Source organism: Rhizobium sp. NZLR1b, from assembly GCF_019685155.1.
In the GTDB taxonomy this organism is placed as follows: Bacteria; Pseudomonadota; Alphaproteobacteria; order Rhizobiales; family Rhizobiaceae; genus Rhizobium.
Genome location: NZ_JABDWC010000024.1, coordinates 1 through 57,671, shown reverse-complemented (window position 1 = coordinate 57,671; position 57,671 = coordinate 1). Strand labels below are relative to the sequence as shown.

Below are 57,671 nucleotides of genomic sequence, written 5' to 3'. Positions count from 1 at the left end.
CACCAAGGAGGTCTGAATGGACAGGCGCGTCGTTATCACCGGATTGGGCGGACTGTGCGGACTGGGCACCGATGCTTCCTCTATCTGGACGGAGATGCGCGAAGGCCGCTCCGCCATCGGCCCGATCTCAAACTCAGAGATTCATGAGCTGAAGGGGATGATCGGGACCGAGATCAAGGTGCTGCCTCAACACGACATTGATCGCAAACAGCTCATCTCCATGGACCGCTTCAGCCTGCTAGCCGTGCTTGCAGCTAAACAAGCCATGCTACAGGCCGGCCTTTCGTGCAATGAAGGAAATGCCCACCGTTTCGGCGCGACAGTGGGCGTTGGCTTTGGCGGCTGGGACGCTACCGAGAAGGCCTACCGCACCCTCCTATTGGGCGGCGCGACTCGCACTGAGCTATTCACTGGGGTAAAGGCAATGCCTAGCGCGGCTGCCTGTCAGGTAAGCATGAACCTCGGGCTGCGGGGGCCAGTCTTCGGTGCCACCTCTGCCTGCGCCTCGGCCAACCATGCGATCGCTTCAGCGGTAGATCAGATCAAGCTCGGTAGGGCGGACGTTATGCTAGCTGGAGGAAGCGACGCGCCACTCGTGTGGATCGTGCTTAAGGCATGGGAAGCAATGCGCGTACTCGCTCCAGATACTTGCCGGCCATTCTCGGGCGACAGGAAAGGACTAGTTTTGGGCGAGGGTGCGGGCATGGCCGTGCTGGAAAGCTATGAGCATGCCGCCGCCCGCGGTGCAACGATGCTTGCCGAGGTCGCCGGCATCGGCCTTTCCGCCGATGCCTACCACATAGCTGCACCAGCTGTGCATGGGCCGGAGGCGGCGATGCGCGCCTGCCTTGTTGATGCGGGTTTAAATGCCGAGGATGTAGACTACCTCAACGCCCATGGCACCGGCACCAAGGCCAACGATCAGATCGAAACGACGGCGATTAAGCGCGTCTTTGGTGACCATGCTCGATCGATGTCCATCTCTTCCACCAAATCCACTCACGCGCACTGCCTCGGGGCAGCAAGTGCGCTCGAAATGATAGCCTGCGTGATGGCGATCCAAGAAGGTGTCGTGCCGCCCACGGCGAACTATCGCGAACCAGACCCCGATTGTGATCTGGACATCACGCCAAATGTGCCCCGGGAGCGCAGGGTGGGCGTGGCCATGAGCAACGCCTTCGCCATGGGCGGCATGAATGCTGTCCTTGCGTTCAAGCAGGTGCAATGAAGTGAAGATCGTCACGACTAACCCTTGTAAGGCCAGCGGCACATGCTTGAAGCAGGCACCGCAATCCTGTCAAATAGTCTCGCTCTAATTCCTCGGATACTCTCGCATCTCAAATTTTCCTCCGCGCAAACCATGCTACTCCGCCGTCTCGGGGCAAAGGCTGTGGGATGAGAGGGATGCAGCCCGTCGCCCGCTCTTTCCGGCATCAGCGAGCACACACGTCTGACGAAGTGGGCTCGGCACCGCTGCTTGTTGGCATTGATGAACCTTTACGGTGACTTTGCGGCCTTCGTGGTCATCGGAGAAAGCGATCACCACGCTGATATCAATTCGAGCGCCGTGGCTTTGGCGACAGCTTCACTGGTTGTGGCGACGGTCAGCTTTCGGCGTGCCGACGCAAGATAGAGCTGCACCGCACTTACCGAAATGGACAAGCGGGCGCAGATCTGCTTTGCCATTAGGCCGCTGGCCGTCATATCGAGACATTGCAGTTCGCGGCGCGACAATTGCGGAAAACCCGCAGTTTTTCTCAGGCCCGACAGAACCATGGCCCTGTCGTGGAGATGGTGGGCGAGAAACTGGAGGTCGCGCATGCTGTCCATGCGGGACCGACGCCAGTAGGAGGCGGGCTGATTGGAGGTGATCGTAAACAGCGATCGCTCCCCGTGAGGCCCACGCACCGGCAGTGTCACGCCTTGCTGCCCGATACCGAAGGCCATCGCCTCCTTAAAGAAGTCGTGAGCCCGCCCTGAATCCCATTTTGACGCGGACCATTCCACGGGCAGAAAGCCGCGCTGTCCGAGCCGCACGACGGGATCGATGCTGAAGTAATCCCGGGCAAGATATTGCTTCACCCATTCGGGCGGGTAGGTCAGCATCAGCAATGGATTGTTGGCCGCTGCGCCCGAGGAGCGGGTCACATGCAGAACCATGTGCGATATCGCATAGATGTGGCGGACTTCGTCCAGCGTCGTTTCCAGATCTTCCAACGTCGGCGATGCGGAGATCCGGTCCAAACTGTAGAAAAAACGAGAACTGCTCAGCATGAGATGGACTCGCGGTTGTGTGTTTTCCTGACTGGGGTAATCGTAACATTTCGCGGTTAGCGAGAAAAGGACATTTTATAGCAACCATGGCGCGATGTGAAGAACAGGTTAAGGAACTGACGACACTGTGGGCGGCGGGACGGCGACTGGCCTTACCGCATGCCACCATAGACAAGGGCCCTGCCAGGACAGGAAGAGGTTTGATTGAGAAGTCGGGCTAGGTTGGTGCGAAGTGTCCGACAGTTATCTGCAGTCACGTCCCACAGGCCGACATACAGTTTGCCGATCTCGGGCAGTGATCGGGCAAGGGGCGTCGGCCTCCAGCCGAGCCTGCGATACACCCCGACCATCGCCCCATCATAGACGCCGACGATGTTTTCGATACCGGCGCCGAGGGCAAGATCGCAAAGCCCTGAGAGCAGTTCGGTGGCGACTGCGCGCGATTGCGCGATGTGTCCGGCAGATGGGTGAACGCAGAAGCGGGTACATTCCCAGGTCGTCGGGCTGTCGACGTCGATAGGCTGATCGAAGAAATGCCGAAACTCGCTTTTGAGCATCGTCGCGCCAGTGGTCGGCAGCAGGCGTAGCGAACCTGTCAGTGTGCCCGAAGGTCGTTGAGTGACGAGATATACGGGATCTTCGACCTCATCATATCGGTCCCTCTCCCATTGATCCCGGACATCGACCTGCCATCCCAGCCGATCGCGAAAAACGACGGCGCGAGCCCGAAACATTGCATCGAATGCACGTCGATCGGTCTCGAGCATGTCTTTGGTGAGTATCCGCAACATATCCGTTCCTCCTGATCGTCGATGTTTCACAACAGGGGCCGACCTCGAGCAATATGGATATTTCACCAGATTGACCGGCGCTTCGACTTACCTTTCATTTTCACAGGCATTTCCGAAGCTTGATCGATCTCAAGCTCGCTGTGGCTGCCACTTCAACGCAACCAAGGAAGAATCGTTCGTGACCTACGATCCAGCCCGCGGCAAACGCATTCGAGAAGCGATATCTCGGGGCAAGTTCCGGAAAGTACACGCTCTTGCAGCCGAACTGAATGTATCAGTCGCGGCCGTTTCGCGCTGGCAAAATGGCGGCCATACGTCCCTGGAAAGCGCCTGCGCTCTCGCGCGCCTGCTGGATGTTTCCCTCGATTGGCTGCTCTTGGGGCGAGGGACCATAGACGGGCATAGGAACAGAGCGATCTCCGCCACGGAATTGCTGTGGGTAATGGCGCTACGTGGCCGATCTGCGGCGGCTCGGTCCAATCTTATTGGGCTGCTCGAATCCATCCCTCCGGAACAAGCGTTACGCTAAGCACAATTTCGCACGGTTTTTTTACCTTGCGCTCAACAGCTTTAGGTTGCTCAAATTCACCGTATCAACGATCTTTCTAGTTAGGGTTTCAATGACGAGACCGGCAGGAAGGCTAGCCCACCCTGCCCTCGCCGACGCGAAGACCCTTGTTTTCACTATCAACGCAGAAGGGTTGCCGACATGTCTACAATGTTGACCATCAACGTGAAAAACTACGAATCCCAGACGCAAAACTTCTACTTCTTCCAGCAACCGGCAATTTATACCGGCGGCGGGCAAGTCTATTCGAACAGCCTTTTCTCGCAGTCGCTCGGCAACTACGACAACACCGGCGCGATCCTGACCTTCCAGGTCAACCTGCAATATTATGCCGGCATCCAGCAGGCGAATACACCGCCGCAAATTGGCGCATCATCTGGCTACTCGTCAGCCAGCCGCGCCATTGATCTTGCTCCGAGTTCGGGTGGCAGCGGTAAACCGAACGACTGGACGACTGCGACGGTCAATCCGCTCGGACTATCCTCGCCAATCTACGGGGAAGGTGTACAGCCTGGCGCATTCCGCATCACCACGCCGGTTTTCAACTCGCCGCCCTACTTCAATGTCGGCTCAGCGGTTGCCGTCAATGGCGGCATCGTGCTCTCCAACTTCGTGCAGGCAAACCCGGCCAGCAATACCGATTGCCAGCCGATCCTGAAGTATTATGTCCAGACCGGCGCCTACACGCCAGGTGTCGTGATGAACTTCACGCAGTCGAGCGTGAACGCGGCGCTTTCCGACTTCACCGGCGGCTATTCCGTCTGCAACGTCAGCCTGAAATCTGACGGCACCTGGACGACGCAGCTCCAGTAAACCTTGGCAGCCATGCAGGTGAAGAACCGTCCCCTCTTCACCTGCATGCGCAGCATTCGCGCGTTGCCGCCGCCCGCCGGGCGACGGACAGGCTTGATCTCAGAGGGGATTGTCACACGCCATGACCAGTTCGTCCTACCAGATCATCGTTCGGAACTTCTCGCAGACGACGCAATATTTCTATGTTTTCCAGAAGCAGGCGGCATTTCCGTTGCTGCCGAGCCATGGTCCCATCCTCAGCGGCAGTCTCGGCTGCCAAAGCATCGGCAATTACGCAAGTTCGGGAGCGCAGATCAATTTCGGTTTGGACAGTCAGGTCTATGCAGGTGCCCTCAGCACCAAACAGGCGGCGTCCCCCTCGCAGCTTATCGCGCTTCTCTCGCTCAATGCCGCCACGCTATCCGTGGTCGGCAGCAGCTCGGCGTTCCGACCGGTTACGCTCACCACGGTCGACGGTTCGCCGGACAATTGCACGACCTTGACGCTCGATCCGCTTGGACTTTCCGCGCCCGCCAATCAAGCCGGAGTTGCGATCGGAGGATTTGGCATAAACGTGCCTTCCTACACGCCGTTGCCGCGTCCCGAGCTCTATTGTGGCGTCGTCGCACTAAACGACAATCAAGCTATCATACTCTCGAGCTTCGTCGCTCCTTTCCCCAACGCCGTCATGAACTGCATACCGAAACAGATCTTTTTCGTGAAGATGGGCTACCAGCCGGTCGGAAGCACCGTGACTTATGACGAGAGCAACTCGGCATGCTGCGATTTCACCATCGGCTACGCGATCTACACCGTGACTTACAAAGCTGACGGAACCTTTTCGGCGACAGGAGGACCGTAGACCCAGAGAACCGGATCATCATTGACGCTTGAACAAGCCAACCCTTGAACCGAAAGGAATATAGCAATGTTACGTATCACGTCGAAATTCGCTGGCCAAACAGCACGTCGCGATAAAATCGCTGCCGGGCTTGCCATTTCCATCGTCTCTATCCTCGCAACAGCGCTGCCTGCCGCCGCGCAACTCGTTTTTTCGTCCGATTGCCGGAACTACCAGCCCATTGCGGTCGCCCCGCCGAACGACGCGATCCTCTTCACCAAGCAGCCGGTGCCCCATCCGAACGGAACGGCCTCCGTCTTTGCGATCGTCGGAGCCGACACCTATGTCATTCCGGCTGGGGCCAACTCCTGCATCGTCGCCGCTCCCCCCGCCGATGACAATTACTGCTTCATTGCCCGTAACGACGACACGATCGACGGCGTCGGTTTTGCCGCCATTCGAAATCCGGGGGGCCTGACCGCCTGCCAGTAAGGGGTGAATTTCCTACATCCAGCAGTTCTCGTCCGGTCTTGCGCGAAGGTGAGGCGGAAAGTGGAATATCCACCTCCGCCCGCTGTCGCGCGCTTGTCACCCTGGCGACCCAATTCTGCACGCTAAGAAGCAATCGGTGGGTGAAAGAAACTACAGCTAATGAGCAGTTCATAGGCACTGGCCAGCGGTAATCTTTCAGGTTCCAAGGATTCTATTGACGGCGGCCGCGATAGCGGCCTCCGTCGGTGAACCAGCCCTTCGTCATGCCGCGCCCCGCCAAGACGCTGACGATTTGCATTCCCGCCGGCATCGAGCAAGGCGGACGGCCCATAGAGACTGGAATAGAATAAACCTTCGGGAAGCCGGGCAGTAACTTGAGTAAAAGTCTTTTTATGACGGTCTCTTAGTCAGCCTTGGTCTGCCTATGCGCTTGCCGCTGTGTTCGGAATCTGCCAAGCTAAATAGACACATCTTATTGTGCCCTCCCCCAGCCGGTGAATGCGAAGGTCGCTCCCGGTCTGCCTATCTGCAGGATTTGCCGCGCTTGAGCAGATGACTTTCGAACCAGACCGCGAAAAGGCGAAAGATTGCTGTTAACTCCTCTGTGCGCTCTGCCGGCAACCAGGTGAATCCGAGCGCAATGACCGACCACTCCTCGAACAAGATCTGAGAAGAGACGATGACACGCAGCCAAAAAGAAAAGATGCTCGCAGGCGAGATGTATAACGCAGCGGATCCTGAGATCCAAGCCGAGTTGCTCCTCACCGGGGCTTGGCTGAAACGGTACAATGACACGCTGGGCGACCCCGCCGAGCGGTGGCATGCGCTTCTGGTAGAACGATTGGGGGCTGTCGGGCTTGGAGCTGCTATTCGTCCTCCGTTCCACTGCGATTACGGGTTCAACATCCGTATCGGAGCGTGGGTCTACATCAATTTCAACTGCGTCATCCTTGACGTGGCAGCAGTGACTATCGGCGACGGAACCGCAATAGGGCCCGCTGTGCAGATTTATACTGCGGACCATCCACATGATCCAGAGCAGCGCCAGGCTGGGTTGCAGTTGGGACGACCGGTCAGCATTGGCAGGCACGTCTGGATTGGTGGTGGAGCAATCATTCTCCCGGGCGTGACGATCGGCGATCATGCTGTCATTGGCGCTGGTAGCGTGGTCACTCGAGATGTTCCTGCAGGAAGCACGGCGATGGGAAATCCAGCTCGGGTCAGGGTTGGTGGACGCTTGCCGCAATCATAAAAGTAGGCGTCGGGCGAAAATCCGGTGGTAAGGGGTAGTCTCGTTGCTTGTGCGAACGACGATTCTGGGTCGCCATGGCCCGTGCGACCGTCGGCACTCTGACGCAGTTCTCTTTGCAAATGCGGTCGGGCAGTCGTGCTAAGTGATTTACTGATCGCGTTTGCTACGACCGGCTGCACATTGCACCGGACCGCCGGATTCCAGCGTCAGGATCCGGCTGTCCTGTCGAAAACTTAAGGCACCATCTACTGCCGACACACGCGGCCATGTGACCTTTCCTCGGAGACCGTTTGAAGATAGCCTGCGTTCGTCCCATGCCAAAGCCTCCTTCCCATCGGCGCCCGAAACCAACCTGTCGAATCTAGATCGACTGATGTTTTCCAGGAGATGCTGGTTCTGCTTCCGATTTATGAGTTGCGAACTGGTCGCATGCGAAGGGGTCAATTACGTTTAAGGCTCAACTCGCAGATACAGACCGCTTCACCTGCATGAGCACGAATTGTTTTCGTGCGCGCGATGAATGACAATTGCTCGCTCTGAATAGAAATCCACGCGCGGTATGTCGTCGGTAAATATCTTGCTGTCGCCAGGAACATCTTCAGAAGTAGGCACCGATCACCCGGCGCAGCCTATCGGTCCCACTCTGCAGAAAGCGCCTTTCGCCACGTACAGCGTTGATTGACCACCTACCTAAGTACAGCTGCATCCATAACGTGGATGATAGCTATCCCAACAATCAATTGTACTAATCTGTTTGGATTTATTAGCACGCGCTGGAGGACACGCGCCGAGCGGCGTCCGCCTCCTGATTACCTGTCGGGGGCTCTTGGGACATGGGTGACGAGCATGTGTGGGATTGTTGGCATAGTGGGACATAAGCCCGTGTCGGAGCGGCTGATCGAAGCCTTGGGGCGGCTGGAATATCGCGGCTATGATTCATCCGGCGTTGCTACGATCTTCGAAGGAGAATTGCACCGGCGCCGTGCGGAAGGCAAGCTCGGGAACCTTAAAACGAGATTGAAAGAAGCGCCCCTGAGCGGCACTGTCGGCATTGCCCACACACGATGGGCGACCCATGGCGCACCGACAGAATGCAACGCTCACCCGCACTTTACCGATGGTGTAGCCGTTGTTCATAACGGCATCATCGAAAATTTCTCCAAGCTAAAGGACGCATTGGCGGAGGTAGGGGCCAAGTTCCAGACTGACACGGACACCGAGGTGATTGCGCATCTCCTGACAAAATTCCGCCGGGATGGCATGGGATGCCTTGAGGCAATGCATGCCATGTTGAAGTGCGTCGAGGGCGCCTTCGCTCTTGCCATCCTGTTCGAGGATGATCCCGCGACCATTATGGTGGCGCGCAATGGACCACCGTTAGTGATAGGCCACGGCGATGGTGAGATGTTTCTAGGCTCCGACGCGATCGCTCTTGCTCCGTTCACCAATGACATCACATATCTGAACGATGGCGATTGGGCTGTTGTAGGCAAAACGAGTGTCCAGGTTTTCGATATCGAAGGCAAAGTCGTTACGCGCCCGCGGCACAGATCGATTGCTACCGCCGACCTGGTCTGCAAGGGCAATCACCGGCACTTTATGGAAAAAGAAATCTACGAGCAATCCGAGGTCATCGCCGGTGCTCTTGGGCACTACATCAATGTCAAAGATAGTCATGTCACAACGACTTCAACCGACATCGATTTCGCCAGGGTTGAGAGCCTCGCGATCGCCGCCTGCGGCACGGCATATCTTGCGGGGTTGATTGGCAAATATTGGTTCGAGCGCTACGCACGCTTAATGGTTGAAATTGATGTCGCCTCTGAATTCCGTTATCGAGAAATCCCGTTGTCGCCGCGGTCAGCAGCTCTCTTCATCTCTCAGTCTGGTGAGACGGCTGACACGCTTGCATCGCTGCGCTATTGCAAAGCACAGGGTCTGAGAATAGGCGCTGTCGTCAATACCCGAGAATCAACTATTGCCCGCGAGGCAGATGCCATCTTTCCGATCCTCGCCGGGCCAGAGATCGGCGTTGCTTCTACCAAGGCATTCACTTGCCAGCTTGCTGTTCTCGCGGCGTTAGCCATCGGCGCAGGCAAGGCGCGAGGCACGATCACAGATGGCGAGGAACAATTGCTCGTCCAAAGTTTGGCGACGTTGCCGAGCGTTATGCGACAGGTGCTGAACGACATCAAGCCGAAGATAGAGCTCTTGTCACGGGAATTGTCGAATTACCGCGACGTGCTCTATCTCGGTCGCGGCACAAGTTTCCCATTGGCCATGGAAGGTGCGCTGAAGCTTAAGGAGGTTTCCTATATCCATGCTGAAGGTTATGCGGCAGGAGAATTAAAACACGGTCCGATCGCATTGGTCGACGAAAATATGCCAGTCATCGTCATCGCGCCACATGATCGGTTCTTCGATAAGACTGTCTCCAATATGCAGGAAGTGGCTGCCCGCGGCGGCCGCATCGTTCTAATCACAGACGAGACGGGAGCTTCGATGTCGAAACTCCCCACCATGCACACTATCGTATTACCCAATGTCGAGGAGATTATCGCGCCGATGATCTTTTCTCTGCCGCTGCAGCTTCTTGCGTATCACACAGCGGTCGTCATGGGGGCAGATGTGGACCAGCCGCGGAATCTGGCTAAATCAGTCACAGTCGAATGATCGTGACGATTGGTTAGATCGCAACTCGCCTCCGAGAAAATCCACGACTTGATCAGACATCAAATAAGTGAGGTCGTATGCACGAACTTTCGCTCGCCGACGTGCCGTCGCGAATTGGCCAGGAACTCGGCAAATCCGAATGGATCACCGTTGATCAAACTACAATCGATCTCTTTGCCGACGCGACACACGATCATCAATTCATCCACGTGCACCCGGAACGCGCGGCAGTCGAAAGCCCGTTTGGTGGCACTATCGCTCATGGCTTCTTGACACTCTCGCTTCTGTCGGCGATGAACTTTAGCGGCATGCCAAGGATCCGTGAGCAGACCATGGGTCTTAACTACGGCTTAGACCGGGTACGTTTCATGTCACCGGTTAAGACCGGCAGCCGTGTGCGCGGTCGCTTCGTTCTCTCTGAATGTCAATTTCGCGGCGCAAGCATGCTGGTGACCACTTACGAGGTGACGGTCGAGATCGAGAACGAGAACCGACCGGCACTCACTGCTAATTGGATCACTATCATTCAGTTTGATCCGAACGACAGGCCTAAAGGGATTTGACGCCAGCTCGCGCCAGCGGGTGTCGACTTGTTGTTTTGGCTGCACGCGATTTTGTAGTGTCACGCCGGAATTCTCGATCTGCTGCGTCGGTAATTGCGCGCTGGCATCATCCTTCGGGCAGGCGAAACGGGTTTGACTTGAATTTCGCTGTAATAGAGGCTGATTGATTGCATTCGTTCCGTCTGGCCGCTGCGGTGTTGCCGCTACTTTTGTCATCTTGCATGCTCGGGCCCGACCATGCACCGCCGGAAACGCCTTTACCGGAGAAGTTTTCCGAGGGTGCAAAACAGAGCGCCGGCGATGTTGCGGTGTCGGCGTGGTGGGATTCGTTTTCAGATCGTACGCTCGACCAGTACGTTGCCTCCGGCCTGGATGAGAACCTCAGTGTTCAGCAGGCGCTCGAAAGGATTAATGCCGCCGCCGCGGACGTCACCATCGCTGGCGCCGGGGGCCTTCCCAAGGCATCACACACGACAAGCGGCGAGATCGGCAAAGGGGGAGATGTCACGAGCACACAGAATGTCTCGAGCGTGCAACTATCGTTGACCTGGCTGCTGGACGTATTCGGTCAGTACCGGCGCAGCACTGAAAGCGCACTGGCTTCTCTTGATTCTGCGCATGCGGCTGTCGACGCCGCAAAGCTCGCTCTAATCAAAGATCTTGTTTCCTCCTACATCGACGCCCGGTACTACCAGCGGCGCATCTCGATTTCCCGAGCGAACCTGAAGTCGCGCCAGGAGACCTACGATTTCACGAATTTTCAAGTCGAAGCGGGAGCGGCTTCCCGACTGGATGTCTTGCAAGCCGAAGGACTTGTCCGATCGACGATTGCCGAAATACCAAGGCTAGAACTGAATTTTCGCGTGTCGGCGCATCACATTGCGGCCCTCCTCGCTTTGCCGTCGGAAACAGTGATCAAGCAACTGCAGAAAAGTGAAGGGCAGCCGGTCTATCGCGGAAAGATCAATGCCGGCATTCCCGCCGATCTTATTCGCAATCGATTCGATATTCGCCAGGCTGAACGGGATCTCGCCGCCGCGACTGCACAGATCGGCGTGGCGGAAGCACAGCTTTACCCCGCGATAACGCTCTCCGGCTCGATCACCCCTTCCTATACCAAGCAGCGCGGCCGTCACGGGGGTATCTTGAAATGGTCCTTCGGGCCGAGCCTCGACCTCCCAATTCTGGACGGCGGCCGTTTGCGGGCAAACGTGGAGACTTCTAAATCGGACGCCGCAGCAGCCTACATAAGCTGGAAATTAACCGTCCTGACAGCTGTGCAGGAAGTCGAGGACGCTTTGACAGCCGTCCGACGCGACGTTCACACAGAGAACTCACGTCGCAGGCAAGTAGAAACGATCGAAGAAGCACTGAAGCTTTCGACGGCCTCGTACACGGATGGCGCCTCTTCTCTCCTCGATGTTCTCGAAGCGCAAAGGCAGGTGTCCAGCGCTCAGGCGAGCCTCGCTGCGGCGATCCAACAACTGGCCAAGGATCACGTGCGGTTGAATGTAGCAATCCGCGGTGGTTTTGCGGCTCCCAAAGTCGCGTCACCCAGGGAGGCCTCGACGGTTGCAGCCGCAAATGCAAACATCCAATCCGCACATTCGCAATAGCCGAGCGCTGGATGCGGGATGGTTTAACCTGATCACGTCATTAGCGCGCCAGCGCCTGAGTTGTATTGGCGCCGGCCGGGAGGTCGTCCAATCGCGGCACATGCCCTTCACCACCTCCCGCTTACGAGCAGGGCTTAGAGCTAATGGGATGGTCCGCCCTGTCTCCCGAGAGCATAACGGAGGTGGGCAAAGGAGGGCTGAAATTATGGATCGCAACCAACTGCGCCAATGCGCCGTCTTCGGCATCGATATCGGAAAGAACCTCTTCCACGTGGTCGGCCTGGATAGTTCCGGCGCGAGACGCTACTGCAGTTCTTCGAACGAGCGAACAGAACGCTTGTCGGAATGGAATCCCGTCCGGGTTCCCAATGGCTTGCGCCAAGTTGCAGACGATGGGGCATTCCGTCCGCATCATCCCGGCGCAGTGAAGTCTATGTAAAATCGAACAAGAATGACATCATCGATGCTGCGGCGATCGCAGAAGCTGCAAGGCGACCGACGATGCGCTTCGTTGGCATTAAGCAAGCCGATCAGGTCGATCTTCAGATGTTGCATTGGGTGCGTATTCCGATGAAACCGGCCACCGATTCCGATTTGAAGCCGGCCATTTTTCGGGCTGATCCTGGGTCTGTTTGATGTTTGGATCGGGTTTTGTGCCAGGTCAAGCTTTGCTGTGTTTCAAGCGCCATCGGTGAACGCTGTTTGCGCATACTTTCGCCAATGATATCGATGCCTCGGCGTTGTGAACGAGGCGATCCAGTATCGCATCGGCGGCGTTGGGTTTGAAATAATTTCCCACCAGCGATCCAGGGGCACCTGGCTTGTGACGATCGTCGAGCGACGCTCGTAGCGGTCTTCGATGATCTCGAGAAGATCGCGGCGCTGATCATCGCTGAGTTTTTCCGGTCCCCAGTCATCGAGGATCAGCAGGTCGGTCTTGGCGATAGATTTGGGGATTCTGCCGTATCGCCCGTCACCCCTTGCAAGCGCGAGCGTGGCGAACAGCCGGGGAACGCGGTGGTATGCAACGGAGAAATCCTCGCGGCATGCTTTGACCGATGGATGCGCCCCAGCGCCCAAAGCGATCTGGTATCCACTCAGCGTATCGCCGGTGGGAACTGGGCATGTGATCTGGGTCGGTTCCATGACGACAGCCGCCATAGCGGCGCTGATGGACGGCGATGCGCTTGCCGCGGTAAAAGATCTCGATGGTGCGCGCCGTTGCTCTAAGATCGACCTGCTGGCGAATGAGGGCATGGGGGACGGAATAAAAGAAGCTTTTGAACTCGACGTGATAATCGGTCGAGACACGGACCAGACGCCATTCGGCGAATTCGTAGTTTCACCCGGGAGGCTAGCGAGCGCAGCACGTTCGACACGTTCAAATACTTGCCGCCGGGTAACACCCAATCGACGCATGAGGTGATCGTTGATGCGATCAAGTGCCAATAGCGGCATTAGCCTCAGCCAGCGAGAAGAAAGTCAGCTTGCGCAACCGCCCCAGGATGCAGGTGGCGCATGGCGGCGTCGTCATCGGCGACGAGAACTTGTTTCAATGGCGTACCTTTACTGGTGCAGTCGATCAATAAATCACGTCGTTTCTATTTTCAGTTCCCTGCGCCACGTTGGGAAAGAGAGGCGCCCCAAGGGTGGAACGCTCCTCGGATCTTCGAATTAAATGAAGCCGAAATTTTCCGCCGTAAGCGAGGTAAGATCCGACATGTCGTGCAGATTGTCGACATGAGCGAAGGCATGCGCGTGGTTCGCAGAATCGACATAGGCTAGTGTCGCACCGTGAGTTTTGCCATCTTGACCGAGAGTTTTTTCGTCATGGTAGACAATGATGTCACCGGGGACTTCGTCGTGAATAGCGGTCGCGGCGGCAGAGCCAGACGTGAACCCTCGATCCGTGATTACCACGACGTGCTGACCGTGCGCTTTCGCGGCCTCGCCATTGTAGAAAGTGTCCACAAATTCGCCTGGGAAACCCTTCGAGTGGTTGATGAAATTTGCGCCAAACAGATCCCCTTTGCCGAAGTCACCGGCGTCCATGACAAAACGGTCTTGCTTCGGGTCGAAATCCGTCACAGTCGTATACCAGTGCGTTGTTCCAACCATAGGATCGTGGAACCGAAACACGAAGGCGTCGCCGTCTTCGCCGCCAGTCAGAACATCTGCGCCGTCGCCGGCCACCAGGGTATCCCTTCCCTTACCGGCGTCGAGCCTGTCGTCGCTCTCGCCGCTATGTGGTATTACGCGGCGCACTTCGAAGGGGTTGAAGGCTTTGAATGAGCCGTCACTATACAGGAGGTCGTCACCATCACCAGCATGGATTGTGTCTGAGCCATCCCCCGCATAGACAATGTCATGGCCGTCACCGGCAAAGATCACGTCGTGGCCGGCTTGAGCCCAAACCCAATCATCGCCGCCGCCGGCTTTGATCCAGTCATTGAGCTCGCGTGCATAGATTGTGTCGTTGTCATCGGATCCGTTAATAAAGGGGCTGTTATCAGTGCCTTTGATCATCATCTCAAATACTCCTTATGAGGCAACGGGTGCCGCCTGTGCCCCTTATCTTTTCCAAGAGCGAATTAGTGAAATCCATTGTTTTGATATGACCTATTTGAATGACGGATGCGAAAATGTTTATCTCGGCCGCACGGCACGCCCTTCGTAGTTGGCCGGCAGATATGAAAACGACTGGGGGCTATGACGATCGGCGGCCGTTGACGAAGGCCACAACTTCTTCCCTCGTATACGCTGGAGACAAATCTGCAGAGCACCTGATCTCAGGGTGCTTTGCAGATCGAAAACCTCAGCTCCAGGCGTGGAGCGGTGGCTTCTCGCCGTTCAGGAAATACTTACCCAAAATGGCATACTTCCAGCGGACGGGGTCGTGCAGAGTATGGGTGCGGGCGTTGCGCCAGTGGCGATCAAGCCCGTGCTCTGCAAGGGTCGAGCGCGTTCCTGCCAGTTCGAACAACTTGTTGGCGGCCGCGATCGCGATCTCAGTGGAGAGGATCTTGGCTTCGGCGGTAACGATCTGGGCTTCCGCAACGGTTCCCGCGTTCGGGTCGAGGATCGCTCGGTCAATGGCATAACCTGCCTTTTCAAGCAGCGCCTGCGCCGCATGAAGCCTTAGCGTCAAGTCCCCGATCGCCTGGATTGTGTACGGATCGTCCCAAGCGTTGTCGACGCCGGAATCCACCCAGGCGCGGCTCTTGGTGCGCACAAAACTGACGGTCTCGTCAATCGCGGCCTGCGCGATGCCGGTATCGACAGCCACTTGGATAATCTGGAAGATCGCTCCGTCCGCAGTCGGCACTTCATACCCTTTGTAGCCAGGCACGAGATGCGTCTTCGACACTTTGACGTTGTTAAGCAGTACCGTGCCCGACAGCGTGGTACGCTGGCCAAAGGAGGACCAGTCGTCGATGACAGTCAGACCCGGGGCACCGCGCTCGGCAATTGCGTACCAGGCCCTGCCCTCGTCATCCAGTGCCACGATTGGCACCAGATGCGCGAGCAGCGCTCCTGACGAGTAGAATTTCTGGCCGTTGACCACGACATGATCTCCGGCATCAACGAATTTTGTTTCGAAGTCGACCGCACGCTTGGATCCAAATTCGGAGAAGGCATTGCCGAAGCGCGTTCCTTTCAACACTTCCGCGAAGAGCAGCTTCTGTTGGTCTTCGTCTGACACCGTGCGGATGGCGGCGACCACACCCAGGTGGTTTTGCGCGATTTGTCCGATGGATGAATCGGCCGCCGAGATGATCTCGATGACCTTCGCAAGCGTCGCATAAGAGACCTCGGGACCGCCGAAGGCCTTCGGCACGTTGATAGACCAAAGCCCGCTTTGCGAAAACGCGTCCAGTTCCTTGACCGGCCAGATGCGGTCGCGATCGCGTGCTGCCGATTCCTTGACGAACTCTGCCGCGAGTGTCTTGGCGATGGCAATCGCTTCGGCGTCAGTCTTGATAATGTGGGCGGGCTGCGACGGGCGTGGAACAGGTGGCACGGCCTTTGCGGCATTTTCGGTATTTATGGTAGGATGGGTCACGGTGTTTCTCCTCTTGGATCGTGTTAGCCGACAACGGCGGGGATGGAGGGAGCCACGGCTCTCTGGCCGAGGTAGAAAGACTTGATGTCGTCGCGCCCGCGCAGATCCTGTGCGTCACCGGTCAGCACCGTGGCGCCGTTTTCGAGAATGATGGCGCGATCCGCATATTTCAGAGCGACGGCGGAATTCTGCTCCGCCACAAGGATAGAAAGACCTTCTTCGCGATTGAGGTGGCGGAGCTTCCGGAAAATGTCCTGGACGATGAGCGGCGCCAGTCCCATGGATGGTTCGTCGAGAACCAGGAGGCGCGGCCGCGACATGAGCGCCCGGCCGATCGCCGTCATCTGCTGCTCGCCACCCGAGGTCAGGCCGGAAAGTGCACGACGCTTTTCCTTCAACCTGGGGAAATGCGCGTAGATCTTCTCGATATCCTCGGCGATCTCAGCGCGCGTGCCGCTGCGGCCAAGCCCGCCGGAGACGAGGTTTTCCTCGACCGTCAGGCTGCGGAAGCAATGGCGGCCCTCAAGCACCTGCACGAGACCGGCACGCACCAGTGCAGCAGGGCTTGTGCGCAGGACATCGAGCCCGTCGAAGCGGATGCTGCCGGAAACGACTTGCCCACGTTCGGCTGGAAGCAGATTGGACAACGCCTTGAGCGTCGTCGTCTTTCCCGCGCCGTTGGCGCCAAGGAGCGCCAGAATTTCACCACGCGCCAGATGGAAACCGACGCCGTCGAGTGCGGTGATGGCGTGATTGTACGTTGCCTTCAGATCATCGACCGCAAGCAGAGTGGTTTCCAGAGCCATGACAGTGTCCTCTTGCCTTGAAAGGCGAGATTGAGAGAAGGCGAGAGGTTGGAGAGAGAGGCACCACCCTCGCGCCAGCTCTTCATGCCGCGCCTGTTGTCAGGCGCGGCATGAAGGGATTAGTTGGTCGCCGTTTCGGCGTCTGCCGCGGTACGAAGCTTGATGCCCTTCTCGGTCGCGTAGGCTTCCGAGGACTTCTCGATGATCGGCCGCAACAGTGCCCAGTCCGGTGCAATCCAGTCAGAGACAACGTTCCACTTCTTCCCGTCCCACTGTTGGAAAGTCACGTAGCCGTTGCCCTCATGATTATCCCAGGTAACGTTGATCGAGTGGAACAGGCTCTTGGCGCCGAGCGCCTCGACACGCGCCGGGTTGAGTTGTAGGTGTTCAAAACCCCAGCGGACCTCGTCGCCCGTGAGCGTCCGCTTGCCGAACTTCTCCTGCGCGATACGGATTGCCTCGACATTGAGGATGCCGTTGACGATACCGAGGTTATGATAAACTGACCCGATACGCTTCTTGTCTTCGAGGTTGCCCTTGCCGGAGTCGTAGAGCGTTTTGACGATCTCCTGAACGACCGGGTATTTTGTGCCAGATGCCTGCGTAGTGATCGCCGTATAGCCCTTGGCGGCATCACCAGCGGGGATGACGTCTTCTTCTGAATTGGACCAGACGTTTCCGATAATATGATCTGCCGGGAAGCCAACCTTGGCTGCGGTTTTCAGCGCGACCGGGTTCATCACGCCCCAACCGCGTAGGACGACGAAGTCTGGCTTGGCGCGGCGGATCGTGAGCCATTGCGACTGCTGTTCGTTGCCAGGATGCGGCACCTCGATCTGCTGAAGTTCGAAACCATATTTTTGCGCCAGCAGTTCGTAAATCGGGATCGTTTCCTTGCCATAGGGCGAGCCGTGATAGAGAACGACGATCTTCTTTCCCTTGAGATTTTCGATACCGCCTTCCTTGCCGGCGATGTAGTTCACGATGCCTGAGGTCTCACTGTATGGATTGAGCAGCAGCGGGAAAACATAAGGGAAAACGCGGCCATCGGTCGAATCCGTGCGGCCATGATTGATAGTAATCAACGGCACCTTATCGGCGGTGATGCGATCGATCATCGCATAGGCAATGCCGACGGAAAGCGGGTTCCAGGCGGCGACGTTCGGGTTGGACTTCAGGCGCTCGTAGGCTTCGACGCCACGCTCGACCTCGTACTGCGTTTCAGCTTCCGACCATGTCAGCTTGACGCCACCCACGCCGCCGTCGCGCGTGTTGATCAGGTTCAGATAATCGATGAAACCACCGAAGAAGCCGGTGCCGCCGGCAGCATAGGGGCCGACGCGATAGCTCTGGAGCGGGAAATATTGTTCGTCCGCATGGGCCATCGGCAGGGCCACCGTGAAGGCGAGGCCGGCGGCAAGAGCCGCAATCTTGAATTTGGCAAGGATCGTCATTTTTGGACATACTCCGGGTATCGACCGGGGCAAGGCGCCGGTCCGGGTTGATCTGATAAGGGCTGGTGGCATTTCGAGAGCCTTGATAGCTCCGTTTCGATCAGGACTGCACGATGGCGGCACGGATTCGTTTTCGGACCCGATCCCAAAGGGCGACAAGCCCATCCGGTTCGAGGACCAGAAAGAGGATGATGAGCGCGCCGAGCACGATGCGCTGACTCATATCCAACACGCCTGAATTGAAGATATTTCCGAGCAGGAAGGAGCCAAGCCGGGACAGGACCAGGGGAAACACAACGATCAGCGCCGCTCCGAAAAAAGCACCGCGGATCGATGCAAGCCCCCCGATGATGACGATGAACAGGACCTGGAACGACCGGTCAAGATTGAAACCGGCGGGCTCGACCGTGCGCAAATAGGCGAACGCCCACAGGACTCCGGCGATGCCGATGATGAAGGAGGAGATTGCGAAGGCCAAAAGCTTGGTTTTCAGCACCGGCACGCCTATGATCCGCGCCGCTGTCTCGTTGTCACGCACGGCGATGAAATTGCGGCCGGTCTGCGAATTCACCAACCGATGGGCCAGCAAAGTGAGAACGGCGACCACCGTCAGCGCGAAATAGTATCGTCCGACCGGGTCATCGAAAACAAATCCGGAGACCGAAAGCTGCGGCGCATCGATCACGCCGGACGCGGAGTCATTGGAGAACCAGCTGAATTTGGTCAGCGCCCACTGCACGAAAAACTGCGAAGCGAGGGTCGATACTGCAAGGTAAAAGCCCTTGAGGCGGAGGCTCGGAAGGCCGAACACCAGACCGATGCCGGCCGCCGCAAGACCAGCAAGAATCATGCTGACGATCAATGGCAGACCGTCGACGCGAAGATTGAGATTGAACGCTGCGAAGGCACCGACAGCCATGAAGGCAGCACTTCCCAGTGACACCTGCCCTGCATAACCCGTGAGGATATTGAGCCCCAAGCCGGCGAGGCTGAGCGCCAGGAACGGCAACAGGATAGCCTCGAAGAGATAGTCGGACCCGAGAAGCGGCACAACACCATAGGCAATGGCAAGCCAACGCAATGGCGTCGCCCAGTGCGCCGGGAAACTGTAGACCGAAAGATCATGGGTGGTCGTGGACATCGGTCAGACCCTTTCCACAAGCTTCTGGCCGAACAGGCCGGAAGGGCGCACGAGAAGAAAGGCGAGCGCGATGACATAGGCAAACCAGCCCTCAATGCCGCCGCCGAAATATCCGCCGATATAGACCTCAGCCAGCTTCTCGGACGCGCCGATCAGCAACCCGCCGAGGATCGCGCCGAGGATCGAGTCGAACCCACCGAGGACGAGAACCGGCAAGGCCTTCAGGACAATCAGCGACAGTGAGAATTGCACCCCGACGCGGGCTCCCCACAAAAGACCGGCGACCAGCGCCACCAGACCTGCGGTGGCCCAGACCGTCGCCCAGATCCAAGGCAGTCTCAACCCGACGGCGAGCGCCGCGAACTGATCGTCGGCCACGGCGCGAAAACCGAGCCCGATGCGGGTGTAACGGAAGAAGACAGAGAGCAGCAGCACCATGGAGGCGGCAACGACGGCTGCGAAGATGTCGAATTGACTGATGTAGACACCACCGACATCGAACGGCACATCCTCGATACCGAGATCAAGGCCGTGCACCTGCGTGCCCCAGATCAGTTGGGCAGCGCCCTCGATAATATAGGAGAGGCCGAGCGTCGCCATGAAGAGCGTGATCGGCGGTTTGTTGGTCAGCGGCCTCAACACGGTACGCTCGACAGCTATCCCGATAACGACCATGATCGCGAAGGTGATCGCGAATGCGAGCGGGAAGGAAATGCCGCGTTCCGTCACGCTGACGAAGGTCAGCGCCGCGAACAGGAGCATCGCCCCTTGCGCAAAATTGAGGACGCCGGATGTCTTGTAGATCAGGACGAAACCGATCGCGACCAGCGAATACATGACGCCGGACAAAAGGCCGCCGACGAGAACCTCCATGAAGAACAGCCAGTCGAAGTCAGCCATCAGATGCCCGCCCCCTCTTCATTTTCGGGAGCGACACCGAGATAGGCATCAATCACGCGCTGGTCGCGCTGGATTTCGTTGGGTGTTCCATCGGCGATCTTGCGGCCGTAGTCGAGCACGACAACGCGGTCGGACAACCCCATGACAACGCCGATATCGTGCTCGATCAGCACGACGGTGGTACCGAACCTGTCACGTGCGGCGCGCACGAAATCGGCCATCTCGTTCTTTTCCGTCGCCGTCATTCCGGCCATCGGCTCATCGAGCAGCAGGATGTCGGGCTCGGCCACCAGAGCGCGCGCCAATTCCACCCGTTTTTGCAGACCATAAGGCAGTGTACCGACCAGACGATCGCCAATATGCGAAAGGTGGAGGAACTCGAGCACCTCGAAAGCCCGACTGCGGGCATCCCTCTGTTCCGTGCGGGCTCGACCGAGGCCGACGATCTGTTCGACGAAGCTAGACCGCGTCTTGTGCGCTCGTCCCACCACGACATTGTCGAGAACGCTCAAACCCTTGAACAATGCCAGGTTTTGGAACGTGCGAGCGATGCCGAGACGGGCAAGTTTCTGCGTCGGGACCTGGGCATGGCGGCGCCCGGAGAGCCACACAAAACCGCGATCGGGTCGGTATACGCCGCTGATCACATTGATGATCGAGCTCTTGCCAGCACCGTTGGGCCCTATAACGGCGAGGATTTCGCCACGCCAAACGGACAGATCGATATCCTTCAGGGCGACGACGCCACCGAAGGATAGATCGATGCGGGCCAGCTCCAGAATGATGCCGTCCGTTGCGCCGGCTTCAATGGGCGACGCCCAGGCCGCGCCTGTTCCTCTGTCCAAGCCGGCCAAGTGCTCCTGAACGTCCGGCGGAAACGGCGCCGCTCCCAAGCCTCCGAAGGCAAATGTCATAGTGTGCAGCCCCTGCTTTCGACGGCGCGCCACGAGCCCACGAGTTCATAGGCGCACGCTATCCCACCACGAACCACCGGGTTCTTGGCCTGTCATCGTTGATGCGGCCGGCTTTGCGGGCCGGCCGACAACGTGTTGCGATTACTCGGCGGCGACGGCCGTCGCCGTTTCGGCTTCTTCCAACTCGCGGATCAACGGGATGACGTGCTTGCCGAAATACTCGACCTCTTCCTGGAAATGCAGGAAACCGAGAAGGATGAGGTCCGCGCCGGCGCGCTTCAGGTCGATGACCCGCTCGGCGACCTGGCGGGGTGTCCCTATCAGGTTGGAGCGGAAGCCGTCGTTGTACTGGATCAGGTCCTCGAAAGAGGATTTCGCCCAGTTGCCCTCGCCTTCAGGTGATGATTTCCCGGCGTTCTTGACTTCGTGCCCGAAGGCATTGACCGCCTCTGGATTGGCCTTCTCAATAATCTCGGCGAGCACGGCCCTTGCCTCTACCTCGGTCTCGCGGACGATGGCGAAAGCGTTGACACCAACGCGGACGGAATGACCGTTAGCCTTCGCCTTGCCCTGGATGTCAGCCACCTGCTTGCCGATTTCCTCCGGCGTGTTGCCATTGGTGAAGTACCAGTCGGAAACACGCGATGCCATGTCGCGTGCAGCGCGAGAGGAGCCGCCCTGGAAGATTTCCGGCTGTGGATCGATCGGCTTGGGCTTAAGCGAATAATTGTTGAAGCGATAGAAATCGCCGTGGAACGTGAAATTGTCTTCGGTCCAAATACCGCGCAGTGCGCGGATGAATTCCTCCGAGCGGCGGTAGCGCTCGTCATGGTCAAGCCAGTGCTCGCCAATTGCGTGGAACTCGCCTCGGAACCAGCCACTGACGATATTGACGGCGACACGACCATTGGTGAGGTGATTGATGGTGGCGATCTGCTTGGCCGCCAGTGTAGGATTCCATGGTCCCGGCAGAATGGCGGCAATCACCTTCAGCGTTGTCGTCGATTCCAGCAGCGCATGGCTAAAGGAGACGGATTCATGCTGGAATTCGGCGCCATAACCGGCGGTGAAACGAATTTGGCTCAGCGCATAATCGAAGCCACTAGCCTCGGCGATCTGCGCCAGCTTTCTGTTATATTCGATCGTCCAGCTCGTCCGCTGCTCAATATTGGAAATGACGAGGCCACCCGAAACATTGGGAACCCAGTAGGCGAATTTGACCGGCTCTCTGCTGGCATAGGACATGATACTCTCCCTCTTGAAATGGCTAGGCTGACGCGGCGGCGAGCGCCGGGCGGTTTGCATGAGCGCGCGCGGCAGCGGTGTGATCAGAGAGCGGCAGCACCTGAGCGAGTTCTGAAACGGCGCGCTCGATACGCTCTTGAACCACAGGACTGGCGATCTCATAATCCGTGAAATCGGTTTCGGTAGCGTAGATCGACGTCGGCAGTGTCAGGGCGTTGAAGAAGCCGAATAGCGGGCGCAACTGATGTTCGGTCATCAAACCGTGCAGCGGTGTGCCACCTGTGGCAGCCAGAATGACCCGCTTTCCGGTCAGTGCGCGGTAGTCAACAAGGTCGAAGAGATGCTTGAGAGCGCCGGTATACGATGCCCGGTAGACCGGCGACCCGACAACAAGGACATCAGCCGCCTCGACGGCGTCGATAATCGCCCGCCCCTCGGCATCCAACTGGTCCGATCGAAGCGCCTTGAAGAGAATGGGGGCAGCGTCAACCAGTTCTATGGTTTGCCCATCGAGACCCAGCTTCGATGTGGCTGCCGACACAAGTGCTTCCACAAGGGAGGCAGTTCGCGATGGTCGTTTTACATTTCCCGCAAGACCCAGAATTTTCATGTCGGCGACATCCTTTTGCGACCGAAGTCTATATATTTAATGGACTAATGATAACGACACGATGCCAATCTTTCTCCCTATTGTAGATTGCCATCCTGAAATCGCGCCCAATGGGCGAAATAAAAACTTCAGCTTGGCGTTCTATGTGGCGCAGCAAACTGCACGCCACGGCGAGAGCGAACAACTCTCTATGGCCAAATGGGCTGCGCTGGTGCTGAAGCGAAATGGAGCTCGCGCAACGATCGGGAAGTATATTTTCGTCTCGCCATGGAGGGAAGAATGCGAAATTTGCAAAGGTCCGACCTGCTACAGCAGTTACTTAGCGACCAGCCACGGTGTCTAAACTAAAGAGGAGCCCGTTCGATCGTGCTCGAAACGCTATCGATTCATAGCGCGAATCAAATTGACCGCATAAGCGGAACTCAAGCAGCAAACAAGCAGGGCACCATGACATCTTACCTCACAAGGCAGAAGCATGCTAAGGAAAGACTAGGCGCAGCGCTTCAAAAAATGAATGACGCCATCCGCGACGTACACAAATCCGGCATTGATGTCGATATCAGTACCCTCACGATACACACGCCGCGTGGCCCGATGGTTCAAGTCGACCTTAAGACGTTCCGCGCATATGACGCGCCCCCAGTGTTGCGATTGGTGGAAGAATAAATGCGGTTAGATTCGCTCATCGATCACCGTGCCACGATGATCGCGTGCCTGGGTTTCCACCAATCGCAGTCGGCAAGCTGTCTCTACAGCTAGGGTGCGACGAATGACTTCAGGCGCTAGCCTTCGCGCCAGCCAATTAGGCGGAAGCGTCCAGCTCGGCTAAGTCTGAAGCCTGGATGGCCCTATAAGCTGTAGGAGCTTGAAGGGCTTCCCATTAAGCGCCTCCTGTACTCGGTGAGCTGCTGCAGGCATCCTCCTTAAGGCCGCTGTGTAGCGACTTCAGTGCGACGCATGTCTCAAATCTTGTCTAAAACTCCTAGGGCGGCCGCGGTCCTTCGTATCCTTGACGAGTCAAAATCCGAGCTCTTCTCAAGAGCTGTCAAGTCAGACCATCGCTCGTCCAGCGAAAGCTAGTCGGATCTACCGCAAGGGGAGCCAGGATGTCATCGTTTCCGACCTTCCGAGAACGCTTTCTCTGCCGGCCGAATATAATGGTGGTCCGAGTAAACTGACTTCGGCGTAACCGGTGTTCGTCCCACGCGTTATCCTGTCAGCAATCTGGTGTTCGACTTTCAATACAAGAGCGAAGGAAGTGTCTCCGTCGAGACTGAGATTCTTCCAATAAATTCAACTCATTGGCGATCAGCCCGGTGGTGACGAAATACTCAATCCGACCAACATGTCGGGGTTGTCAGATAGAAGGGGAACTTTTCGTGCTGCTTGAGGGAGTCATAGCCGTACATTACCACTTCGAGGTTTGGCCATCGCCAACGGGAGATTGTCAGCTCGAACATTCGCGGACTCAAGCAAATCTTGAACTCTCTTGCATAATACTATATCGTACCGAGTTGTGTACTCGACCAACAAAGTATAAACGTAAGCCATGGCGATTGGCTAAATATATCAGAAAATATATTATTGTTAAATATTGATCTATGGCGGAGTGCCGTCTAGACCTGCTCAACACGCGGCATGGGACTACCCCGGTCAGCGACGGGAGGCTTAGATGAACCGACGTGACAAAATGCATCCAAACGAACCCAGGTGTGATAGCCCGGAAATGGGGCTCGTCTTGCTCGCTGGCGAACGCGTGCTTGCTCAACGGCGTGGTATACGCTGGCAGCCGGCCGCACGGAACGAGCATCTGGATGCGCTTCGCGAAGTCGCAGATAGCGGAAGATATTATCGGGTTAACCGTCCTGTAGTGACCGGCATGGAGCTGAGCCTTGAAATATTGTCGACATTGCAACAACCACCTGCCGAACACGAGGCAAGCATAGGCCTGGACCTAACCAAAGCACATCTCGCCACCAAACACGAACCGGAACAAATGCATCAGATCACATGGTTTCTTTCAAAATCTGAACGTGTCTTTGATTGCGCTGGAGGCGATTCTGACAACGGCGAAGCCATCGCTACTGATGGACAAGTCGAGGCTCTCGCGAACCGCGGCTACATCAAATCCGCCGAAGCCTATAATCAGCTGATTGATAGGAGTAACCGATCACGTCCACCGAAGAGCTATCATGCACATGTTGATTTTGAAAACTGTCACTACATTGATGGCACTTCCAGGCCTTGGAGACACGGTTCGCTTAAAGGCGGCCGCTTGCGCGTAATACGACGGGCGGTAGACATTGGACCAGCGCGCCATCCCGACGCAGCCTTGTGCCTATGGCATTGAACTTAGCGGCAGAATGCGATAGCTGCCAATTACGGCCGCGGCTGTAATACAGGTGGTTGATCCCGAATCTGGTTCGGGCGTGAAACGCGGTGCCGGTATTGGAAGGGTCGACTAATTCGACCTTCAATTCCAAGCGACCGTCCGATCTCAAAGCAAAGCTCCTGTAGGGTCCTTGAAGGATATCGACAGAGGAAAACTATCAAATGCGGTGTTGCAAGAACGCGCCCCAAGGTCGTGGGGGTGGCTCGAATTTTTCTACTGAACCAGAACCTGCAAAGGCCGATATTGCCTACGATGCTATTCGAAGAATTCTCCACAGTAACGGTCGTGTGCCGGAGCAACATCTCAGGGAACAGGATCTAGCGTCTAAGCTCGATCTTGGTCGAACACCAGTTCGCGAAGCGCTTCAGCGGCTCGCAGCTGAAGGGAAGATTCAATACATCCCTCAAAGAGGCTTTTTCACCAGGCCGATGTCGGAAAGAGCTCTGTTAGATGTTTATGTTGTCGGACGTGAAACCCTGATCTCGGCATTGAATCGAATGCGGCCGCAGGTCCCAGAGAGCTGGACCGTGGCGGATAAATTGTCCTCTGACGAACTTGCCTTAAGGGCAGAAGCGATATTCACTAAAATCGCGCAAGAAGCATCGAATTGCGAGGCTTGCAAAATCGTCCACCGGTTCTGTTTTTGCACTCACCCTTTACGAATGGAACTAACTGCGTCGGAACTTCGGCCCGCGTTTGTTGAAAGCCTCGAGAAGCTAATTGACGCAATGTCTGAACTAGGCACGGCAACGACCCTGGTGGAGTCCGCGTTGATGAACCACCTTGATCTAGAACAGGGTGCCGTCTCAAGGATTGTACAAGAGGTGAACGAACGTGGATTAACAGGTTTTCCGGGGCCTGCGAAAAGTTTGTGACATTTCAAACTGTCATCTCGACGAATGATCCTAGTCAACGAGCCTGAAGAATTTTGTCGAGTGCCGCGCATATCTGCGGCTGCTGCGGGCAATCCAAAAGCCGTCGTCGGCATCACCTACCAACATTTTAATTTATGTTGCCAAATCAAAGAGGCTGCCTCCATCCCTTCAGCATCCCAGAATACAGCGCTGGCAGAGCGAAAGGTGCTTGTGTCCTATCGGGCAACGCCCTCCGTAGGTTTCCATTTGCCGCGGCTCGGCCAGGCCAGCTATATTGATCGAGCGACGTTTTCAGCCGAAGTCTCAAAAGACATTGTGCCAAAGATCATAACAGCCAACGGGATCGACGCTGCGACCTTGAGGACAGAGGTTACGCCGGGCGGGTATCTCCTCAAAACAAATGCATCGCTTCAGACCGAGGGTGATCTCGATGATGCCGCGGCGGATAGGCTTGCCAGCTCGTTAGGCTACGTCTTGCGCCAATATCGCGTTCTTACCTCTCGCCTCGACGACACGACAGGTAAGACAGGCCTTGTTATCGTGCGGTTTCCGCAGGGCAGCCTTAGCGCCACCGTGGCGCAGAGATTCTTCGAGGCAGCGGATGCAACGAAAAATGGCTTGGGCGGCGGATATAGCGTAGTCGGTGACGAGCAGATCTTCCTCAATGCGACGAATTCCGAAGGAAAACCTTATAGCGGACTCGATGACGCAAGCTTCCTAGACGGATTGAGGCGCGCAGCCGTATCGTTTGGCAGCCCTAAACCAAGGGTTTCTTCCCTCGGCAATGCGACCGCGCGCTTTATTGGGAATGATTGGCGGAGGTCAACAAGAGGCGAGGGCTATCAAACCTTGCTTGGTGGATCGGACGGCGAGTTAGTGAGAAAGCTCGACGAGATCAGCAGGTGTTATGCATTCCTCCTAGCGAAGACAGCCGACAGCAAGGGCTGGGCCAGAGATGAATAAGGGCCGGACGAGGACCTACGCTCAAGTCGCTGAGCGAACTCAAAAGGCTTTCACGAAACGGGCCTCGCTGGCGACACTATTTGAGGATCGCACGCCGGCCACCTGGGGCCGCGCCGGAGAAAATCTCACTGCTGCAATGCTCAGAAATTGAGACGGCTTAGTCCTGCTAGAGTTCTAGAATATCTTAGCGCGGCGATTTCCACGCTTGAGTGGTCACCACCTTTGCCCAATCTTGTCAGACATTCGGTTCACAAGCGACCGGGATTGCGGCATCGCGGTAGCTGAAACTGATGCCGTCTGATCGCCGTTGGAACAAATGAGAGTCGTCCAACATTCGTTATTCAAAGCGTTCAATATTAGTGCGGATCGCATCACCAGCCACCGATTTTACATTCGACGGAGGATTGCCAGGACGAGCCGTGCCGCAGGGAGTCCTTATCTCGCCGGAAAGGTACTGGCCGCTGTTGCAGGGCAGCATGTTGACGTCCAGAAAGTCGCTCCTCTTCAGGGAGTTCTGATACGCTACGACTTCTTTCATCGACAAGGGGTTCGAGAAAATCGTCACTCCCTCAAACCCCGGTAGCGCCTCAATGGGCTCAATCATGGGCGATGTCTGACCGGGCACTGCTGCAGCGCCAATAACCCATGGGCCAACCGATCCGAAAATGACGGATTTCGGACGATCGGTTGGCGTACCAGAGCTGAAAGGAGAATGCGGGAACCCACTGTCGAGCACTGCCTCATCCCACTGGTAAGCTGTAAACGCTAGAAAATATGTGTATGGCGCAAAACGGTCCATGCGAACTTTGCCGTCTGGAGTAAAGGTATAGTAAATCCACTCAGTGCCGGAGAATGCCCCTGTTGGCCCCACGACGTTCATGTCCCAGGGCTTCTGCCACCATGCAATAGACGCCATGTCGCTTTGAAGCAGGCTTTTCGCGAATGACCACTTCTGACCATTCGGATTGGGTGCAGCTCCCAATGCGAACGATAGGTAAGCATCGTTGGAATTAGAACTTAGAAGCGATAAGGCGCTGCCGCCATTAGGAACGGTATTTTCACGGGTCTTTTCGACCAAAAGGACAGTGAACCCCGTGTCTGGTCTGATCGACGCGCTTTGACTAGTCTCGATTGACGTGCGCGGTGGAAGGTTGAAGGAAGTCTTGTTGGTATAGAAGTCAAATGCCTGCCTCGTATCTTCGGGCACCGGATAATCCGCTTCTGCCGCCGAGTCGTGTATGTACAGCTTTGGAAATTCCCCGAAAATGGGCACTACCTTCGGTGTGAGCGTCTGAGATACTTTCTCCGACGCACTTCTAAGGCAATTGGCTTCATTGGTACATGATGCCCCTTGCCCTTCTCCAGCGACAAGACAGCCCAGCGCGGAAGACAATAGGAAGATTTTTATTCCATTATTCATCAAAACATTCCCTTTTTGAAAGCGGAGGTCTTGCTCTAGCGAGTGAGTTCGGACGTGTTGCGGCGCCGTATCTGGCGCAGCATATCGCCGACTACGTCGGGCCAATCAGTGGTGATAAGATTGGTACGATTGACGAGCGCCATCTCAGGATCTCCTCGGTAATCTGGTACGATCCCTCGCTGAGCGGTCGATTTGGGATCCGTGTTGTGCTCGAAGCAGCATTTTCCGGCGCTGTTTGCTACGCCCTCTGGAAAGTAGTTACTTTCATGATAGGTGGCGAAGCCCTGCTGCTGGTCGATATAGTCGAAATATGCCTGCAGACCGTCACCTTTATAGAATTGGTTCATTTCAAACTGAATGGAGAACGGCGCCACATTCCATTGATCGTAGATTGGATCCTCGTGGGGATCATAGCTGGAATCCTTCACATTCTCGTCATCCGGGTTTTCGACGACAATTAGCCCGCCAATGAGGTTGGGGTCGTAGGTTGTCCGATCTAGAATCGTGCCGACATCCGCCGCATCCTTTGCTTTGAGCTTGAATACAACGGCTTTGCTGAGTTTCGCATTTCCCTTGCTCGCGAGAATGTCAAGGCAGCGTTGCATGAGCTCGATGGGATCAGTAGGGTCCTGATCATCGACTGCCGCCTTGATATCGACGATCATCACGTACCCATGACCATCATCGGAAACATATTCGGCGAGTAGATCGAGCGCGGCGGAGAATGTTAGGAACTTCGCCTTTCGCCCTTGTGAATCCGTAAAAACGCGGCCATGTCGGTCCCGTAGATCGGCCTGTCGTAGCTGCGACAAGTTCTGATTATATAATAGGCCGCTTCCAGTTGACTCGCGCTCAATCCTGTAGTCGTGAGATAGAACGACTTCTTTGTCTGCGGTGAAGCGGGCATCGACCTCCACGCTCTCAATCTGCGAATTCCAGGCGTCTTGCAAGGCATAGGCTGAATTCTCAGGATAGATCTCCCAAGATCCGCGGTGCGCAGATAGCAGGACCAAGTCGTCATCGGGTTTCGGCAGCTTGAACATGTTTCTCGTAATCGCACTTACAAGATATGGTGAAGGCTTTACCGGAAGTAGCGCCTCTGCTGCGGCGTAGGATGGAATACCGAAAGCAAGAAGAGAAGTTAAAGTGAGCGATGCACGCAAATCACGTCGGCCGCCGAGGTAACCGAGACGCGAGGAGCAAAAATTCACAAGCACTGATGCCACATTGTTGCTGGTGTCCATAAAGATTCAGAACCTTTCGATGAGAATTTCGGGTAGCTCGCTACTTTGTACGGCTTGTTCGTGCGGCCTTTGCAACAGCCCATCACAGCAGTGGCTAAGGCTTGGGGGAGCGAAATCCTGGGGGTGCCCGTAGTGCGAGGAAGTTTTTAGCGGCCCACTATCGCTGCGATGTGCCGGCAATAACACGCTCTTCAACATCAAGATGATCCATAAATCGGCTTCCACCCAAGGCGCTGCGTTGCCACGTCGTGACGTCGCGTGCTCAAGCGTTGAGAGAGCTGTCATGAAAGCAGCTTGGAGCTCCGGCGCAATTATTTCGTCCTAGCGTAGCCTCAGTTGAGAGGAAGCAGGGCTTTCTTCATTAACGCCGCTTCGCCATACGATGTTTGGACGTGATCAATTGCCCGCCAGCCGCTCTTCTCGTAAAGAAGTTGCGCGTCCTCTGTTGTCAGATAAAGACTCTTGCAACCGAAGCGCGATGCTTCGTGCTCGAGCCGCTCGATCAACAACCTGGCTATTCCTTTTTTGCGGTGAAATGGATGGACAAAAAGCGACTTAAGCCAAGGGGATAGATGAGATTTTCCATCGAAATCACGATCAGCCAACGTGACCATTCCTACTGGCAACGCGTTTTCGATGGCGACTAGTGTTAGCGGCATCGAGCTTTTTGTTGCCGCTTCAAACTCGCCTCGCGTTTGTTCGTACGAGCCATTTGATTGACAACCCCATTGTCCGAAAGACCAACTTGCGCAAATGGAAATGAAATTCGGAAATCTTTCTAGGTACTCGATCGTTACCGGAGTTCCAGCTACCATTGCTTTCTCGGTCATAGTGTCTCCATTTTTTGGCGGGCCGAGCAATCGAGTGACGATCGGTCAACTTGAGGTGAAGCCCCTGCACTAGTCAGCTATCGGACCTCACGATATATCCTGCACGGTGACGCCGCGATTCAAGACGGGTCGCCAGCACGCAACAGCGTGATCACAAACCTGCTAAGATTTGTGGCAACGCGGTCATGCGGCTAAACAGCTTAGTGGCACCTGCCTCCATCAGTTTGTCTCCGTGCCCAGGAAGGCAATGCGAAGCACCTACGAAGCCAATCACCATCATCCCGGCTGCCACCGCCGCCTGAGTTCCAGCAACGCTGTCTTCGATAACGAGACAACTGCTAGCCGGTGTGTTCATATTCTCTGCTGCAAACAGAAACAGATCCGGCGCAGGCTTACCACGCGCAACTTGCGAAGCGCTAAAGACATGGGGCCAAAAGTAATCATGTAGGTCCGTGACTTTAAGCGCCAAGGAAAGCTTTGCAGCATCGCTGTTCGACGCCACGCACTTCTTTAAATTAATGGTCTCCAAGGTTTGCCGAACGCCGCTGGTTGCACGCAGATCGCGAGGATATCGTTTTGCAAGTTCGGCCATCACACATTCATGATGATCCTCCGGTAGGCGTAAGTCGCCCTCGGATTCTATGACGGAATAACTTTGCTGGTCAGTCATTCCTATGAAGCGATCGTTATACTCTTCAGCCGATATGATGTAGCCACATTTCGCCAAAGCTTCGATGTGAACCGCAGTTGCAATTAGCTCGCTATCGACGAGAACCCCATCGCAGTCGAAGATCAGTAGTTTCGGACTTTTTGAAAAAGACATTAGTAGTCCTCATTATAGAACGACTCTGAGTTTTGCCCCAGTGCCAGCTTTCAATCTTCCAGGCATTGAGCAGGGTAGGATTGTATCCGATCGGATGTTGACCATTTCGGCACTGGGAAATTGACGCGTGGTGCTCAGCCGGAAATTGCTCCTGCGGCGATCTTCGGACCTTGCTTATGAAGAGCATTCCAGACCTTGTGAAACGCCTCTGCATAAAGCCGCATCAATTCGCCGTCGTTGGGCGGCGCAATCTCGGAGACGTAAAACATCGTATCCAAGAGTTTCACTGTATTTGGAAAATCGGCGGACTTCCAGTTGTCGCAAATGTCTGGGAGATATTCGAATACCGGCTTCGTGAGCCAAACACAGATAGGCACGCCTTCAGCCTGCAGCGATTTGACCACGAAATCCCTTGCAGCCGGGCCTGGTGCGAAGCCAAGTGCCGCAGGTTCGATCCGGAGGGGAAAGTTGAGCATCGAATGGTCGCAGTCAGATGGATTAAATACAGGAAATATACCGACAAGCTCGCTGATCATCTCCCATAAAAGCTTGCTATTTTCTCTTCGGATTTGCAGTTGCGTATCAATCTCAGTGACTCGCAAGTTCGCTATAGATGACGAGAATACGTTCGGCCTGTAGTTGTACCCTTGGGAATAGGGCGAGAATATTCGCGCTCCACTCCGAGACGAGCTGGACAGCGATACGCGATCAACATGTGCAATCAAGTTGGCGTCCTCAGTAATGACAAATCCCAGTTCGCCGGCCCCAAGGTGCTTGGCGCCGTTTCCGGATAGAGCGAGCGCGTCTGCATCAAGATGCGCACCGCCGACGATTGCTTTCGCGGCGCCGATCGATTGGCAGATGTCGTCGATCACAGCAATGCCTTGAGCTCGCGCTGCAGACCTCGCGTCGGGGACGAGAACATTGTTTCCGAAAAGGTGAGTGACTAAAACTGCAGCTACATTAGGGCCGAACTTTTCAGCGGCCGCGCGCTGATCAATCCCGGCCAAGTTCATGTCGACATCAACGAAGACGGGTTGGAGACCGCTGATTTTGATTGGTCCTACCGCTCCTGGCCAATTCAGTGCCGCGGTAACAACTTGCTCGCCTCGCTCTTTGACATAGTCGAGTTCGATGTGAATGGCCGCCGTTCCGCTGCCGACAGCGCGCACTTGCCACTTCCCAGTCCACCTTGCAAGGCTTTGCTCCAAACCGCTCACAATTGGATGATTAACGCGGTGATATTTTCCACCATCCACGACTCCACGCAGGGCATCCGAGTGCCTCTTCTCCGCGGCGGGCCAAGGTGTAACACGTCCCTGAGGGACCACAGGCTTCCCACCGAAAACGGCGAGCTTCTCGCCTGAGAAAGCACCTGTCGTGTTGCGAGTTATGAGTCGTAGTGCACCGAATCCGTTCATCACGTTCTCCAATCATGCTCACTAGAATGCTGATCAGCCCACACAAACGCTAGCACTGCTTTCCCACGTATGATAGCTAAAATAGAGTATATCAGAAAGTATATTTTAAAGTAGATTTGGAGCAAGCGAGTTATAAGAAGTATTTTTCTGAACATTTGTTGTATATTGGCGGATAGGCGCCTAGGGCGTCACTTTGGTCAGCTTCCGCGCGGAGCACGTTGGAAATTTCAACAGTTTTTTAACGGCTGGGCGGACAACTGGGATCACTGAATGAGGCTTGGGACGGGAACCGGCCAAAGTTTCCCGCAACGCCGGGTGCCTATTGAAGAGGCGATGGACGAACAGCACATTGCCCCGAGCTCATAATCCGAGCCCACCGAATGGTGAAGGAACGGTTGCCCTCCGCTAGTACTGGCCGTTGGTGGCAATGGAATTCGGCAACAGGATTGGATGCTATGGAATCCTTGATAAGAAGACACGAAGCTCATCGACTGGGTGAACGCGAGGGCAGTCCTGACGATCACCATAATGATGAGAGCACTAAGGGTGTTGTACTGGCTCAAAGATTGATTCCAACAGGAACCTTGGGCCCTGCGAATCGGGGCCGATTGTTGCAAGCCTTGTACGACATTGGACCATCTAGCAGAGCGGATCTCGCACGCCTTACCGGTGTGACTCGAGGAACTATCGGAGGGATTGTGCAGCCCCTGATCGATCAGGGCGTTCTTGCGGAAGGAGAGGTGATACCTCCAAATGAAACAGGCGGCAAGCCGGCTACCAAGTTGTGGTTTTCCAAGGATGCAAGACCTATGTGCGCGGTGCTCCTGCTGCACGACCGCGTGAGTGCGTGTTTGGTCTCTTTGGAGGGCGAGGTCTATGCTCAACACGCCGCCGATTTTCCGAAGAACCTAACACACCCCTCCGACGCCTCACGCATTATATGCACCTGTGTCGAAGAAACTATCGCATCTGGCAAGCCGATCTTAGGGATAGGTGTAGCAGTGGCTGGAACGATCAATACGGAGACGGGCACAATTGTGACCGTCAGTCTCGGGCCATTCCTGGACGGCTTACCCCTCGAAGCCGAGTTGCACAAAAGATTTGGAGTTACCGTGTGTGTCGATCAGGATACCAGAGCTTTGCTGGTTGGAGACCGATGGTTTGGGCAAGGCCGCGGTCGGAGAAACTTCGCCTCGGTCCATATCGGCGAGACTTTGGGTGGAGCGCTTTACCTTGATGGGCATCTCTATCGGGGATCCGCAGGTGCAGGTGGTGAAATCGGTCATACGACCGTAGACATCAAAGGTCGGTTATGCCAGTGCGGCCGACGCGGATGCTGGGAATCAATTGCCAGCTCGAAGTGGTTAGCAGACGAGGCCAAGGTCAGGCGGCTGCCACAACCTCACTCATTGGATGTGAGCCGATTATTGACTCTGGCCAACGACAATGTCCCAGGCGCAAGAGAATTACTTCGCGACTACGCGTTCAATATCTCGGTCGGTCTGGCGAACCTCCAGCAGTTCATGGCGCCCAATTTCATCATTATTCACGGCGACATCGTACGAGGGGGAAACCCGATGCTTCATTTAATCCAGGAAAGCTTCCGGGAATTGGTATTCCATCGCCCGGGTGATGAAATTGCCCTTGCTTTCGGAGACAGCGAATGCCTGGCGGCTTTACGCGGTGCCGCCAGTCTTCTTCTTTCTGAATTGCTGAATTTCGTCATCTAATGACATCCGCTACAGATCCTTCGGAAGCTTCTTAAGTGGCGGCAAAATGGACTCCATTTGAAGCAATCTGGGAACGACCTGAGGCGGTCCGCGGTCATTGCCGGGATCTATCTGCAACTCGACGGTCACTCACTGTGCCGAGTGCGTTCGCGACCTCTTCAAGCATCCGGCTTGCTGGCGAAGACATTGACGCTGTCTCCGGGTTGGTTTGACTGGTCTGCCTCTCAGAGAGAGCATTCTCAATTTGAAACTCCGCTACAATCCCGCGCAACTGTTTTGCCTCGATGGCAAGTGCCGTACTTGCAGCCGTGGATTCCTCGGCCATGGCTGCATTTTGCTGCGTAACCTGATCCATTTGATTGACTGTCCGGTTGACCTCAAAAAGGGTTGCGGACTGTTCGTTGGAAGCGGCGGTGACGGCATCAAGCTGAGTGTTGATCAGGACTATCTGTTGAATGATAATCTTGAGTGCATCGCCGGTGTCTCGGACCAGCTTGACGCCACTGCTGACCTCATCAACCGAATTGAGGATAAGATTCTTGATTTCTTTTGCTGCGTGCGCGGAGCGTTGAGCAAGCTCCCGCACCTCCTGGGCAACCACCGCGAAACCTTTTCCTGCCTCGCCGGATCGTGCCGCCTCGACGCCTGCGTTGAGCGCCAGAAGATTGGTCTGAAACGCGATTTCGTCGATGACCCCCACAATACTGGAGATCTGCGAGGATGACTGTTCGATGCGTTGCATTGCTGCCACAGCGCTTGAGACCACTTCGCCGGAGTGGCGCGCCGACTTGTTTGCCTCGATCGCAACATGTCGCGCCTCCGCTGTGCGCTTTGAGGAACTGGCGACGTTCTGGGTAATCTGATCCAAAGCGGCGGCGGTTTGCTCCAGTGAAGCAGCCTGATGCTCTGTGCGGCGTGACAGGTCCTGCGCGCTCAAACTGATTTCCTGCGCCCCGCCATCGATCGATTCAGTTGCGTACGACACAGCTCTCAAGCTCTCAGCGAGTTGGGCAACGGCAGCATTGAAATTCGCCCGTAACGGTTCGAAGTCGTCGGCGAATTTGTCGTCGAGGCTGAACAGGAGGTTCCCGTCGGCGAGATGCCTTAGGCCTTCTGCAAGCCCGGACGTAGCCTCCGCCATATCCCGCGCTCGCCGATGCTCGGTCTCGGCGAGACGCGCACGTTCAATCTCATTTGCTTCACGGCTTGTCTCTGCATCCTTTTCGAAATCGCGCGCCCGTAACTCGTTGTCCTTGAATATCTGTACTGCCCGGGCCATCGATCCGATCTCGTCGCGGCGAATCGTTCCCTTAACAGTCGAAATGAGATCGCCGTCGGCTATGACCTCCATTGTCGTAACCATCTGCTTGATCGGTTTGACCAACCAGGAGCGAATTGCGAGAAAGCCGAAGCACGAGACAGCGAAGAGTGCCACAATAGCTGTTCCCAAACTCAGCACGGACGTGTCACGGACAACGCTTGAAACGTCACCACGCTTTTGCTCTGCGTCCGAAGCGAGTTTTTCCGTGACGGATGTGAATCTCGGTGAGACAGCAGCAAAGGCGGGTTGGCAAAGAGTGAGATAGAGTTGCTGCACCATGGCAAGCTCGGCTTCACTAGTTGCGCCGCGACCAACTGCGATGGCTGCACCACACGTATCGGTCAGGACGGAGAATCCATCCGCCTTCAACTTCGGCAGTTCGCTCTGCTCAGGAACTGCAGCGATCGCCAGATCCATGAACCTGACGAAGTTTTCTCGTGCGTCATTCAAGCCAGCTTCAGCGCGCGCCCTCGCCTCTTTCGACCGTGTCATCACCATGTCGCTGATGCTGGCACGCGCTGTTTCCAGACTTCGGTTCGACTGGGTCAAGCGTAGTGCTGCAGATGCATCTCTACCGAGAAGCTCCTGATATCTGTCGTTAACCTTCAGCATTTGCCGGTTCTGATAGAACGTCAGACCGAGTGCCAGGATGCCGAAGACAGCCACGATGATAAAGAACTTACCGACAATGGAAACGTGTTTCACAGGCCACTCCTCTAAGCTCGGGATCACTTACGGCAGATGGATGTTCAGATTCTGATGGTTTGATGTCTCGGGTTTTAAAAAAATGGCTGCCGCCGACCTCGTAATCGACGACAGCCAAGTTGCCTGGGAGGGCAGGAGAAAAGAGTTGAAACCCCAGATGGCGATAGTAAGTGCACTTTCTGTCAGTCGCGGATCGCAGTCCCGGTTACTGGATCGAACCAGTGCAATTTCTCCAGGTCGACAGTCAATGGCAGCACCTGATTGGGTCGAGGCGTCAGCGCCGGTGGTATACGCGCCACGAGCCGGTTCTTACCCTTATTGAGAAAGTCTTCGGTATCTTCAGCATCGTTGATATTGACCGACGGTGACGCGATGTCGAAGAACACGAAGGTGTCGGCTCCAAGCGCTTCGGCAACCGGGATCTGCTCGTTGAACAACGCCTCGGCCTCGGGACAAACCTTAAACATCTCTGGGCGAATTCCAACAATGACTTGTCGCCCGGCGAAGGCCGACAGTGCCCCCTGGGCTGGGACCGAGAAGGATATTTTCGTTCCAGTTACCGCAGCTTTTAGCGACCCGCCTTCCGCCGTCAGCTCGACCCGAACAAAATTCATGGCGGGCGAACCGATGAACCCCGCGACGAACAGATTGGACGGCTTGTCGTAAAGCATCTGCGGCGTATCGATCTGCTGAAGATTACTCTCCTGTCCATTAAACACCGGCTTCAGCACAGCCACACGATCGCCCATGGTCATAGCCTCGACCTGATCGTGGGTCACATAAAGGGTTGTGACGCCGAGCCGCTGATTAAGGAGCTTCAGTTCGCCGCGCATCTGCACGCGGAGTTTTGCATCCAGGTTGGAAAGAGGCTCATCCATCAGGAACGCCATGGGATGGCGAACGATCGCCCGGCCCATCGCCACGCGTTGGCGCTGACCGCCGGACAATGCCCCGGGCTTGCGCTCTAAATAACGGGTAAGATCAAGCATTTCCGCTGCGTCGCGAACCAGCTTGTCGATCTTGTCCTTGGGCATTTTTCGCTGCTGCAGACCGAAGGCCATGTTGTCGTAAACGGTCATATGGGGGTAAAGCGCGTAGTTCTGAAAAACCATCGCAATATCCCGGTCCTGGGGTTCTGTCTCCGTCACGTCAGCGTCATCCATGAGCAGCCGGCCGCTGTTGAGCGCTTCAAGACCCGCTGCCATCCGCAATAGTGTCGACTTGCCACAACCCGACGGGCCGACCAACACGACGAATTCTCCGTCCGCGACCGAAAAACTTACATTCGCAACGGCAACGGTCCCGTCCGGAAAGGTCTTGCCGATCCCGTCGAAGGTCATGGACGCCATTTTTATGTACTCCCGCATTTTTCAAGGAGGCAAGCCGCACCGTTTGTGCGGACATGCCCCTCGCCTTTGGTTCCGGCTTTAGCCGATGTTCACAGCCTTGCCGGTCGCGACGGATTCCTCGATCGCCGCCAGGATCTTTGTGTTTGCCAGACCGTCCTGCGCATCTGCCAGCAGCGGAGCGTCTCGCACGACGCTATCGACAAAGCGGGCAATGGATTCCAAGACAAAACCGCCGATCCGTGTCGCGCCGGTTGGTGTTATGCCGATGTAGTCATTGTATTTCAGTCCGCCGTCGACGATCTTGCGCAGGCCGCCATTATGGGTGGGGTCCGCCTGGACCTGGCCCTTTTCACCAACGAACTCGATCTTGAAATCAACAAGCGAAGGATTGTCACGCGACAGGATCCAGCTGTTCTCCATGGTCACGACCGTGCCCTTGGAAAATTCAAGCACCGACACATGGAAGTCTTTCGTATCCACGCCGGCGGCAAATAGGGTACCCGAGCGGGCAACCGAATAAACACGCACGACTTCGTCTGCGAGAATGAAACGTAGGACATCGACGAGGTGGCTGCCCAGGAACCAGAGTGCCGAAGACTTTGCAGCCCAGCTCAGCATTTCGAGCGGAACGAATGTCGTATTCGAAAGACGCGCGGTCCCGTGTTTGGCCAAGCCGATCTGACCGTTTTGGATCATGTCACGAACCTGGGCGAGGATCGGATTCACACGGTTGTGGAAATCAATCATCAGCTTGCCCTTGGACTTAGCGGCAGCCGCAGCGATTTCCTCGGCTTCACGCACCGTCGTCGCAAGCGGCTTTTCGCTCAACACGTGTTTATCGGCTTTCAGAGCCGCTAGAATGATCGGCGTGTGGGTAAAGTCAGGCGTTGCGACCGAGATGGCGTCGATCTGATCGCTTGAGATCAGCTTCTGGTAGTCGGTGAAGGCCTGCATTGCGCTGTAGCTTTCCTTCATCTTCAGCGCCCGGCCCTCATCAAGATCGCAGACGCCGACCAGATCGGTCTCCGGCAAGACATTAAAGGTATGGGCATGATTGCCGCCCCAGAGACCGGCGCCGATGACGCCCATTCGCAGTCTATTCATTTCATTACTCCATTCATAAAGGAAAGCTCAGCCCTTCACCGAACCAAAGGTGAGGCCTCGTACGACGTATCGATCGAAAACAAGGAAGATGATCATCGGAGGTATCATCGCGAGCACTGCGGCGGCGGCGATGTAGTTCCAGGTCACTCCGCTCGTTGCGAAATACCCAAGTGTTCCGATCGGAAGGGTGGCGGTCGAGCGTGAGCTCAGCACCAGCGGAAAAGCGGCGTTGTTCCACGCGAACACGAAGGCGAACATCGAGGTAACAATGATCCCAGGACGAACGATCGGTAGCGTGATCCGCAACATGATCGTGTACCAACGGGCGCCGTCCACCCGGGCAGCTTCCTCCAGTTCCACTGGCACCTCATCGATAAAGCTCTTCATCAACCAGACGGAAAACGGGATCGTCAGCGTCTGTAGGACCAGGATCATCGAAAAGTAGGAACCCTGGAGGCCAATGCGCGTGATGAGGATGAAATATGGGATCAGAAACGCGACCGGCGGGGCCATCAACAGCCCGAGATACCACAACATGATGTTCTTCTTGCCGCGGAGCTTGAAACGGGACAACGCGTAGGCTGCGGGAACCGAAAAAGGCAGATTGAGTAGCACAGCACCGATCGCGACGATGAGGCTGTTGACCAGTTGCGGCGCGTTGGTGCCAGGATCGACGAGGATGTGCCGGAATGCGTCGAGATTGGGCTCGAATGTGAGTTGCGGCGGCATGGTGAACGCCGTCTCGGCCGGCCGGATCGCAAGGGCGATGAACCACAGGATCGGACCGACGAAGATTGCCAGGAAGAGGAGGCCGGCGGCGTAGGTGAGTGCCGTGTTGAAGCTCGTGTGTCGGCGCGACATTTTACCACTCCTCGTTTCGGAACGCGAAGAAGACGTACAGTGCAACGATGACGTTGACGATCAGCACGGTGATCCAGGTCATGGCACTGACCAGTCCGATGTTGAAGTTCACAAGGCCCTGTTCGTAGAGTGAGTATCCAAGGGTGCGTGTAGACGTGCCCGGTCCGCCGCGCGTGAGCACAAGCACCGTGTCGAAGGTGTTGAAGATCTGCATGAAGCGCAGCATGACGATAATGATTGCGGTGCGTTTGATCAGCGGTAGCTTGATCCGCATCAGGATCGTCCATGCAGACGCGCGATCCAGGCGTGCGGCCTCCAAAATCTCGTCCGGCACGGCCAAAAGGCTCGCATAGAGAACGATTGCAAAGAACGGTGTCCACTGCCAGATGTCGACGAAGAGGATCGCCGCGAGTGCTGTCGATGGCGAGCCAAGAATTCCTTCTGCGGGAACGGGGAGCCAGAGCGACTGCAACACCCAGCTCAACAGGCCACCGCCGGGATCATAGAGGTAGCGGAACAAAAAGCCGACGACGATGGGCGCGATCGTTGTTGGCAGGATCAGCAGGGCCCGCACGATGTTCATGCCAGGCAGTGCCTTGAGCAGAATGAGCGCGATCGCCAGGCCAAACGTGAACTCAAGTGCCGTGCCAAGGATCGACAGGATCAGGGTATTGGTGAGCGCGGCGCGAAAGTCGAAAGCGTTGAAGGCCTGCACATAATTCTCGAACCCAATGAACTGGAGCGGCTCCGGGCCGATTTGCAGGTTCCAGAAATAGAAGCTCGATCTTAGGGCAAACAGCAAGGGGTAGGCGATCAGAGCGAGCAGCATCACCACCGAAGGCGCAATCAGCAAGTAGGGCAGGTTTCGTCGGATAAAGCTCTTCCGGGCGGGCCCGAGGGCTCGCGGAGAGCAAACAGTAGTCGTGTGCATTGCCAGATCCAGTTCTTCTTCACTTGGCTGCCGGCGCGATCGCTCTCGCGCCGGCCCGAGGAGAACTCTAATTAGTTCTTGGCGATCAGGGCTTTGGCCCCATCAAGAGTATCTGTGTAGCTATCCTTCTGATAAGGGATCATGAGATTGCCCTTCAGGATGCTCTCGAACAGGCTGTTGGCGCGCTCGAGGCCGGTCTTCGGCTCTTCGCTACCGGTCAGAAGCTGGTTCAATGTGAGACCCAACACGCTTTCGATGGCTGTGTAACCAGGGACAGGCGGGCGTGTGATCTTGCCGTTGCCCTGCTTCATCATCGCATACTGCACATCGAGGTAAGGATAGATCGCCTTGACTTCCTCGTCTTGATAGAGCGAAATGCGCGCAAAGTCGGAGAACTGGTAGTTGAGGTCCGGCCAGAGGGCCATTTTCTTCTGCGTGGCTTTCGAGGTCGCCCATTTGATAAAGGCGTAGCCTGCTTCTTGCCTTTCGGAACTCGATGGAATGCCAAGGCTCCAGCCGCCGAGACTAACCGTCTGAGGCACGCCCTCGGCCTTCGGCAAGGCCGCCGTTACGTACTTATCCATGATGTCCGACTTTTTGCCGGTCATGTAGCCCGAGTTCTTGATTAGATAGAAGTACGGGGTCCACCAGTAGAACATGCCGATATCGCCCTTGGCGAAACGGGTGCCGGCATCGAACCAAACATAGTTGATCGCTTCAGGCGGAGACAACTTGTAGAGCTGCCTATAGACTTCGACAGACTTGATCCAGGCGGGGCTCGTCAGTTGCGGGGAGAAATCCCACGGAGCGGCCGGGAAAGATTTGAACCAATTCGCGCCGTGGCTTGCCGACACCTGCGTAAACATGTGGACGATCGGCGACGGCTGGGAACCGCAAACGACGGTTGGAAAGAGCGGCTTACCGGCGAATGATTTGCCTTCCATCGACTTCAGTGTGTCGATGTATTTCGTCCAGGTCCAGTCTTCCGATGTCTCGGTCGGCGGCGCTGCAATGCCGAGTTCGTCAAAGACGTCCTTGCGATACATGACCCCCTGCGCATAGGCGGCAACCGGCAGTGTGCCAACTTGGCCGCGCCACATATTCGAGGAGTAAAGGACCTCGGGGATGAAGTCGGAGAGGTCGAATTCGCTGTCCTTGGCAATAAAATCGTTCAGCGAGATGATCCAGCCGTTGTCGAGATATTGCCCGAGCCACATCTGGTCGACGACGATGACATCGGCGTCGGAGGTCTTGGCGACAAAGGCAGACACGAGGCGCGATTGAAGGGCGTCATAGGAGAGACTCTCCAGTTCGACTTTGATGCCGGTTTCCTTCTCGTATTCTGGCACCAGCGCCTTCATTGAGAAAAAAAATGGGTCTTCAACGGACAGGACGCGCACGGTGTTCGCATCCTGCGCGGCACCCCTCCGTGGAATGGCCAATGATCCCGCGCCAGCCACAAGAGCTGCGACGGAAGCGCTTTTCAGCAGGTCACGTCGCGACATATTTCCGATATCGATTGTCATAAACAGCCTCCTCAGTTGCTTCGTATCCCAACCCCGGCCCTTCAGCGCAGCCCCTGGGCTTCCGCTTGTCGATACTGAGATTGTTACCCCTAATGTGCTTTTTGTAAGCGGTTAGTTTGTACCTCGCACAAACTTATGATAGTGTCAAGAAGTTGGCGCGGCGAAAATTCCGGCGCGGTACTGCGGTTGTCATCGAGGTCCTGCTTGCATCACCGGAAAGGGCCTTATGTTGTATGGCCGTTCGATAATGTACGGGCTAAAAGGATCCGGTAGATTGGAGAAGAGAATTGAAGTTTGAGAGCCAGCCGTCCTATTCGTTGGGCCAGCGCACCCCTGCCAGCAGAGAAGTCGCCGTCGGCGAGAACGGCGGTAACGTGACACTTGTCTCCCAATCGGCGCTTGGAGCGATAAACCGCGGTCGCGTCCTTCAAGCCTTATATGACAACGGACCCAAAAGCCGGGCAGATCTCGCTCGACTTGCAGGTGTCAACCGGACCACGATAACCGGTATTGTGCAGCCGATGATCGAAGACCAGCTTCTTATTGAGGGAGATGCGTCGCCTTCCGACGTCAAAGGCGGCAAGCCGGCTCGTCCGCTTTATTTTAACCCCGATGCACCGATGCTTGGCGCGGTCCTCCTTCTGCCCGGCACGATACAAACATGCCTCGTGGCGTTAACCGGTGAGATCAAGGCCGTTGCGAAAGCTGAATTTGATACGCATGGCGACACAGAAGCATTCATCGCGGTCATGACGGAGACGCTTACTGCCACACTGTCTCAGGCCCAGCAGGCGCCGTTTGGCATTGGCGTGGCCTCTGCTGGAATGATCGACAGTGACAATGGAACCATTCTCACCGTCAATCTTGCTCCCGTTCTAACGGGACTTCCCCTCGTAGCAATACTACAAGAACGCTTCTCTCTTCCGGTTGCCATCGATCACCACCCCCGTGCCTTGCTTGTTGGGGACAGATGGTTCGGACCCGGTCGCGGTCAACAAAATTTCGCAGCGGTCTATACTGGCGAGGTTCTCGGCGGCGCCTTCTTCATCGACGGCAAGGTCTATCGTGGACTCGCCGGATCCGGCGGCGAGCTCGGGCACACCGTGGTGCAGATCGATGGTGCCCCTTGCAACTGCGGAAAGCACGGCTGCTGGGAGACGGTCGCTGCTCTTCCGTGGTTACGAAAGGAAGCCGCCCGAATGGGCTTGCCGCATCCCAAGAGCATCACCTGTGCCAGGCTTGTCAAGGAAGCAGACGAAGGCTCGAATGCGGCAGAGGAGCTTCTCGTCCGTTACACACGGAACGTGGCTTTCGGCATCGTCAATCTGCAGCAAACACTCTCCCTCAACTCCTACGTCCTTCATGGAGACGTCGCCGGAGGCGGAATGAAGGCAGCAGAGCTGATCAGGCAGCATGTAGAGCAGCTAGTGGTGAAGAGACCTGGTCAGGAGATATCGATCACGGTGAATGGTATCGGCGAAGGCCATACGGCTCTGCGCGGCGCCGCCGGTTTGGTTTTATCCAGCCACCTCAAGCTGGTCATTTGAGGCTTTGTAGCGACACCGATATGCAACGAAGGGGCTTGCGGACCTGTTGTGTCGATTCGCGCCGGGCAAGGCCTGTCCGGTAGGCTTCTTAAAGAGACTCAGGCGCGCTATCGAATTTTCTAAGGTCGGGATTTGGGCTTGCGACCGTTAAGGTAAGGACTGCCATCGTCTGCGACGGCGGCGGAAAAGAGAGAGGCAAAGAACGGAATGCAGGCCGCCCCGATCGCGCCGGCGCGAGGGCCAAGTCGAGAGGCCTCAACTGCGGCAGCCTCCAAGCCGCGCGACGGGCCAAGGATTGGCTGACTGGAAATTGCGCGTACCAGCCTGTCTGTCACTAGTTCTGGCAGCCGTCCCCCAAGGACAATCAGCGCGGGGTCGAACATCGCCGTAGCTACACGCACCGTCTCGCTGAGCTGCTTTCCGGCGCGTTCAATCCAGATTTCTAACGCCGCTTCGGCGCTATCTGGTAACCGATCGAGGTCGATGAAGTCGTGGATGGCGAAGCCGGCACTGTTGAGGGTGGCAAAAAGGTCTTGGCCGGATGGGCGCGGCTGGTCGTACGGGTAGAGAACTCCGGGCAGGCAGGCGTTTCCATTGACACCGCGGTACGGCCGCCCGTCGATAACCGCCCCTCCCCCGACACCGTGTCCGATGTGAATGAAGAACATCGGATCAGGCTGCGGGATGCGTCCGCCGAACACATACTCTCCGAGCGATGCAGCTGTTCCATCATTCTCGATGTAATAGGGCGCTTCGAAAGTCGCTTTAAAAGCTTGGTCCGCCTCACCATCATCGAAAGCCGGGAAGAAGCTGTGGGCCTTGAGGATGTGCGACATCGTGCCGAAATTGCCGGGCACCGAGCAGCCGACCCCGAGAAGGCGATCTTTAGGCGTGCCAAGATCGGTCAGCATCGCTGCGATAGCAGCCTGCGCCGCCTCTGCCACAGACAAAGCTGTGCTGGTCTCGATGTCTACAGATCGGGAGGTAAGAATCTTACCCGCTAGATCAGCAATTGCTACCTCCATTCGGGAGACCGAGAATGTTATTCCCGCGGAAAGATATCGGTCAGCCCGCAAGCTCAGCAAGCGCCGAGGCTGGCCTTGGGCGCCGGTCCGCTCGACCACCTCGATCAGAAGTCCGATCTCAATTAAGCGACCTATCAGCCGAGTGACAGAAGCACCTGTCATGCCGGACCGTTCCGCTAGGTCGACCCGCGCAATCTGCTTGCCTACGAAAATCAGTTCGACCAGTCGTCGTTCGTTCCGTGAAAGGTCCATTGGTTCCAAGAGTGTCAAATTGTCAGCAGCCAAACAGCTATTGCAATATATATTAAATTACGCAATGTAATTAATCTGTCATGAGGATCCTTTAAGAAAGCCAACCGGAATGACCGCCAAAATGAAATGGGAGAACACCATGCACCAGATCAAACGATTGTTGAGCCTCGCCGCCGTGCTGATCGCGATCGCCTCTCCGGCCTTGGCAAAGAGTCTCGTCGTTTATTCACCTCAGGGGGAAGAGAACGTTCAATGGATAATCGACCAGGCTAAAGGCGCCGGTCACGACGTGCAGTTTCTGCGCGCACCCGGAGGAGAACTTTTTGATCGGCTGGTCGCCGAGAAGAACAACCCCCAGGCCGACGTCGTACTTGGCATGGTCGACGCGTCTATGGCTCTGCTCAAAAAGAATGGCCTGTTCCAGCCATACACACCAGCCTGGGCGGCGGACCTGCCTGCGCACTACAAGGACAAGGAAGGCATTGTCTACAAATTCTGGAGCACACCGGTCGTCATCGCCTATGAGTCTGACAAGCTTGCCGCTGAGCGGGCGCCGAAAAGCTGGCTGGACCTGACAAGGGGCGAATACAAAGGCAAATACGTCATCGGCAACACCGCCTGGCAGACGACAAGGGTCTATCTTGCCGGCATCTTGGCCCGGTTCCTCGACGACAAGGGCGAAGTCACTCAGGCTGGATGGGATTTTCTTGGCGCATTCTATGCGAACGCGATCGTTGTCGATGACGCCGATGCGCGCAAGGAAGCCTTCAAATCGGGCGGTGCGATCATCAATCTGAACTGGTTCGGCGGCGTCATCAAGGACGCCAAGGAGCTCGGCATGCAAGTCAAGGTCATTGACCCGGAAGGTGGCACGCCCGTCATCTCTGAAGGCGTGGCGATCATGGCGGGAACCGATCAGCTGGAGCAGGCAAAGGCATTCGTCGACTGGTTCGGCTCTGCCGATGTCATGGCCGGCTACGCCAAGAAATTCGGTCAGGTTCCGGTGCTGCCGGCGGCGTTGGCCAAATCACCGCCAGAGGTGCAGGCGAATGCGAAACTAGTCAAGGCGCAGCCGATCGATTGGGATGCCGTCGCGCCCAAACTGGACGGCTGGTTGCAGAAGATCGAGCTAGAAATCCGGTGAGGATGTAGGGCCGGGCGACGCAGATCGCCAGGCTTCTCAGGAGTATGTTTATGCCGACCCCGATCCTCATCATCGATAAACTGCATATTGGCTATGGCGACAAGGTTGTCATCAGCGACCTCTCGCTTGAGATTCACGAAGGCGAGTTCGTTGCTCTGCTCGGGGCTTCCGGCAGCGGCAAATCCAGCGTCCTAAGGACCCTGGCTGGCTTTCATCCGGTCATGAGCGGTCGGATTATTCTTGAAGGAAAAGATATTACCATCGAGCCTCCGGAGCGGCGCAACGTCGGCATGGTATTCCAGAACTATGCGCTGTTTCCAACGATGACGGCTTTCGAGAATATCGCCTTTGCTTTGCGTGTGGCGAAGATCCCGCAGGGCGAGATTGTCAAGCGTGTCACCCAGATCGCCGAAACATCCGGGATTACGGAGCAACTGCACAAGAAGCCCGCGACCATGTCAGGTGGGCAACAACAGCGGGTCGCGATTGCGCGCGCGCTCGTCGCGGGCTCCAAGGTGCTTTTGTTCGACGAACCATTGTCCAATCTCGACGCCAAGGTGCGAGTGACGATGCGCCGCGAGATCAAGAGGCTCCAGCAGGAATTTGGCTTCACGGCGGTCTTTGTCACGCATGATCAGGAAGATGCACTCACCATGTCCGACACGATCGTCGTGCTGGCGAACGGTGGCGTTGAACAGATCGGTGACGGACGTACTCTTTATCGAAAGCCCGCGACGCCGTTCATCTGCGAGTTTATCGGCACCGCCAACGAACTGCTCGCACCGGTTGTCGCGCAAATTCTGGGCCGCGACGTTCAGGGGCGCATCTTTGTCCGCCACGAAGATGTGTTCGTCGGGAAAGCGGTAGAAGCCGGGTTGCCGGCGACCGTCCGCCATGTGGAATTTCTTGGCGCCCACAGCCGCATCGACCTGGATGCCGGCGGACACTTAATTTCGGCCGCCAGGATGGGGCACGAGTTACCTGAAATCGGTGAGACCGTGTCCTGGACGGTCCGGCCGGGCTCGGCGCATATCTTCGAGGAAGCGGGCAGATGAACCGCGCGGCGCCCGTCGAGCGCGTAGTCTATTGGATCGGAGTGGCGGCCCTGATCTGGATCGTCATCACCTTCCTGATCCTGCCGCTAGTCGCGTCACTTCATGCGGCCTTTTTCAAGGACGGCAGCCTGGTGGTCGGCCAGATCGCAAGCGAACTTTCAAGATCACGAAGAGTGCGCGCTGCCCTTTGGAACACGCTTTGGATGACGTCAGCGACCATGGTTACGGTGACCATTGTCGGGATGTTCCAGGTCGTCGTCCTTGAATATTTTCACGTACGCGGTCGCGCACTCTTGAAAATCGCCTATGCAACGCCCCTGGTCTTCGGCGGTGTCGTTGCGGCGGCGGGCTACAACTTCACCTATGGTCCCAGCGGTGCGGTGACACATCTGGTGAAGGCCGCCGTCTCCAGCCTCCCGCAAGCCTGGTTCATCGGCTGGTTTGGCGTGCTTTTCACGCATACCTTTCTGATGACCAACTTTTACTATCTTTTTCTGCGCGCTGCGATGCGCCGCGTCGACTACGCAACAATCGAAGCTGCGCGCAGTATGGGTGCCTCGGAATATACGATCCTGTGGCGTGTGGTACTGCCCGCGATCATGCCGACGTTCCTCGCCGTCACCCTTCTCACCCTTTACACCGCAATCAGCTCTTTCGCCGCCCCTCAGGTGCTGGGCGGTCGCGATTTCCACATGCTGAGCCAGATGGTGCTGACCTTGAACAGCCTGCGCCGTCCCGACATGGCCGCCTTACTCGCGCTTATGATGGGACTATGTCTCATGGCGCTTATACTGCTGTCTCAATATTTCGAAGCGCGCGGCTCCTATGTCGGCGGCGCGAAAGCGACTGCGCCCATCCAGCTACGCAAAATTTGCAGCCCCATCGGCAATGCAGTGCTACATTTGTTTGCCTATCTTCTCGTGGCTATCTATACGGTGCCGATCGCGCTTGTCGTACTCTTCTCCTTCGCCCCTGCCGCGAGCATCGGCATCGAAGTGATCCCATCCAGCCTGACACTGAAGAACTATACCCGCGTCTTCACCGAAGGCAGCGCCTTTCTTCCGTTTTTCAACTCCATAGTGATGAGCCTTGTCGCGGTATCGGCGGCGCTCGTCGTTACACTGTTTGCCGTCCCGGTTATTCTTGGCCGCCGCAGTTGGCTGACGCGCCTTCTGGACATCACTTTCTTCCTGCCATGGGTAGTTCCTAGTATTCTGCTCGCTGTCGGGCTGATCGTCACCTTTGACTCGCCAAACCCGCTCGTTGGAAACGCAGTCCTCCTCGGCGGCTACTGGCTCCTGCCGATTGGCTACGCCATCGTCGCCTTGCCGCTGATGGTGAGGTTCCTGAGGGCCGCCTTCGTAGGAATTGATCCGGCCTATAACGAGGCCGCCCGCTCGATGGGCGCCACCGGTCTTTATCGCTATCGCCGCATCATTCTGCCGATAGTGGCGCCGACTGTAATCCTCGTCGCCGGGATGGCCTTCAACGATCTCCTGTCGGAATACCCCTTGTCGGCCTTTCTATACAACGTCAATAACAAGCCGCTGCCGATTGCAATCGTAGACAGCTCGCTGTCTGTCGATCCTGAGCAGGCGGCCCTCAACCTCGTCTACGTCAATCTGATCATGGTGTTTTCAATGGCGATCATTCTGTTGGCTGAGCGGATCGGCCTTGGCAAAGGTCCAGAAACCACAACATTGTAGAACAGGAGACTGATCCATTGGATACCTGCATCACCGTCTGGCATTGGCCGCACCAGGAGCGTTGGTACGACGAAGGCATTCGCAACTCGCTCACCCTCATTAAGGAAGCTGGCTTCACACACATCAACTGGAATCCCGACTCCGGCAGTTCGTACTGGCTGGCCGACGCCGAGATCGAGTTTACAAGCAGGATCGTGGCCGATGCTGGGCTGAAAGTGCACTCGGTTCATGCCAGCAATGGCCGCAATCCTATCACCGAGATCGGCTACAAAAACCCTGGCCCTTTCGCGATGGAGACGCGCAAGGACTTCCTGTCGCCGCATGAATGGCAGCGCCGCAGCGGAGTCGAGCTGTTGCGTAACCGTGTCGACCTGGCGGCCGCGTTCCAGTCCCCCAATATCGTTCTGCACATCGATATCAACGACAACGTCTTCGGCAGCGAAGCCGCCGAACGAGCGTTCTTCGACCCCCTTTTCCAGTCTCTCGACGAAATCAGGCCTTACTGCGTCGAAAAGGGCGTCCAGATTGCCGCGGAAACTCTCCTCTGCGCCAACGCCCAGAATTTCCTCAACCTCTATGATCGGCTGTTCGCTCGATACGGCAAGGAGTTCATCGGCGTCTGCTTCGATTGTGGTCACTGGGAACTGATCGAGCCAGGCAAGCTCAGCGTGCTTGAGCGTTTCGCGGATCGCGTCATTGCTACTCACATTCACGACAATTTCGGAGCAGTGGATGACCATCTCTTGCCATTCGACGGACGATTAGATTGGCACACGATCGCCTCGGCGATCGCCTCAACTCCTTATCAGACTCCGCTCAACTTCGAGACGCCAATTGACCGGTATGGGATACCAGAATCCGCCTACTATCGCCGCGCTCACGGTGTTGCTGTTAGGCTTGAGGAGATGGTAGCCGAGGCGCGCGAGAGGAAAAGCAGTGATGGCGAATGCGCCTGCCCTCGACAATTCTTCACTACGTCGTGACAAAGGTAGCAGCGTTGACGTTTGAACCGTTCCGCGGTCCAGATGGATGGACAGTTTAGACCAAAGAATCTGTCGGCTTCGTCGGTGTCGTCGAATGGGTCAGCAAATGGCCTTCGGGGCAGCGATAGCCATCGGTCTCGGGTTCGAAGACGAACGTCGACTTGCGCATCATGACGGGCTTGGGCGGAGTGGGATTGCGATAGCCTGTGACGCCAAGGATCTGCCGGTCTTCCAGGCCCTTGGCGATGCCCGGCGTAGCATAGCCGGCATCCAGCCCGTCCGCGCCGACATCGAAGCCGAAACGGGTCTGCTGCCGGTCGAGCCTTGAGAGATAGACGATCGAGTCGTGGACATTGGCTGGCGTGACATAAGTATCGGTGATGATGGCGAGCTTGCCGTCCATCGTGCGATGATCGAGAGAGAAGAAGCCCTTCGGCCTGCCGTCGCGCACCATATAGCCGCTGTCTGAACGCTGCGCGTAACCTTAGTCGTCGTCACCTCCGGCCGGCGTTCCTTGTCCTTCAAGGGCTTCTGGCCGTGCAGCTTGCGTTCGGCCTCGATCGCCGCATCCAGATCGGCCAAGTAGTCGGCGCGCGACTTCTCGACCATTGCAAGATCGTATTCGCCCTTGTTGGCATTGGCCTTCAGATGGGTCGAATCCGTGTAACGCCACCGTGCCGACCAGCCCGTGGCCGATCGCCTGTTCGACGATGTAATCGAAGATGTCCCGGGCAACCGATTTATCGTTGTAACCGCGGCGGTTCTGGGCTGAGCGTCGGGGCGTCGAACACTCGCAGCAATCTGACGGCGGGGAAATCCCCGCCGCTTCGATGTTATTTTGGAAAGACCGGCTTACGCCATGGCCTTCTGCAGGTTCTGGTCGATCTTGTCGAGGAAGGCGGTGGTCGAGAGCCACGGCTGGTCGGGGCCGATCAGCAGCGCCAGGTCCTTGGTCATGAAACCGGATTCGACGGTGTCGACGCAGACCTTTTCGAGCGTTGCGGCGAAGCGGGCAAGCTCGGCATTGTCGTCGAGCTTGGCGCGATGCGCCAGGCCGCGCGTCCAGGCGAAGATAGAGGCGATCGAGTTCGTCGAGGTTTCCTGGCCCTTCTGATGCTGACGGTAGTGGCGGGTGACCGTGCCGTGCGCGGCTTCGGCTTCGACCGTCATGCCGTCGGGCGTGAGCAAAACCGAGGTCATCAGGCCGAGCGAGCCGAAGCCCTGGGCAACGGTATCGGACTGGACGTCGCCGTCATAGTTCTTGCAGGCCCAGACGTAGCCGCCAGACCACTTGAGCGCCGAGGCGACCATGTCGTCGATCAGACGGTGTTCGTAGGTGATGTTTGCTTCCTTGAACTGATCCTTGAATTCGGTCTCGTAGACTTCCTCGAAGATGTCCTTGAAGCGGCCGTCATAGGCCTTGAGGATGGTGTTTTTGGTCGACAGGTAGACCGGCCACTTGCGCATCAGGCCATACATCATCGAGGCGCGGGCAAATTCGCGGATCGATTCATCGAGGTTGTACATCGCCATGGCAACGCCGGCGCCCGGTGCGTTGAAGACTTCCTTCTCGATGACGGTGCCGTCTTCGCCGACGAACTTGATCGTCAGCTTGCCCTTGCCGGGGAACTTGAAATCGGTGGCGCGGTACTGGTCGCCGAAGGCGTGGCGGCCGACGACGATCGGCTTGGTCCAGCCGGGAACGAGGCGCGGCACGTTCTTGCAGATGATCGGCTCGCGGAAGATGACGCCGCCGAGGATGTTGCGGATCGTGCCGTTCGGGCTCTTCCACATTTCCTTGAGGTTGAATTCCTTGACGCGGGCTTCATCCGGCGTGATCGTTGCGCACTTGATGCCGACGCCGTACTTCTTGATGGCGTTGGCGGCGTCGACAGTGACTTGGTCGTTGGTGGCGTCGCGGTTTTCGACCGAGAGGTCGAAATAGTCGATATCGAGGTCGAGATACGGATGGATCAGCTTATCCTTGATGAGCTGCCAGATGATGCGCGTCATTTCATCGCCGTCGAGATCGGCGACGGGATTGGCGACCTTGATCTTGTTCATGTATCTGCCTCGTTCGAGCTTGAATGGGGACGGCGTCCCGGGTGGGTGATGTGATGAGGAGCGCTGCTGGCGCCACAGGCTGGCCTCGCCAACAACCGCGTCGTAATCACGCGCTGATCCCGAATTCGGCAGCTGATCCCGTTGTATGCGCTGATCATCCGCTCCAGCTCATCCATGTTGGGGACGATGATATGTCGAAACTTCTCGATGCGAATGACGCCGCTCTTGCGCAGCCTGGTTATCTGGCGGCTGACGGTTTCAATGGTCAGACCGAGAAAATCGGCGATCTCGGCGCGGGAAAGCGGCAGGTCGAAGGCGGTGGTCGTGGCCGTTTGCGGTTCGGCGTGGGTGGCGATGAGGTGGAGCAGGCTTGCGACCTTCTCCTCGGCGGTGCGCCGGCCGAGCGTCAGCATCCATTCGCGCGCGGCGTCCAGCTCCTTCAGCGCCTGATCGTGCAGGCTGCGCCGCAGTTCCGGCGTCTCCGATATCATGCGGTCGAGCAGGTCGCGGGGAAAGACGCAGATTTCGACATCGGTCGCAGCCTCAGCCGACAGCGTACTTTCGCGCACGAAGGGCCTGCCGACGAAATCGGGGGCGAATTGCAGGTCGACGATCTGCTGGCGCCCGTCCGGCATCACCTTACAGAGTTTCACCACCCCGCGCATTATGTTCGAATAGAAAGAGCTTTCCGACCCTTGAGCGATGATCTCGCTGCCGGCATCGACCTTGCGGCGCAGCGAGTGGCGGCCGAGGTCCTTTAACTGACCGCTCGACAGTACGCCGCAGACGACGCCGTGCCGCGCCTGGCAGGAAGCGCAAGCGACGAGAGTGCCGGCGTCGGAACCCTTACTGCGTGCAACGTCCATGTCCTGATCCCTTCAAAATCCGCGTGTGCCGGATGTGGCTGCGCATGCTGGGCATACTCAGACGCTTACGTCGCGATTGCGGGTTCGGCTATCCCGATTTCCTCCGGCGCGGCTTGATGATTACCAATTTCGCCGGGACCGCGAGTTGATCCAGATCAAAGTTTCCGTGCCATGCTGTTTTTGGAAGCGCCTGCCTCGACACGAGGCCGACCCGCAGAATCCTTCAAACTTGAACGACGAAGCAAAGATCTTCCAACCCTGGGCGACGAAGCTGCCGACGTGTTTGCGCACGAGCATATCCCAAATTGTATGACGGTTACTCGCGACGGGGAAAGGGTTCAGGTCGAAAGCATTACGGGTGCTTCAGCTGGGTCGCCCATACTCCCTAGCCGATTTCGAATTGACGGCCCAGTATGTTTGTGCGACGAACGTACTAAGGTGCGCGCGGCTGGTGCGGCCTGAACGCGATCGACGTTGTGTCAGATGACATCCTGAAGGAACGGGCGGATGACTGTCTACCTAATCGGAATCGACGGCGGTGGCACCAGCTGCCGAGCTGCAGTCGCCGGTGCGAACGGGAGTATCCTTGCGCGGGCTCAAGCCGGGCCAGCTAACATTCTCTCCGATCCGGATACGGCCGTCGACAACATTGCCAGTGCGACCCGCGCGGCTTTCTACGCAGCTGGCATCAATGCGCGTAGCATCGCCTCGGCGCGTGCAGTACTTGGGGTCGCAGGCAATAGTGTCGGCGAGGCCGTTCACTACGTGAAAAACAGGCTACCCTTCGCCCAGGCGGACATCGAGTCAGACGGGCTGATCGCGCTACAAGGCGCGCTTGGTGATAAAGACGGAGCCGTCGCCATTTTAGGAACAGGCACGATCTACATTTCCCGCCACTGCGAAACGGTGACCTACGTCGGCGGATGGGGCTTTACTGTGGGCGACCTCGGCAGCGGTGCTCGTATTGGACATGCGCTTTTGCAAGAAACGCTGCTCGCATATGACGGCATCCACGAGATGTCCGCGATGACCGCCTCCGTCCTTGCGGAATTCAAAAATGACCCGCGCAATATCGTCGAGTTTGCGCGGCATGCAAAGCCCGGCGCTTTCGGCCGCTATGCGCCGCGCGTATTCGAGCACATGAAACGGGGCGATGCTGTCGCCGCGCGCCTGTTGCAAGAAGCCGCTGTTTCAGTTGACGAAGCACTTGATCGTCTAGTCGCTCGAGGAACGCAGAAGATTTGCCTGCTCGGGGGATTGGGGCCGCTGTATTCGTCCTGGATCGCTGCACGGCATCAAAGTCTACTGGTAACGCCCGAAGGCGATGCACTGAGCGGGGCCGTGGCCCTGGCTGTGTCGCGCTTCGGGCATCTGAAAGCGATCGAATGAGCGACACGCTTGCGGCTATGCTTCCAGGATGGGGCACAGACATCAACGGCGCCGGTCCGCTCTATCAAAGGCTTCGCCTGGCGCTTGAAAAGGCGATCCTGTCGGGTAAACTCAAAGTGGGCGACGTTCTTTATCCCGAACGAGACCTCGCTGAACATGTCCGCGTTAGCCGTGTAACGGTCCGCAAAGCAATCGACCATCTCGTGCAAGACGGATTTCTGGTTCGCCGGCGCGGCTCAGGAACCTTCGTAGCCGGATCGGCGGTCCGCGCAGATCAGCCTCCGTCACGCGCGTATCTTTTGACAGGTGGCATTTCCTGGCTTGGATCGGGCACGAAAGTCGAGTGCATCGAGCGCAGCACGTCCCATCCCGCACCAGAGGAGATGATGACACTCGGCCTGTCAAGCGACAGTCGCGTCGTGCGCATCACCCATTTGCGGAGCTCGGCGGGCCAGCCGATTGCGATTGAACGCATATGCATTTCCTCCGAGTTCCTGCCCGACGCTCGTACCGTTACCTGTTCCATCTGCAACACACTCGCGGACGCAAACTTTAGACCCGTTCGTGCGATCCAACGCACTTTCGCACTTAACATCGAAGATCCGGACGCCACAACGCTTGGCGTCGCGGTCGGAACGGCTGGGCTTTTGACAAAACGCGTTGCCTATCTTGCTTCGGGCCGCGCGATCGAATTCACCCGCTCTCTTTTCCGAGGCAATGCCGAAGGTTTCGTCAGCGAGCTCACCTTTCTCGAAAACTGACCCCTCTTCTTACAAGACAGGATCCTATCTTGCACGCCACCATGCACACGAACATGCGCCGAAAGATCGACGAAGTTCAGAAGCTGCGGCCAGATTGCTCGGTCGCTTAGCGAATGACTTGGCTGCCTTCGATGCGGTTTGCGCGCCCTGGACTCCGAATTCGTCGTCACAGTCGCTCGAGGCTTGTCCGACCACGCCGCCATATCCCTGAAATATTCAATCGAGCTAAGCGCGAAATTGCAGTCGCTTCGATTCGGCTGTCACTCGCATCAAACTACGGTCTCGAGCCCAACTTGGTCGCGGGCCGCCTTCCCAAGGCAGCCACGCGCGCCGTCGCCGCTTGGATTGCTCTGACAAATACGCTTCCCGCTTGCGGGACCCACCAACGCCATGAGCATGCTGAGCACAAAGGTCGGCTTGGGCCTGAAGACGACGCAGATCTCTTGGTGTTGACCCTAAGTTTGAGTTGAAGTCGAGCTGGACAGGTAGGCCAAAGGGTTTCGAGACAAGCGATCATGGTGATCTTGGATCAAATTTGCACAGGTTCTCCAATCTCATGGTCGATGCTTTCCGCTCGGAAACCTGCTGGCTTTGGCTGAGTGGAACCAGCACGCCATGAAGATTGCGATACTCTCGCCGCTTGAACGAACCTGCGACGCCAGTCAGGGCACCAGCGATCGACATGATTGTCATCATCGCAGCGTACGACGCGCCGCAGACAGTGGGAGACCTAGAACTCCACCATCGGTGCTCCGATGTTGCGTTATATCCGACGAGGGTCATGATGAACCGACGCCCCCTGACTGTGCGCGACCCGCCCTACTCGCGCCGACCGTATCTCGTAGATCTGGCGGGCCTCGTTCTAATCCAATTTGGCAACAATCGGCCCCTGCTTTGCTAACATTTCAACCAGCCCTTCCGCCTCAAGATGATCCATTACCCAGGTTTCCTGGCGGCTTACTGAAGATTGGGAGTTCGCGCCTGCGCTGTGGCGATGATCCATTGCTTTGTTCTAAGTTCCGGATTTTCATGCCGCATCACGTCGGTCACGACGGCGACGCTATCCGCCCCGTGAGCAAGGACGCCTTCGATCCGTTCGACATTCAACCCGCCGATGGCGACGAGAGGCAGGTCGCCGATGCGCGATTTCCATTCGCTCAGCCGCGTCAGCCCTTGCGGCGGCCATTTCATCGGCTTGAGGATCGTCGTGTAGACCGGGCCGAGTGCGATATAATCAGGCCTTGCTGCCAGTGCGATTTCCAACTCGCGTTCGTCATGCGTTGAGACGCTAAGCTTCAAGCCACTCGCTCGGATCGCGTCGAGGTCCGCTGTCGCAAGGTCCTCCTGGCCGAGATGGACGAAGCCGCAACCTTCCTCGATCGCAAGCCGCCAGTAGTCGTTGACGATCAGCTGACATTGATGTTTAGCGCAGACTGCTACTGCGCGACGAATCTCGGCGCATAGTTCAGTCCTCGGACGATTCTTGATGCGCAATTGCACCAGCTTGACGCCAAGCGGTACCAACCGGGCAATCCATTCGCCGCTGTCCACGATCAGGTAGAACGGATCGAGCTTCATGTGAACACCGCCTTTCCGATCACCGGCGTAGAGGGGACGGCCATGTCGCGCGGCTCCATCAGGCCGGCGTTAAAGGCTTGATTGCCGGCGGCGATTGCCGCGGCAAAGGCGGCTGCCATCGCCGCGGGATCTCCGGCGCCGGCAACGGCGGTGTTGAGCAGAACTGCATCGAAACCGAGCTCCATCACCGCAGTTGCGTGCGACGGCCGGCCGATGCCGGCATCGACGATCAGCGACACGTCAGGGAAATGCGCCCGCATTGCTCTGAGCGCTGTCGGATTGAGCGGCCCGGCGGCACTGCCGATCGGTGCGCACCATGGCATCAGTACCTTGCAGCCGGCGTCCAGCAGTCGTTCGGCCACAACCAGATCGTCCGTCGTGTACGGGAAGACTTCGAAACCTTCGCTGACGAGGATGCGAGCCGCCTCGACGAGACCGAAGACATCCGGCTGTAGCGTATCATGGTTGCCGATGACCTCGAGCTTGATCCAGTCGGTGGCGAACAGCTCGCGTGCCAATTTTGCGGTCAGCACCGCTTCCGCGACGCTGTGGCAACCTGCAGTGTTGGGAAGGATACGAACGCCGAGCTCGCGGATCATCTCGAAGAAGGCTCCCCCACTGCGGCCGCCAGACATCTCACGGCGAAGCGAGACGGTGACGATTCCCGTCGCCGATTGCTTGACGGCCTCGGCGAGGACGGCAGGAGAGGGGTATCGCGCTGTGCCAAGCAGCAGACGGGAGGTAATTTCGGACCCATAAAGCGTCAGCATCAGTCAACCTCCCTGCATCGGCGACAGGATTTCGATTCTGT

General features: G+C 56.8%; 50 protein-coding genes and 5 pseudogenes (1 of these 55 running past the window's edge). 24 read left to right on the top strand and 31 right to left on the bottom strand.

Annotated elements, in window-relative coordinates:
* Positions 1-16 carry the 3' portion of an acyl carrier protein gene (locus HJB84_RS26815; protein ID WP_168260025.1) on the top strand. The gene continues 263 nt to the left of window position 1, outside the view, so the window shows 16 of its 279 coding nt (coding positions 264-279); the start codon falls outside the window, past its left edge; its stop codon occupies positions 14-16.
* Positions 17-1,228: a beta-ketoacyl synthase gene (locus HJB84_RS26810; RefSeq protein WP_168257384.1), complete on the top strand. Its 1,212-nt coding sequence runs from the start codon at positions 17-19 to the stop codon at positions 1,226-1,228. It abuts the gene before it with no gap.
* 311 nt (positions 1,229-1,539) lie between these two features.
* On the opposite strand, the gene HJB84_RS26805 is transcribed toward HJB84_RS26810, so the two are convergent.
* Both HJB84_RS26805 and HJB84_RS26800 read right to left on the bottom strand, forming a co-directional pair.
* The gene (locus tag HJB84_RS26805) at positions 1,540-2,274 is read right to left on the bottom strand and encodes a LuxR family transcriptional regulator (RefSeq protein WP_221117394.1); all 735 of its coding nucleotides are present in this window, start codon (positions 2,272-2,274) and stop codon (positions 1,540-1,542) included.
* A 152-nt stretch (positions 2,275-2,426) separates the two neighbouring features.
* Positions 2,427-3,065: an acyl-homoserine-lactone synthase gene (locus HJB84_RS26800; RefSeq protein ID WP_168277474.1), complete on the bottom strand. Its 639-nt coding sequence runs from the start codon at positions 3,063-3,065 to the stop codon at positions 2,427-2,429.
* Positions 3,066-3,243: 178 nt separating this feature from the next.
* Between HJB84_RS26800 and HJB84_RS26795 the strand changes: the two genes are divergently transcribed.
* From HJB84_RS26795 to HJB84_RS34190, 9 genes and pseudogenes are all read left to right on the top strand, one after another.
* Positions 3,244-3,594: a helix-turn-helix domain-containing protein gene (locus tag HJB84_RS26795; RefSeq protein WP_221117399.1), complete on the top strand. Its 351-nt coding sequence runs from the start codon at positions 3,244-3,246 to the stop codon at positions 3,592-3,594.
* 180 nt (positions 3,595-3,774) lie between these two features.
* A complete protein-coding gene (locus HJB84_RS26790; RefSeq protein ID WP_064649264.1) occupies positions 3,775-4,446 on the top strand; it encodes a hypothetical protein in 672 nt (223 codons plus the stop codon).
* A 121-nt stretch (positions 4,447-4,567) separates the two neighbouring features.
* Complete coding sequence (locus HJB84_RS26785; protein WP_168277473.1) at positions 4,568-5,287, top strand: hypothetical protein; 720 nt, start codon at positions 4,568-4,570, stop codon at positions 5,285-5,287.
* Between the two features lie 66 nt (positions 5,288-5,353).
* Positions 5,354-5,758 (top strand): hypothetical protein, encoded by a 405-nt coding sequence (locus tag HJB84_RS26780; protein WP_127431420.1) that lies wholly within the window; start codon positions 5,354-5,356, stop codon positions 5,756-5,758.
* Between the two features lie 679 nt (positions 5,759-6,437).
* Complete coding sequence (gene nodL / locus HJB84_RS26775) at positions 6,438-7,010, top strand: nodulation O-acetyltransferase NodL (protein ID WP_127431421.1); 573 nt, start codon at positions 6,438-6,440, stop codon at positions 7,008-7,010.
* A gap of 846 nt (positions 7,011-7,856) precedes the next feature.
* Positions 7,857-9,683, top strand: coding sequence for a glutamine--fructose-6-phosphate transaminase (isomerizing) (gene glmS, locus HJB84_RS26770; RefSeq protein WP_168277472.1), 1,827 nt, complete (start codon positions 7,857-7,859; stop codon positions 9,681-9,683).
* Positions 9,684-9,760: 77 nt separating this feature from the next.
* Positions 9,761-10,246 (top strand): MaoC family dehydratase, encoded by a 486-nt coding sequence (locus HJB84_RS26765; protein ID WP_018068343.1) that lies wholly within the window; start codon positions 9,761-9,763, stop codon positions 10,244-10,246.
* Positions 10,247-10,413: 167 nt separating this feature from the next.
* Complete coding sequence (locus HJB84_RS26760) at positions 10,414-11,862, top strand: efflux transporter outer membrane subunit (RefSeq protein WP_221117393.1); 1,449 nt, start codon at positions 10,414-10,416, stop codon at positions 11,860-11,862.
* Between the two features lie 202 nt (positions 11,863-12,064).
* Positions 12,065-12,426 (top strand): annotated as a pseudogene (locus HJB84_RS34190) (transposase); the annotation flags it as partial.
* 134 nt (positions 12,427-12,560) lie between these two features.
* On the opposite strand, the pseudogene HJB84_RS26750 reads toward HJB84_RS34190, so the two are convergent.
* The 11 genes and pseudogenes from HJB84_RS26750 to msuE form a co-directional block, all read right to left on the bottom strand.
* Positions 12,561-12,915 (bottom strand): annotated as a pseudogene (locus HJB84_RS26750) (ATP-binding protein); the annotation flags it as partial.
* On the bottom strand, positions 12,836-13,180 hold the full coding sequence (locus tag HJB84_RS34185; protein ID WP_373289166.1) for a Mu transposase domain-containing protein: 345 nt from the start codon (positions 13,178-13,180) through the stop codon (positions 12,836-12,838). The pseudogene HJB84_RS26750 and the gene HJB84_RS34185, both read right to left, overlap by 80 nt.
* A 356-nt stretch (positions 13,181-13,536) precedes the next feature.
* Positions 13,537-14,391 (bottom strand): calcium-binding protein, encoded by an 855-nt coding sequence (locus HJB84_RS26740; RefSeq protein WP_168263630.1) that lies wholly within the window; start codon positions 14,389-14,391, stop codon positions 13,537-13,539.
* Between the two features lie 286 nt (positions 14,392-14,677).
* On the bottom strand, positions 14,678-15,925 hold the full coding sequence (locus HJB84_RS26735) for an SfnB family sulfur acquisition oxidoreductase (protein ID WP_127431425.1): 1,248 nt from the start codon (positions 15,923-15,925) through the stop codon (positions 14,678-14,680).
* Positions 15,926-15,948: 23 nt separating this feature from the next.
* On the bottom strand, positions 15,949-16,731 hold the full coding sequence (locus tag HJB84_RS26730) for an ABC transporter ATP-binding protein (RefSeq protein WP_131702639.1): 783 nt from the start codon (positions 16,729-16,731) through the stop codon (positions 15,949-15,951).
* 119 nt (positions 16,732-16,850) lie between these two features.
* Entirely contained in the window at positions 16,851-18,185 is a 1,335-nt protein-coding gene (locus tag HJB84_RS26725) for an ABC transporter substrate-binding protein (protein WP_127431427.1), read from the bottom strand.
* A gap of 100 nt (positions 18,186-18,285) precedes the next feature.
* The gene (locus tag HJB84_RS26720; protein WP_168312675.1) at positions 18,286-19,326 is read right to left on the bottom strand and encodes a branched-chain amino acid ABC transporter permease; all 1,041 of its coding nucleotides are present in this window, start codon (positions 19,324-19,326) and stop codon (positions 18,286-18,288) included.
* Positions 19,327-19,329: 3 nt separating this feature from the next.
* Positions 19,330-20,226, bottom strand: coding sequence for a branched-chain amino acid ABC transporter permease (locus tag HJB84_RS26715; RefSeq protein ID WP_127431429.1), 897 nt, complete (start codon positions 20,224-20,226; stop codon positions 19,330-19,332).
* Positions 20,226-21,119, bottom strand: a complete 894-nt coding sequence (locus HJB84_RS26710; protein ID WP_373289165.1) for an ABC transporter ATP-binding protein — start codon at positions 21,117-21,119, stop codon at positions 20,226-20,228. The genes HJB84_RS26715 and HJB84_RS26710 overlap by 1 nt, the downstream gene beginning before the upstream one ends.
* Positions 21,120-21,281: 162 nt before the next feature.
* On the bottom strand, positions 21,282-22,385 hold the full coding sequence (sfnG, locus tag HJB84_RS26705; protein ID WP_168257372.1) for a dimethylsulfone monooxygenase SfnG: 1,104 nt from the start codon (positions 22,383-22,385) through the stop codon (positions 21,282-21,284).
* Positions 22,386-22,407: 22 nt separating this feature from the next.
* Complete coding sequence (gene msuE / locus HJB84_RS26700; protein ID WP_127431432.1) at positions 22,408-22,995, bottom strand: FMN reductase; 588 nt, start codon at positions 22,993-22,995, stop codon at positions 22,408-22,410.
* Positions 22,996-23,056: 61 nt separating this feature from the next.
* On the opposite strand from msuE, the gene HJB84_RS26695 reads away from it, so the two are divergent.
* Positions 23,057-23,338 carry a hypothetical protein gene (locus HJB84_RS26695; RefSeq protein ID WP_221117392.1) on the top strand — a complete coding sequence of 94 codons (282 nt, stop codon included), beginning with the start codon at positions 23,057-23,059 and terminating at the stop codon, positions 23,336-23,338.
* 23 nt (positions 23,339-23,361) lie between these two features.
* A complete protein-coding gene (locus HJB84_RS26690; RefSeq protein ID WP_244604854.1) occupies positions 23,362-23,661 on the top strand; it encodes a hypothetical protein in 300 nt (99 codons plus the stop codon).
* 296 nt (positions 23,662-23,957) lie between these two features.
* Here HJB84_RS26690 and HJB84_RS33745 read toward each other — a convergent pair.
* Positions 23,958-24,050: pseudogene (locus HJB84_RS33745) on the bottom strand (transcriptional regulator); the annotation flags it as partial.
* A 617-nt stretch (positions 24,051-24,667) separates the two neighbouring features.
* On the opposite strand from HJB84_RS33745, the gene HJB84_RS26685 reads away from it, so the two are divergent.
* From HJB84_RS26685 to HJB84_RS26675, 3 genes are all read left to right on the top strand, one after another.
* Positions 24,668-25,345 (top strand): hypothetical protein, encoded by a 678-nt coding sequence (locus HJB84_RS26685; RefSeq protein WP_168313628.1) that lies wholly within the window; start codon positions 24,668-24,670, stop codon positions 25,343-25,345.
* Between the two features lie 203 nt (positions 25,346-25,548).
* Complete coding sequence (locus HJB84_RS26680) at positions 25,549-26,262, top strand: GntR family transcriptional regulator (protein WP_131702646.1); 714 nt, start codon at positions 25,549-25,551, stop codon at positions 26,260-26,262.
* Between the two features lie 24 nt (positions 26,263-26,286).
* Entirely contained in the window at positions 26,287-27,225 is a 939-nt protein-coding gene (locus HJB84_RS26675) for a hypothetical protein (RefSeq protein WP_259669790.1), read from the top strand.
* Between the two features lie 337 nt (positions 27,226-27,562).
* Here HJB84_RS26675 and HJB84_RS26670 read toward each other — a convergent pair whose 3' ends face one another.
* The 5 genes from HJB84_RS26670 to HJB84_RS26650 all read right to left on the bottom strand — a co-directional run bounded on the left by HJB84_RS26670 (position 27,563) and on the right by HJB84_RS26650 (position 32,963).
* Positions 27,563-28,645 carry a hypothetical protein gene (locus HJB84_RS26670; RefSeq protein WP_183605070.1) on the bottom strand — a complete coding sequence of 361 codons (1,083 nt, stop codon included), beginning with the start codon at positions 28,643-28,645 and terminating at the stop codon, positions 27,563-27,565.
* 35 nt (positions 28,646-28,680) lie between these two features.
* Positions 28,681-29,889, bottom strand: coding sequence for a glycerophosphodiester phosphodiesterase family protein (locus HJB84_RS26665; RefSeq protein WP_259669789.1), 1,209 nt, complete (start codon positions 29,887-29,889; stop codon positions 28,681-28,683).
* Between the two features lie 332 nt (positions 29,890-30,221).
* A complete protein-coding gene (locus HJB84_RS26660; protein WP_246650095.1) occupies positions 30,222-30,719 on the bottom strand; it encodes a GNAT family N-acetyltransferase in 498 nt (165 codons plus the stop codon).
* 151 nt (positions 30,720-30,870) lie between these two features.
* Positions 30,871-31,542 (bottom strand): HAD family phosphatase, encoded by a 672-nt coding sequence (locus HJB84_RS26655; protein ID WP_206990321.1) that lies wholly within the window; start codon positions 31,540-31,542, stop codon positions 30,871-30,873.
* 134 nt (positions 31,543-31,676) lie between these two features.
* Positions 31,677-32,963, bottom strand: a complete 1,287-nt coding sequence (locus tag HJB84_RS26650) for a DegT/DnrJ/EryC1/StrS family aminotransferase (protein WP_221117391.1) — start codon at positions 32,961-32,963, stop codon at positions 31,677-31,679.
* 455 nt (positions 32,964-33,418) lie between these two features.
* Between HJB84_RS26650 and HJB84_RS26645 the strand changes: the two genes are divergently transcribed.
* On the top strand, positions 33,419-34,693 hold the full coding sequence (locus HJB84_RS26645; RefSeq protein ID WP_168277509.1) for an ROK family protein: 1,275 nt from the start codon (positions 33,419-33,421) through the stop codon (positions 34,691-34,693).
* A gap of 94 nt (positions 34,694-34,787) precedes the next feature.
* Here the strand turns inward: HJB84_RS26645 and HJB84_RS26640 are convergent, their stop codons facing one another.
* The 6 genes from HJB84_RS26640 to HJB84_RS26615 form a co-directional block, all read right to left on the bottom strand.
* Positions 34,788-36,719, bottom strand: a complete 1,932-nt coding sequence (locus HJB84_RS26640) for a HAMP domain-containing methyl-accepting chemotaxis protein (RefSeq protein WP_168277508.1) — start codon at positions 36,717-36,719, stop codon at positions 34,788-34,790.
* Between the two features lie 182 nt (positions 36,720-36,901).
* The gene (locus HJB84_RS26635; RefSeq protein WP_127431439.1) at positions 36,902-38,068 is read right to left on the bottom strand and encodes an ABC transporter ATP-binding protein; all 1,167 of its coding nucleotides are present in this window, start codon (positions 38,066-38,068) and stop codon (positions 36,902-36,904) included.
* A 78-nt stretch (positions 38,069-38,146) separates the two neighbouring features.
* Entirely contained in the window at positions 38,147-39,172 is a 1,026-nt protein-coding gene (locus HJB84_RS26630; protein WP_127431440.1) for a Gfo/Idh/MocA family protein, read from the bottom strand.
* A 27-nt stretch (positions 39,173-39,199) separates the two neighbouring features.
* Positions 39,200-40,033, bottom strand: a complete 834-nt coding sequence (locus tag HJB84_RS26625; protein ID WP_027681768.1) for a carbohydrate ABC transporter permease — start codon at positions 40,031-40,033, stop codon at positions 39,200-39,202.
* Between the two features lies 1 nt (position 40,034).
* Positions 40,035-40,964, bottom strand: coding sequence for a carbohydrate ABC transporter permease (locus HJB84_RS26620; protein ID WP_127431441.1), 930 nt, complete (start codon positions 40,962-40,964; stop codon positions 40,035-40,037).
* A gap of 71 nt (positions 40,965-41,035) precedes the next feature.
* Positions 41,036-42,490, bottom strand: a complete 1,455-nt coding sequence (locus HJB84_RS26615) for an ABC transporter substrate-binding protein (RefSeq protein WP_127431442.1) — start codon at positions 42,488-42,490, stop codon at positions 41,036-41,038.
* A gap of 287 nt (positions 42,491-42,777) precedes the next feature.
* On the opposite strand from HJB84_RS26615, the gene HJB84_RS26610 reads away from it, so the two are divergent.
* A complete protein-coding gene (locus HJB84_RS26610; RefSeq protein WP_127431443.1) occupies positions 42,778-44,037 on the top strand; it encodes an ROK family transcriptional regulator in 1,260 nt (419 codons plus the stop codon).
* Positions 44,038-44,156: 119 nt separating this feature from the next.
* Here the strand turns inward: HJB84_RS26610 and HJB84_RS26605 are convergent, their stop codons facing one another.
* Positions 44,157-45,347, bottom strand: coding sequence for an ROK family transcriptional regulator (locus tag HJB84_RS26605; RefSeq protein ID WP_244604858.1), 1,191 nt, complete (start codon positions 45,345-45,347; stop codon positions 44,157-44,159).
* Between the two features lie 142 nt (positions 45,348-45,489).
* On the opposite strand from HJB84_RS26605, the gene HJB84_RS26600 reads away from it, so the two are divergent.
* The 4 genes from HJB84_RS26600 to HJB84_RS26585 are packed head-to-tail and all read left to right on the top strand — an operon-like array spanning position 45,490 to position 50,202.
* Positions 45,490-46,458, top strand: coding sequence for an extracellular solute-binding protein (locus HJB84_RS26600; protein ID WP_310865717.1), 969 nt, complete (start codon positions 45,490-45,492; stop codon positions 46,456-46,458).
* A gap of 50 nt (positions 46,459-46,508) precedes the next feature.
* Positions 46,509-47,513 (top strand): ABC transporter ATP-binding protein, encoded by a 1,005-nt coding sequence (locus HJB84_RS26595; protein ID WP_127431445.1) that lies wholly within the window; start codon positions 46,509-46,511, stop codon positions 47,511-47,513.
* Positions 47,510-49,219 (top strand): iron ABC transporter permease, encoded by a 1,710-nt coding sequence (locus HJB84_RS26590; RefSeq protein ID WP_127431446.1) that lies wholly within the window; start codon positions 47,510-47,512, stop codon positions 49,217-49,219. Before HJB84_RS26595 ends, HJB84_RS26590 begins: the two co-directional genes overlap by 4 nt.
* Positions 49,220-49,236: 17 nt before the next feature.
* Complete coding sequence (locus tag HJB84_RS26585; protein WP_127431447.1) at positions 49,237-50,202, top strand: sugar phosphate isomerase/epimerase; 966 nt, start codon at positions 49,237-49,239, stop codon at positions 50,200-50,202.
* An 85-nt stretch (positions 50,203-50,287) separates the two neighbouring features.
* Here the strand turns inward: HJB84_RS26585 and HJB84_RS26580 are convergent.
* The 3 genes and pseudogenes from HJB84_RS26580 to HJB84_RS26570 form a co-directional block, all read right to left on the bottom strand.
* Positions 50,288-50,993: pseudogene (locus tag HJB84_RS26580) on the bottom strand (IS5/IS1182 family transposase); the annotation flags it as partial.
* Positions 50,994-51,054: 61 nt separating this feature from the next.
* Positions 51,055-52,266, bottom strand: coding sequence for an NADP-dependent isocitrate dehydrogenase (locus HJB84_RS26575; RefSeq protein ID WP_221117390.1), 1,212 nt, complete (start codon positions 52,264-52,266; stop codon positions 51,055-51,057).
* Between the two features lie 146 nt (positions 52,267-52,412).
* Positions 52,413-53,132, bottom strand: a pseudogene (locus HJB84_RS26570) (Crp/Fnr family transcriptional regulator); the annotation flags it as partial.
* A 507-nt stretch (positions 53,133-53,639) separates the two neighbouring features.
* Here HJB84_RS26570 and HJB84_RS26565 point away from each other — a divergent pair.
* Positions 53,640-54,521 (top strand): N-acetylglucosamine kinase, encoded by an 882-nt coding sequence (locus HJB84_RS26565; RefSeq protein ID WP_221117389.1) that lies wholly within the window; start codon positions 53,640-53,642, stop codon positions 54,519-54,521.
* On the top strand, positions 54,518-55,282 hold the full coding sequence (locus HJB84_RS26560; protein WP_131702454.1) for a GntR family transcriptional regulator: 765 nt from the start codon (positions 54,518-54,520) through the stop codon (positions 55,280-55,282). The genes HJB84_RS26565 and HJB84_RS26560 overlap by 4 nt, the downstream gene beginning before the upstream one ends.
* A 957-nt stretch (positions 55,283-56,239) precedes the next feature.
* Here the strand turns inward: HJB84_RS26560 and HJB84_RS26555 are convergent.
* Positions 56,240-56,860, bottom strand: coding sequence for a thiamine phosphate synthase (locus HJB84_RS26555; protein WP_221117388.1), 621 nt, complete (start codon positions 56,858-56,860; stop codon positions 56,240-56,242).
* A complete protein-coding gene (locus HJB84_RS26550) occupies positions 56,857-57,630 on the bottom strand; it encodes a thiazole synthase (RefSeq protein ID WP_221117387.1) in 774 nt (257 codons plus the stop codon). Before HJB84_RS26550 ends, HJB84_RS26555 begins: the two co-directional genes overlap by 4 nt.
* Between the last annotated feature and the right edge of the window lie 41 nt (positions 57,631-57,671).

What these genes read in the sequence shown, in the direction of transcription:
- HJB84_RS26810 (WP_168257384.1), top strand. Translation starts at nt 17, where the DNA reads ATGGACAGGCGCGTCGTTATCACCGGATTGGGCGGACTGTGCGGACTG.
- HJB84_RS26805 (WP_221117394.1), bottom strand. Translation starts at nt 2,274, where the DNA reads ATGCTGAGCAGTTCTCGTTTTTTCTACAGTTTGGACCGGATCTCCGCA.
- HJB84_RS26800 (WP_168277474.1), bottom strand. Translation starts at nt 3,065, where the DNA reads ATGTTGCGGATACTCACCAAAGACATGCTCGAGACCGATCGACGTGCA.
- HJB84_RS26790 (WP_064649264.1), top strand. Translation starts at nt 3,775, where the DNA reads ATGTCTACAATGTTGACCATCAACGTGAAAAACTACGAATCCCAGACG.
- HJB84_RS26785 (WP_168277473.1), top strand. Translation starts at nt 4,568, where the DNA reads ATGACCAGTTCGTCCTACCAGATCATCGTTCGGAACTTCTCGCAGACG.
- HJB84_RS26780 (WP_127431420.1), top strand. Translation starts at nt 5,354, where the DNA reads ATGTTACGTATCACGTCGAAATTCGCTGGCCAAACAGCACGTCGCGAT.
- nodL (WP_127431421.1), top strand. Translation starts at nt 6,438, where the DNA reads ATGACACGCAGCCAAAAAGAAAAGATGCTCGCAGGCGAGATGTATAAC.
- glmS (WP_168277472.1), top strand. Translation starts at nt 7,857, where the DNA reads ATGTGTGGGATTGTTGGCATAGTGGGACATAAGCCCGTGTCGGAGCGG.
- HJB84_RS26765 (WP_018068343.1), top strand. Translation starts at nt 9,761, where the DNA reads ATGCACGAACTTTCGCTCGCCGACGTGCCGTCGCGAATTGGCCAGGAA.
- HJB84_RS26740 (WP_168263630.1), bottom strand. Translation starts at nt 14,391, where the DNA reads ATGATGATCAAAGGCACTGATAACAGCCCCTTTATTAACGGATCCGAT.
- HJB84_RS26730 (WP_131702639.1), bottom strand. Translation starts at nt 16,731, where the DNA reads ATGGCTCTGGAAACCACTCTGCTTGCGGTCGATGATCTGAAGGCAACG.
- HJB84_RS26725 (WP_127431427.1), bottom strand. Translation starts at nt 18,185, where the DNA reads ATGACGATCCTTGCCAAATTCAAGATTGCGGCTCTTGCCGCCGGCCTC.
- HJB84_RS26720 (WP_168312675.1), bottom strand. Translation starts at nt 19,326, where the DNA reads ATGTCCACGACCACCCATGATCTTTCGGTCTACAGTTTCCCGGCGCAC.
- HJB84_RS26715 (WP_127431429.1), bottom strand. Translation starts at nt 20,226, where the DNA reads ATGGCTGACTTCGACTGGCTGTTCTTCATGGAGGTTCTCGTCGGCGGC.
- sfnG (WP_168257372.1), bottom strand. Translation starts at nt 22,385, where the DNA reads ATGTCCTATGCCAGCAGAGAGCCGGTCAAATTCGCCTACTGGGTTCCC.
- msuE (WP_127431432.1), bottom strand. Translation starts at nt 22,995, where the DNA reads ATGAAAATTCTGGGTCTTGCGGGAAATGTAAAACGACCATCGCGAACT.
- HJB84_RS26695 (WP_221117392.1), top strand. Translation starts at nt 23,057, where the DNA reads ATGCCAATCTTTCTCCCTATTGTAGATTGCCATCCTGAAATCGCGCCC.
- HJB84_RS26685 (WP_168313628.1), top strand. Translation starts at nt 24,668, where the DNA reads ATGAACCGACGTGACAAAATGCATCCAAACGAACCCAGGTGTGATAGC.
- HJB84_RS26680 (WP_131702646.1), top strand. Translation starts at nt 25,549, where the DNA reads ATGCGGTGTTGCAAGAACGCGCCCCAAGGTCGTGGGGGTGGCTCGAAT.
- HJB84_RS26675 (WP_259669790.1), top strand. Translation starts at nt 26,287, where the DNA reads ATGATCCTAGTCAACGAGCCTGAAGAATTTTGTCGAGTGCCGCGCATA.
- HJB84_RS26670 (WP_183605070.1), bottom strand. Translation starts at nt 28,645, where the DNA reads ATGAATAATGGAATAAAAATCTTCCTATTGTCTTCCGCGCTGGGCTGT.
- HJB84_RS26665 (WP_259669789.1), bottom strand. Translation starts at nt 29,889, where the DNA reads ATGGACACCAGCAACAATGTGGCATCAGTGCTTGTGAATTTTTGCTCC.
- HJB84_RS26660 (WP_246650095.1), bottom strand. Translation starts at nt 30,719, where the DNA reads ATGACCGAGAAAGCAATGGTAGCTGGAACTCCGGTAACGATCGAGTAC.
- HJB84_RS26655 (WP_206990321.1), bottom strand. Translation starts at nt 31,542, where the DNA reads ATGTCTTTTTCAAAAAGTCCGAAACTACTGATCTTCGACTGCGATGGG.
- HJB84_RS26650 (WP_221117391.1), bottom strand. Translation starts at nt 32,963, where the DNA reads ATGAACGGATTCGGTGCACTACGACTCATAACTCGCAACACGACAGGT.
- HJB84_RS26645 (WP_168277509.1), top strand. Translation starts at nt 33,419, where the DNA reads ATGGAATCCTTGATAAGAAGACACGAAGCTCATCGACTGGGTGAACGC.
- HJB84_RS26635 (WP_127431439.1), bottom strand. Translation starts at nt 38,068, where the DNA reads ATGGCGTCCATGACCTTCGACGGGATCGGCAAGACCTTTCCGGACGGG.
- HJB84_RS26630 (WP_127431440.1), bottom strand. Translation starts at nt 39,172, where the DNA reads ATGAATAGACTGCGAATGGGCGTCATCGGCGCCGGTCTCTGGGGCGGC.
- HJB84_RS26625 (WP_027681768.1), bottom strand. Translation starts at nt 40,033, where the DNA reads ATGTCGCGCCGACACACGAGCTTCAACACGGCACTCACCTACGCCGCC.
- HJB84_RS26620 (WP_127431441.1), bottom strand. Translation starts at nt 40,964, where the DNA reads ATGCACACGACTACTGTTTGCTCTCCGCGAGCCCTCGGGCCCGCCCGG.
- HJB84_RS26615 (WP_127431442.1), bottom strand. Translation starts at nt 42,490, where the DNA reads ATGACAATCGATATCGGAAATATGTCGCGACGTGACCTGCTGAAAAGC.
- HJB84_RS26595 (WP_127431445.1), top strand. Translation starts at nt 46,509, where the DNA reads ATGCCGACCCCGATCCTCATCATCGATAAACTGCATATTGGCTATGGC.
- HJB84_RS26590 (WP_127431446.1), top strand. Translation starts at nt 47,510, where the DNA reads ATGAACCGCGCGGCGCCCGTCGAGCGCGTAGTCTATTGGATCGGAGTG.
- HJB84_RS26575 (WP_221117390.1), bottom strand. Translation starts at nt 52,266, where the DNA reads ATGAACAAGATCAAGGTCGCCAATCCCGTCGCCGATCTCGACGGCGAT.
- HJB84_RS26565 (WP_221117389.1), top strand. Translation starts at nt 53,640, where the DNA reads ATGACTGTCTACCTAATCGGAATCGACGGCGGTGGCACCAGCTGCCGA.
- HJB84_RS26560 (WP_131702454.1), top strand. Translation starts at nt 54,518, where the DNA reads ATGAGCGACACGCTTGCGGCTATGCTTCCAGGATGGGGCACAGACATC.
- HJB84_RS26555 (WP_221117388.1), bottom strand. Translation starts at nt 56,860, where the DNA reads ATGAAGCTCGATCCGTTCTACCTGATCGTGGACAGCGGCGAATGGATT.
- HJB84_RS26550 (WP_221117387.1), bottom strand. Translation starts at nt 57,630, where the DNA reads ATGCTGACGCTTTATGGGTCCGAAATTACCTCCCGTCTGCTGCTTGGC.